The 57,671-nt window shown below is 58.8% G+C and carries 47 protein-coding genes (1 of these 47 running past the window's edge); 24 read left to right on the forward strand and 23 right to left on the reverse strand.

Annotated features, from left to right (window positions below; all coding sequences use genetic code 11):
- The first annotated feature begins 203 nt into the window (after nt 1–203).
- On the forward strand, nt 204–959 hold the full coding sequence (locus HMPREF2820_RS00795; RefSeq protein WP_168164040.1) for an SDR family NAD(P)-dependent oxidoreductase: 756 nt from the start codon (nt 204–206) through the stop codon (nt 957–959).
- A 91-nt stretch (nt 960–1,050) separates the two neighbouring features.
- Entirely contained in the window at nt 1,051–1,494 is a 444-nt protein-coding gene (locus tag HMPREF2820_RS00800; protein ID WP_070602285.1) for a DUF2871 domain-containing protein, read from the forward strand.
- Nucleotides 1,495–1,606: 112 nt separating this feature from the next.
- Here HMPREF2820_RS00800 and HMPREF2820_RS00805 read toward each other — a convergent pair whose 3' ends face one another.
- From HMPREF2820_RS00805 to HMPREF2820_RS00815, 3 genes are read right to left on the reverse strand one after another with little or no spacing between them, the layout of a single operon-like run.
- The gene (locus HMPREF2820_RS00805) at nt 1,607–4,231 is read right to left on the reverse strand and encodes an ABC transporter permease (protein ID WP_070602287.1); all 2,625 of its coding nucleotides are present in this window, start codon (nt 4,229–4,231) and stop codon (nt 1,607–1,609) included.
- Nucleotides 4,232–4,252: 21 nt separating this feature from the next.
- Nucleotides 4,253–5,047: an ABC transporter ATP-binding protein gene (locus HMPREF2820_RS00810; RefSeq protein ID WP_172954627.1), complete on the reverse strand. Its 795-nt coding sequence runs from the start codon at nt 5,045–5,047 to the stop codon at nt 4,253–4,255.
- Between the two features lie 17 nt (nt 5,048–5,064).
- Nucleotides 5,065–6,096, reverse strand: coding sequence for a pseudouridine synthase (locus HMPREF2820_RS00815; RefSeq protein ID WP_070602289.1), 1,032 nt, complete (start codon nt 6,094–6,096; stop codon nt 5,065–5,067).
- A 297-nt stretch (nt 6,097–6,393) separates the two neighbouring features.
- On the opposite strand from HMPREF2820_RS00815, the gene HMPREF2820_RS00820 reads away from it, so the two are divergent.
- The 3 genes from HMPREF2820_RS00820 to HMPREF2820_RS00830 all read left to right on the forward strand — a co-directional run bounded on the left by HMPREF2820_RS00820 (nt 6,394) and on the right by HMPREF2820_RS00830 (nt 8,927).
- Nucleotides 6,394–7,293, forward strand: a complete 900-nt coding sequence (locus HMPREF2820_RS00820; protein WP_005510554.1) for a universal stress protein — start codon at nt 6,394–6,396, stop codon at nt 7,291–7,293.
- A gap of 344 nt (nt 7,294–7,637) precedes the next feature.
- Entirely contained in the window at nt 7,638–7,931 is a 294-nt protein-coding gene (locus tag HMPREF2820_RS00825; RefSeq protein WP_070602291.1) for a GlsB/YeaQ/YmgE family stress response membrane protein, read from the forward strand.
- A gap of 375 nt (nt 7,932–8,306) precedes the next feature.
- Nucleotides 8,307–8,927: a TetR/AcrR family transcriptional regulator gene (locus tag HMPREF2820_RS00830; RefSeq protein ID WP_048731284.1), complete on the forward strand. Its 621-nt coding sequence runs from the start codon at nt 8,307–8,309 to the stop codon at nt 8,925–8,927.
- Between the two features lie 53 nt (nt 8,928–8,980).
- On the opposite strand, the gene yidC is transcribed toward HMPREF2820_RS00830, so the two are convergent.
- From yidC to HMPREF2820_RS00850, 4 genes are all read right to left on the reverse strand, one after another.
- On the reverse strand, nt 8,981–10,339 hold the full coding sequence (yidC, locus tag HMPREF2820_RS00835) for a membrane protein insertase YidC (RefSeq protein WP_070602293.1): 1,359 nt from the start codon (nt 10,337–10,339) through the stop codon (nt 8,981–8,983).
- Between the two features lie 196 nt (nt 10,340–10,535).
- The gene (locus HMPREF2820_RS00840; protein WP_069359719.1) at nt 10,536–10,889 is read right to left on the reverse strand and encodes a histone-like nucleoid-structuring protein Lsr2; all 354 of its coding nucleotides are present in this window, start codon (nt 10,887–10,889) and stop codon (nt 10,536–10,538) included.
- Nucleotides 10,890–11,237: 348 nt separating this feature from the next.
- A complete protein-coding gene (locus tag HMPREF2820_RS00845; RefSeq protein WP_246822176.1) occupies nt 11,238–12,995 on the reverse strand; it encodes an alkaline phosphatase D family protein in 1,758 nt (585 codons plus the stop codon).
- A gap of 160 nt (nt 12,996–13,155) precedes the next feature.
- On the reverse strand, nt 13,156–13,935 hold the full coding sequence (locus HMPREF2820_RS00850; protein ID WP_070602295.1) for a DUF6474 family protein: 780 nt from the start codon (nt 13,933–13,935) through the stop codon (nt 13,156–13,158).
- 173 nt (nt 13,936–14,108) lie between these two features.
- Between HMPREF2820_RS00850 and HMPREF2820_RS00855 the strand changes: the two genes are divergently transcribed.
- A complete protein-coding gene (locus HMPREF2820_RS00855) occupies nt 14,109–15,929 on the forward strand; it encodes a ribonuclease H-like domain-containing protein (protein ID WP_070602296.1) in 1,821 nt (606 codons plus the stop codon).
- A 4-nt stretch (nt 15,930–15,933) separates the two neighbouring features.
- On the opposite strand, the gene HMPREF2820_RS00860 is transcribed toward HMPREF2820_RS00855, so the two are convergent.
- The 3 genes from HMPREF2820_RS00860 to HMPREF2820_RS00870 form a co-directional block, all read right to left on the reverse strand.
- Nucleotides 15,934–16,779 (reverse strand): crotonase/enoyl-CoA hydratase family protein, encoded by an 846-nt coding sequence (locus HMPREF2820_RS00860; RefSeq protein ID WP_070602298.1) that lies wholly within the window; start codon nt 16,777–16,779, stop codon nt 15,934–15,936.
- Between the two features lie 169 nt (nt 16,780–16,948).
- Complete coding sequence (locus HMPREF2820_RS00865) at nt 16,949–17,545, reverse strand: superoxide dismutase (RefSeq protein WP_005510435.1); 597 nt, start codon at nt 17,543–17,545, stop codon at nt 16,949–16,951.
- A 136-nt stretch (nt 17,546–17,681) separates the two neighbouring features.
- Entirely contained in the window at nt 17,682–19,658 is a 1,977-nt protein-coding gene (locus tag HMPREF2820_RS00870; protein WP_070602300.1) for an alpha/beta-hydrolase family protein, read from the reverse strand.
- A 111-nt stretch (nt 19,659–19,769) separates the two neighbouring features.
- On the opposite strand from HMPREF2820_RS00870, the gene HMPREF2820_RS00875 reads away from it, so the two are divergent.
- The 4 genes from HMPREF2820_RS00875 to HMPREF2820_RS00890 all read left to right on the forward strand — a co-directional run bounded on the left by HMPREF2820_RS00875 (nt 19,770) and on the right by HMPREF2820_RS00890 (nt 24,789).
- Nucleotides 19,770–20,717 carry an L-lactate dehydrogenase gene (locus HMPREF2820_RS00875; protein ID WP_070602302.1) on the forward strand — a complete coding sequence of 316 codons (948 nt, stop codon included), beginning with the start codon at nt 19,770–19,772 and terminating at the stop codon, nt 20,715–20,717.
- Between the two features lie 138 nt (nt 20,718–20,855).
- Nucleotides 20,856–22,817: a pyruvate kinase gene (locus HMPREF2820_RS00880; protein WP_083308389.1), complete on the forward strand. Its 1,962-nt coding sequence runs from the start codon at nt 20,856–20,858 to the stop codon at nt 22,815–22,817.
- Between the two features lie 127 nt (nt 22,818–22,944).
- Nucleotides 22,945–23,823: a hypothetical protein gene (locus HMPREF2820_RS00885; RefSeq protein WP_049193133.1), complete on the forward strand. Its 879-nt coding sequence runs from the start codon at nt 22,945–22,947 to the stop codon at nt 23,821–23,823.
- Nucleotides 23,824–23,871: 48 nt separating this feature from the next.
- Nucleotides 23,872–24,789 (forward strand): DUF5926 family protein, encoded by a 918-nt coding sequence (locus HMPREF2820_RS00890; protein ID WP_048731261.1) that lies wholly within the window; start codon nt 23,872–23,874, stop codon nt 24,787–24,789.
- Between the two features lie 104 nt (nt 24,790–24,893).
- Here the strand turns inward: HMPREF2820_RS00890 and HMPREF2820_RS00895 are convergent, their stop codons facing one another.
- Nucleotides 24,894–26,297 (reverse strand): LCP family protein, encoded by a 1,404-nt coding sequence (locus tag HMPREF2820_RS00895; protein ID WP_246822177.1) that lies wholly within the window; start codon nt 26,295–26,297, stop codon nt 24,894–24,896.
- 131 nt (nt 26,298–26,428) lie between these two features.
- Here HMPREF2820_RS00895 and HMPREF2820_RS00900 point away from each other — a divergent pair, with 131 nt between their 5' ends.
- Entirely contained in the window at nt 26,429–27,238 is an 810-nt protein-coding gene (locus HMPREF2820_RS00900) for a fructosamine kinase family protein (protein WP_070602306.1), read from the forward strand.
- Nucleotides 27,239–27,252: 14 nt separating this feature from the next.
- On the opposite strand, the gene HMPREF2820_RS00905 is transcribed toward HMPREF2820_RS00900, so the two are convergent.
- A complete protein-coding gene (locus HMPREF2820_RS00905; protein ID WP_070602309.1) occupies nt 27,253–28,623 on the reverse strand; it encodes an amidase in 1,371 nt (456 codons plus the stop codon).
- A 33-nt stretch (nt 28,624–28,656) separates the two neighbouring features.
- Here HMPREF2820_RS00905 and pheA point away from each other — a divergent pair, with 33 nt between their 5' ends.
- Together pheA and HMPREF2820_RS00915 are read left to right on the forward strand one after the other, a co-directional pair.
- Nucleotides 28,657–29,592, forward strand: coding sequence for a prephenate dehydratase (gene pheA, locus HMPREF2820_RS00910; protein WP_070602311.1), 936 nt, complete (start codon nt 28,657–28,659; stop codon nt 29,590–29,592).
- A 3-nt stretch (nt 29,593–29,595) separates the two neighbouring features.
- A complete protein-coding gene (locus HMPREF2820_RS00915; RefSeq protein WP_070602313.1) occupies nt 29,596–30,387 on the forward strand; it encodes a histidine phosphatase family protein in 792 nt (263 codons plus the stop codon).
- 35 nt (nt 30,388–30,422) lie between these two features.
- Here HMPREF2820_RS00915 and HMPREF2820_RS00920 read toward each other — a convergent pair whose 3' ends face one another.
- From HMPREF2820_RS00920 to HMPREF2820_RS00930, 3 genes are all read right to left on the reverse strand, one after another.
- A complete protein-coding gene (locus HMPREF2820_RS00920; protein WP_083296870.1) occupies nt 30,423–30,968 on the reverse strand; it encodes a DUF1707 SHOCT-like domain-containing protein in 546 nt (181 codons plus the stop codon).
- 74 nt (nt 30,969–31,042) lie between these two features.
- Complete coding sequence (locus HMPREF2820_RS00925; protein WP_016421667.1) at nt 31,043–31,387, reverse strand: metallopeptidase family protein; 345 nt, start codon at nt 31,385–31,387, stop codon at nt 31,043–31,045.
- 31 nt (nt 31,388–31,418) lie between these two features.
- A complete protein-coding gene (locus HMPREF2820_RS00930) occupies nt 31,419–32,666 on the reverse strand; it encodes a septum formation family protein (RefSeq protein ID WP_246822179.1) in 1,248 nt (415 codons plus the stop codon).
- Nucleotides 32,667–32,800: 134 nt separating this feature from the next.
- Between HMPREF2820_RS00930 and HMPREF2820_RS00935 the strand changes: the two genes are divergently transcribed.
- Both HMPREF2820_RS00935 and serS read left to right on the forward strand, forming a co-directional pair.
- Entirely contained in the window at nt 32,801–33,451 is a 651-nt protein-coding gene (locus HMPREF2820_RS00935) for a LysE family translocator (RefSeq protein ID WP_049171671.1), read from the forward strand.
- Nucleotides 33,452–33,498: 47 nt separating this feature from the next.
- Nucleotides 33,499–34,770 (forward strand): serine--tRNA ligase, encoded by a 1,272-nt coding sequence (gene serS / locus HMPREF2820_RS00940; protein ID WP_048731242.1) that lies wholly within the window; start codon nt 33,499–33,501, stop codon nt 34,768–34,770.
- Nucleotides 34,771–35,102: 332 nt separating this feature from the next.
- On the opposite strand, the gene HMPREF2820_RS00945 is transcribed toward serS, so the two are convergent.
- The 6 genes from HMPREF2820_RS00945 to HMPREF2820_RS00970 all read right to left on the reverse strand — a co-directional run bounded on the left by HMPREF2820_RS00945 (nt 35,103) and on the right by HMPREF2820_RS00970 (nt 42,223).
- Nucleotides 35,103–35,945 (reverse strand): DUF5808 domain-containing protein, encoded by an 843-nt coding sequence (locus HMPREF2820_RS00945; RefSeq protein WP_070602315.1) that lies wholly within the window; start codon nt 35,943–35,945, stop codon nt 35,103–35,105.
- The gene (locus tag HMPREF2820_RS00950) at nt 35,942–36,277 is read right to left on the reverse strand and encodes a PadR family transcriptional regulator (protein WP_049190945.1); all 336 of its coding nucleotides are present in this window, start codon (nt 36,275–36,277) and stop codon (nt 35,942–35,944) included. Before HMPREF2820_RS00950 ends, HMPREF2820_RS00945 begins: the two co-directional genes overlap by 4 nt.
- Nucleotides 36,278–36,535: 258 nt before the next feature.
- The gene (locus HMPREF2820_RS00955; RefSeq protein ID WP_070602317.1) at nt 36,536–37,708 is read right to left on the reverse strand and encodes an alpha/beta hydrolase; all 1,173 of its coding nucleotides are present in this window, start codon (nt 37,706–37,708) and stop codon (nt 36,536–36,538) included.
- A 142-nt stretch (nt 37,709–37,850) separates the two neighbouring features.
- Nucleotides 37,851–39,407 (reverse strand): glycerol kinase GlpK, encoded by a 1,557-nt coding sequence (glpK, locus tag HMPREF2820_RS00960; RefSeq protein WP_016421657.1) that lies wholly within the window; start codon nt 39,405–39,407, stop codon nt 37,851–37,853.
- Nucleotides 39,408–39,490: 83 nt separating this feature from the next.
- Nucleotides 39,491–40,240 (reverse strand): MIP/aquaporin family protein, encoded by a 750-nt coding sequence (locus HMPREF2820_RS00965; protein WP_187401458.1) that lies wholly within the window; start codon nt 40,238–40,240, stop codon nt 39,491–39,493.
- A gap of 246 nt (nt 40,241–40,486) precedes the next feature.
- Nucleotides 40,487–42,223: a glycerol-3-phosphate dehydrogenase/oxidase gene (locus tag HMPREF2820_RS00970; protein ID WP_049190947.1), complete on the reverse strand. Its 1,737-nt coding sequence runs from the start codon at nt 42,221–42,223 to the stop codon at nt 40,487–40,489.
- Between the two features lie 439 nt (nt 42,224–42,662).
- Between HMPREF2820_RS00970 and HMPREF2820_RS00975 the strand changes: the two genes are divergently transcribed.
- Together HMPREF2820_RS00975 and HMPREF2820_RS00980 are read left to right on the forward strand one after the other, a co-directional pair.
- Nucleotides 42,663–44,312, forward strand: coding sequence for a 1-acyl-sn-glycerol-3-phosphate acyltransferase (locus HMPREF2820_RS00975; protein WP_070602318.1), 1,650 nt, complete (start codon nt 42,663–42,665; stop codon nt 44,310–44,312).
- 6 nt (nt 44,313–44,318) lie between these two features.
- Nucleotides 44,319–45,152 carry a Cof-type HAD-IIB family hydrolase gene (locus tag HMPREF2820_RS00980; protein WP_016421653.1) on the forward strand — a complete coding sequence of 278 codons (834 nt, stop codon included), beginning with the start codon at nt 44,319–44,321 and terminating at the stop codon, nt 45,150–45,152.
- Between the two features lie 52 nt (nt 45,153–45,204).
- Here the strand turns inward: HMPREF2820_RS00980 and HMPREF2820_RS00985 are convergent, their stop codons facing one another.
- Entirely contained in the window at nt 45,205–47,610 is a 2,406-nt protein-coding gene (locus HMPREF2820_RS00985; RefSeq protein WP_070602320.1) for an N-acetylmuramoyl-L-alanine amidase, read from the reverse strand.
- Between the two features lie 85 nt (nt 47,611–47,695).
- Nucleotides 47,696–49,201: an N-acetylmuramoyl-L-alanine amidase gene (locus tag HMPREF2820_RS00990; RefSeq protein ID WP_070602322.1), complete on the reverse strand. Its 1,506-nt coding sequence runs from the start codon at nt 49,199–49,201 to the stop codon at nt 47,696–47,698.
- Between the two features lie 329 nt (nt 49,202–49,530).
- Between HMPREF2820_RS00990 and glf the strand changes: the two genes are divergently transcribed.
- The 7 genes from glf to HMPREF2820_RS01025 form a co-directional block, all read left to right on the forward strand.
- The gene (gene glf / locus HMPREF2820_RS00995; RefSeq protein ID WP_070602428.1) at nt 49,531–50,727 is read left to right on the forward strand and encodes a UDP-galactopyranose mutase; all 1,197 of its coding nucleotides are present in this window, start codon (nt 49,531–49,533) and stop codon (nt 50,725–50,727) included.
- A gap of 36 nt (nt 50,728–50,763) precedes the next feature.
- Nucleotides 50,764–51,693, forward strand: a complete 930-nt coding sequence (locus tag HMPREF2820_RS01000; protein WP_246822181.1) for an EamA family transporter — start codon at nt 50,764–50,766, stop codon at nt 51,691–51,693.
- Between the two features lie 182 nt (nt 51,694–51,875).
- On the forward strand, nt 51,876–52,889 hold the full coding sequence (locus tag HMPREF2820_RS01005) for an alpha/beta hydrolase (protein WP_049171829.1): 1,014 nt from the start codon (nt 51,876–51,878) through the stop codon (nt 52,887–52,889).
- Nucleotides 52,890–53,089: 200 nt separating this feature from the next.
- Nucleotides 53,090–55,150: a glycosyltransferase gene (locus tag HMPREF2820_RS01010; RefSeq protein WP_069359735.1), complete on the forward strand. Its 2,061-nt coding sequence runs from the start codon at nt 53,090–53,092 to the stop codon at nt 55,148–55,150.
- A complete protein-coding gene (locus HMPREF2820_RS01015) occupies nt 55,134–55,724 on the forward strand; it encodes a phosphatase PAP2 family protein (protein WP_070602324.1) in 591 nt (196 codons plus the stop codon). Before HMPREF2820_RS01010 ends, HMPREF2820_RS01015 begins: the two co-directional genes overlap by 17 nt.
- Nucleotides 55,725–55,753: 29 nt before the next feature.
- The gene (locus tag HMPREF2820_RS01020; protein ID WP_070602432.1) at nt 55,754–56,773 is read left to right on the forward strand and encodes a decaprenyl-phosphate phosphoribosyltransferase; all 1,020 of its coding nucleotides are present in this window, start codon (nt 55,754–55,756) and stop codon (nt 56,771–56,773) included.
- Between the two features lie 460 nt (nt 56,774–57,233).
- Nucleotides 57,234–57,671: the beginning of an alpha/beta hydrolase gene (locus HMPREF2820_RS01025; protein WP_070437281.1), read on the forward strand. It continues 606 nt past the right edge of the window; the window shows 438 of its 1,044 coding nt (coding positions 1–438); its start codon is at nt 57,234–57,236; the stop codon falls past the right edge of the window.

The following is a 57,671-nucleotide window of genomic DNA, read 5'->3' on the forward strand; positions in this document are numbered from 1 at the left end:
GTGGGTCGTGGTTGCCTTGCCCCTTGTGTGGGGTGGGCTGCTGCGGCCCATTTTTTTGTGCCCACGAGTAAACAGAATTAACTAGCGTTTTAGTGCTGCATTTTGCTGTTCGTATGCTTATTCCTATGCGGCGCGCTACGTCGTCGCCGTTTTAATTGCTCCTCCCAGTCAGCTGTATCTTGGAATTCATGCGAGTGGGAATCGTGACTGGAGCATCTCGGGGCATAGGCGCCGTCTTCGCCGATAAACTCGGGCAGCTACGTCCGGACCTAGATGAAATTTGGTGTGTTTCTCGTAGCTACAACGATGATTCTTCCAGCGAGGACTCTGAGCGCTCTAGGAGCCAAGGTCCTCGTCTTCGCCATCTTCGTCTAGACCAGTCCGATGATGATTTTGGCGATAAAATCCGGAATTATGTCGAGCGCCATCACGCGACGATAGTTTACTTAATCCTCAATGCCGCGTATGCGAATTATGGCGATGTTAAAACCCAGGACTTTTCGCAGGCTGATCAAATGATACAGACGAATATTCGCGGTACGGTCGCAGCGGTTTACTCGCTAAACGATCTATTCGGAAAGAACGGCCACATCATTCTCATTTCATCGATCTCAGCTGTAGCACCAACTCCAGGATTAGCGGTATACACGGCATCGAAAGCGTTTATTCGGCATTGGGGTAACAGCCTTAGGGAGGAATTAAAACCTAATGGTGTAACTGTCACTATTTGCTACCCGGGAAAGGTTAAGACCACCGCTCTCCGGGACGTCGTTAAGCAGGCGAAGTCGGTGAAGTTGCGTCTTATGCCGGAGCAGAATCTCAATTATTTAGTGGAGCGCACGTTACGTGCAGCAGAGGTCGGTCGGGCGGAGGTAGCGCCCGGCCTATATGGCCTGGTGATGGCCCTATTCAAAACTGTGCCCGAACGTGTGTTGGCTCGATTCGCGCGGTTAGTTTGAGGCTTCTCTAGTTTCGCGGTATCAAACTTTCGTTTAACCCCCTGGGTTTAGTCTGTTTAGAAGCCAGTGTTATCTGAGTAGGCTACGAAGTATGCGTAAGTTATTCACAGCTGCTTCGGTCTATCTTGGTCTTGGTCTGTTTTCTGGCGTTTTCTATCGTGAATTTACCCGTGCGATGGATTTTGGGGATAAAACGCAGCTCAATACGCTGCACACGCATTTCCTTGTTCTTGGCATGATTTTCTTCATGGTTGCGCTGGCATTGGATGGGCAATTCAATATTTCAGCTGTCAAGGGCTTTGATCGCTGGTTCATCGTTCAGAATGTCGGCATTGTTTGGACGATTGGCATGATGGTGGCTAACGGTATCGTGCACGTTGTTTCAGGCCCGGAGGCCTGGGGTGCGATGTACTCGGGAATTGCAGGGCTCGGCCACATTATCCTGACGGTCGGCTTTGTGTGGTTCTTTATGCTTCTCAATAAGGCGCTGAAGAATCGAGAACGCGAGGTTCGCAAGGCCAACGCGACCGTATAAATTGCCAGCGGAAATGCGTGAGCCGGATAGCTGATTCAGCGTAGGCGATAAGGCGAAATAGAAACCCCGTGCAGAAACAATATCTGCACGGGGCGGTTTCATATAACGGCGACTATTCGTTTGCGATAGCGGCCAGGGGCGGTGTCTTCGCGGCCTTCTGACCAGGGCCGAGAGCAGCAATAATGCCCACAAGCGCAGACCCAAGCAGCATGAGAACGATCTGCAGCCACGGTACCGCGATAGTATTCAGGCCCTCATCCTTCAGCACGGTTAGAAGTGACCAGCCGAGGAACAAGCCGAGGACAATACCTACAACCGCGCCGAAAATGGAGATTTCCACAGATTCCAGGCGAATCATCCGGCGAATCCCCGAGCGTTGCAGGCCGACGGCCCGAAGCATGCCAATCTCCTGGCGGCGCTCGACAACCGAGAGCGCGACAGTATTGATAATTCCCAGAATCGAAATGATGACCGCCAGGGCCAGCAGCGCGTAGACGATTCCCAGCATGACATCGATAGAGGCATTAGCCAGACCCGCAAACTCCTTAGCAGTCATCACCTGTACTACGAGGTAGTCCGCAACTGCGTCGCTAAGCTTTTGCTTCATTTCATCCATGGAGCCGCTGTCTGCCGCGATGGAATCAGAAATATCGACGTAGGTCTGGAAAGGCAACAGGTGGCTGCTTTTGACATATTTATGGGCGGCTTCGTCGGAGACCATAATCGACTGGCCTGGATCATTCGTGTCAGCAAAAATGCCGGTGACGGGGAGCCGTGTTATGCCGCCTTTGGAAACCACTGCGAGCTCAGTGCCAACGTTCCAACCATTCTTTTTCGCTGTTGATTCGCTGATGACAATTCCCGCATCCGGCTTGGCCAGATCGAGGGAGCCCTGTATGGCGCGAGTGCCGTACCATTTGCCGACGTTGGAGTTGAAAACTGACGCATTACTAGATTCCGGTCCGACTTCAGTTTGTTCGCCGTCGGAAGCTATCATCGTGCCGGCTTCTTCAGGCGGGATCACCAGCAGCGCGCCAATCGACAAGGTTGCGGTGTCGTCGACACCATCGATATCCTTCACCGCATCCTCGACCCCAAGCGGCAGGGCCGAATGTGCGGTCAGAGGTGGCGAGAGCACGAAGTCAGCCGTCAGATTGGTCTCTGACCACTCATTGACCGCCTCCTTCATGGACACACCGAACATGCCAATCACAGTCACCAGCGCAAGCCCGAGCGTCAGTGCAAACGATGTGGTTCCCGTTCTGCGCGGATTGCGGTGGGAGTTCGTCGCCGCAAGCTTGCCGACGGTTCCAAAAGGCGCACCTACGACGCGCCCCAGTCCTCCGATCAGAGGCATGGACAGCGCGGGGCCGACAAGCCAGACGGAGGCTACGGCCATCACTGCACCGACACCAACGAAGACGGCACGAATCTTGGTTTCTGCGTCGTTCCACTGCAATGCCCAGGCAATGATTGCGATCGCGGCGGACGCCAGCACAGTACCGGTCCACGTCCTAGCACTGAGGCTATTGCTGGTTGTTTGATCCCCAGAGCGCATGGCTTCTACAGGAGGGACCGCGCCAGCGCGGGCGGCCGGCGTCCAGGCGGCGATCATGGTGATGGCCACGCCGACAAGGAGAGGAACGATGACTGCCACCGGTTCGAATGTCAGGCCATCGCCGGGCATGGAGATACTCATGGCATCGAGAAGCATGAATAGCCCCTGGCTCAGCCCAAATCCCGTGATGACACCTAGTGCGGAACCGATGAGGCCAACAATGAATGCCTCCAAGAGGACGGACGCAGTGAGCTGTCGTCGTGAAGCACCGAGGGCGCGGAGGAGAGCGAATTCCTTCATGCGCTGAGTGACCAGCATGGTGAAAGTATTGGAAATGATGAAGATCCCGACCAGCAGCCCGATGAGCCCGAAAGCGATGAGGAAGTAGTTGACAAAGCTTAAGGCAGAGGAGACACGTTCGGAGGCCTCGTCGGCGAGCTTAGAGCCTGCCTCTACCTTGAGCTCGGGGAATGCTTCTGCGACATCACGGGTAAGCGTGGCAGCGTCAGTGGTGGAATCGGCGGCGAGGGTGAACATGTCCATATGGCTGTCCGCGCCGTAGAGCTCTCGCCACTGATTCTGGGTGAAAAAGACCGCGAGGTAGCCGGTTTCGTCGATGGAGGTATCGGCGATGCCGACGACCTTCACCGTCGCCCGCTCGAGACGGGTGGCCACCTTGATTTCAGTGCCGACGTGGAGGTTGCCGAGTTCGGCGGTAGTGGAGTTGACGACCACCTCACCTGGTGTTTCCGGCGCGTGCCCCTCGGTAACCGTGACCTTGTTGCCCACCGCTTCGGCCGCTGGATAGTAGGGAAGACCCATCGATGGCGAACCATTGGTCTGAATTGGCTTGCCGTCGGCTCCCGTGGCCGTAATGCTGTTGTTGGGATCGCCAATGTTGAGGGCGCGCACCCCGGGGAAGCTTTCGATTTCCTGCACGGTTTCTTCGGTAAGCGCACCGGGATTGTCAGCGGGGGCCGTCACCACCACGTCGACACCGTCATAAGCGGTACTCATTGCGCCCTTAAAGGCCTTGTCCAGCGATGATGTGAACACAAATGCGCCGGTGATGAAGGCCGTGCCCAGCACGACCGAAATAATTGTGAGCACGAGGCGCAACTTGTGCGAGGTGATATTACGCCAGGCGACGCGGCTTAGCGTGGAAGACGATGATGCCATGGGGAGAGATGACCTGCCTTCCTAAAGATTCTCAATATCTGCCATGCGCGCCAAGATATCGGCGGGCGTGGGGTTGCGAAGCTCGTCAACCACGCGGCCATCCGCGAGGAACACAACACGGTCTGCGTAGGAAGCGGCGGTGGCATCATGCGTCACAATGACAACGGTCTGGCCGATGTCATCAACCGCATCGCGGAGAATCGTCAACACCTCACGGGATGAGTTCGAGTCCAAGTTGCCCGTCGGCTCATCGCCAAAGATGATCTCCGGCCGGCTGACGATGGCACGCGCACAGGCGACACGCTGCTGCTGGCCACCGGACAGTTCCGAGGGGCGGTGCGTAAGCCGTTCCTTGAGCCCAAGGCGCGTAGTGATTTCCTCGAACCACTGCTTATCCACCTTACGACCAGCGATATTGATAGGCAGGGTGATGTTCTCCGCCGCTGTCAACGTCGGCACCAAGTTGAAGGACTGGAACACAAAGCCCAGGCGGTCACGCCGCAGCGCCGTAATCTCCTTGTCCGACAGCTTCGACAGTTCCGTCGTGCCGATGTACGCGCTTCCCGACGTCGCGGAGTCCAAGCCGGCCATGCAGTGCATCAATGTCGACTTACCCGACCCGGACGGCCCCATAATCGCGGTGAACTCACCAGCGGCAAAAGAGATATCGACATGGTCCAGTGCAGTAACAGCGGCATTGCCGACACCGTACTTCTTGGTGAGCCCCTCAGCGTAGGCCGCCGCTGGTGGGGCGGAATGCTTCAAAGAAGACTCAGCGGATGATTTGGTGGGGCGTTTTGCATGCTTGGCAGACATGGGGGAGGGGCTCTCTTCTAATTAGATTTGATCAACGGCGAATTAATATCCGGCAGCGAAAGCGGATTGAAAACGCTGCGGCGGGAATGGAACGTTCGTTGTTCACCAGTCACGGGGTCAGCGAAACTCATTTCAACACAGACCAGGTGCAGGGGCTCCGAGGCATTCTCGGCCTCCAGCGGCAGAATCTCCGGGTAGTACTGGTCACCCAGGATGGGAAAGCCCAGTTCACTCAAGTGCAGCCGCAGCTGATGAGTGCGTCCGGTGATGGGCTTCAATTGCCACAGCGCAACGCGACCACTGTCGGCAGCGAGGCCGTCGGCGTCCGAAGGCACGTCGACAAGCGAAATGCGCTCGATGATGGTGTGGGCGTTTGGCTCGCCCTCGAGAGTATAAGCCTGCATCTGGCCAGCAATTTTGTGCTGTCGTGTGCGCAATTCCAGTGGGGTCTCGGGCAGGGCTTCGCTGGCCGCGCCAGCGATGGGTGTAGGCGACGTCAATGCGTGGTAGCGCTTAGTGACTTCCCCCGATGCGAAAAGCCCCTGGTAGGCGCCGCGAACCTCGCGCCGGGCGGTAAAGATGAGCAACCCCGACGTCAGCCTGTCGAGGCGATGCGCGGGAACCAACTCCGGATTACCCAGCTCCCGTCGCAGGCGAACCACAGCAGTTTCCGTAATGTGTCGGCCGCGCGGCATCGTTGCCAAAAACGACGGCTTGTCGACGACCACAAGGTTGTCATCTTGAAAAACAATCGGCATCGGCCCCGCGATTGTGCGCTCCGGTGCCGGGGTGCGGTAAAACCACATTTCCGCGCCGGGCTTCACCATGTCATCTGGACTGTAGGGCACTGAGTTGGCGCGAACGACGAGCCCATCTGCAAAACGCTTGGCCACAGCCGCTTCATCATCGTCTGGGTGGCGGTAGGTTTGACCTGCGATAGCGCCTGCGAGCAGATCCCACGCACGGGTGGGGGCATCGCCACGACGCCCGGGAGCGGCGATGCGGGAGGGGTTGAGCCCATCGCGAATGGGCAGTGGCATGCGACGCATACGGCTGACTTTAACAGGTGCCCCGGATTCACCCGGCGGGCAAGCGGAGCTGCTGGCGCAGGGCTGTGTTGGTACCGCCCCTAATGGCGTAGGTGGACAACATTCTGCCCTGTCGGTCGCAACATAATGGGGGTAGGGTGGAGGTGAAAGTAATAAAAGGGTTGGCTCGGAAGAGTTGACTAAATAGCAAAGCTTGTCCATTAAAATGGCGTCCAAGCAGGTGCGATAGGTGTAGCTGCGTTGCGGTCGGGCCGCGGAGAGCCAATTTTTATGGATCGCATAATAAGGAGGCAATCAATGCCAAGGCAGAACATCATTGTGTGCGCGGTCGATGGCTCGGAGGCATCCAAGACTGCCGTCAAGTGGGCCGCTAACACCGCAGTGAAGCGCGGTGAGCCGCTCCGTCTGGTCAGCAGCTACTCCATGCCGCAGTTCCTCTACGCAGAGGGCATGGTTCCGCCGCAGGAGCTTTACGACGATCTTGAGGCCGAGACCCTGGAGAAGATTAACGAGGCCAAGAAGATTGCCCTCGACTTCGCACCGTCAGTAGATGTCAGCCACCAGATTGAAGAGGGCAGCCCGATTGACATGCTGCTCGACCTGTCTGAGCAGGCAACCATGGTGGTTATGGGCTCTCGCGGTCTGGGTGGGCTCTCTGGCATGGTCATGGGTTCGGTTTCCGCCGCTGTTGTTTCCCACGCATCGTGCCCGGTTGTTGTTGTCCGCGAGGACAACCTGGTAACCGATGAGACCAAGTACGGTCCTGTCGTTGTCGGTGTCGATGGCTCCGATATTTCCGAAAAGGCAACGGAGTACGCATTCCGTGAGGCCGATGCCCGTGGTGCCGAGCTGATTGCAGTTCATACCTGGATGGATATGCAGGTACAGGCTTCCCTGGCTGGCCTTTCCGCAGCTCAGAGCCAGTGGCAGGTTGTGGAAGAGGAGCAGAAGGCTCTGCTCGGCCACCGTCTGGAGAAGTACGCTAAGAAGTACCCGGAAGTGGCCATCAAGAAGGTTGTTACCCGCGACCGCCCGGTTCGTGCTCTGGCTGATGCCTCGGAAGGCTCGCAGCTGCTGGTCGTCGGCAGCCACGGCCGCGGAGGTTTCAAGGGCATGCTGCTCGGCTCCACTTCGCGTGCACTCCTGCAGGCGGCTGCTTGCCCGATGATGGTCGTCCGCCCGGAGACTGACGCCTAAAGCGCCCTTCGAGGGGGCTGAGAAAAGACGCCGGCGGCGGTCGTCGAGGCGCGGTTAGCGCCGAGAGTAGAAACCGTTACCGAATATTTATAAGTAGAACCTAGCCGGTTTCCGACAGGTGTCGGGGCCGGCTTCGGTTTATCCAAATGAGGCCTCTCGTCTGCATAAACCCTGTTTTCATGCAGAAAGTGCAGATTTTATAAGAGTTTTCCTGTGGCTATCCGACTGTTATCTCGCTAGTTTCTCAGTGGCCGAAATGGCCTGATAGTGCTTGCAGTGTATGCAAGAGTTTTCGGAAAGACTTATAGTTGAGTCAGAACGATTTCGGGAAAGGAATATCTATCATGAACGAGATTCTTCTTGCTGCCTCCTTTAGCCCTACTCTGGGCTTCGTTGGTTGGATTATCATCGGTGGTCTTGCCGGCTGGATTGGCTCTAAAATCATGAACACTGATGAGCAGATGGGCATCGTCCTGAATATCGTCGTTGGTATCGTCGGTGGTTTCTTGGGCGGTTGGCTGCTCACCCTGGTCGGCTTTGATGTCGCGAGCGGTGGAATGTTCTTCAGCTTCCTGACCTGTCTGATTGGTGCTGTGATCCTGCTGTGGATTGTCGGCATGATTCAGAAGCGCAAGTAAGCCAAGCAAAACAGCGCGACTATGCACGAAGCGTCGTAACGCGGCTATCTACTGGATAGTGAGCTAGAGCGCGGGGCATCTCATCAACATTGAGATGCCCTTTTTGTTGTGCGGTTGTCGTGACGTTGGCGTTCTGCGATTGTCGTGACATCTGTTGGGGGCGGCAATCATCGCACGCTAAAGTAGGACTAGAGGCTGAAAGACTGACTAGTTTGTTCTTTTACAAAAGCACAGTCGCAGATACGCCTACAATGGAATATCACAGACTATGAACGCCCTGTTCAGTGCTCTGAAAGCAATGGCGCAAACGCCGGTATTTGCGAGTAAGCAGCTGTTAGAACGAGGTGTGACTTTGGAAGGACGAGAGGTACTGCCGTGGCAGAAGCGACAACGGGCAAGGGCGCAAAAGGCGGCCGCGCTTCCTCTCGCCGTCGTAACCGCCCCAGTCCGCGGGAGCGCCTCCTGGCATCAGCGACAACTCTGTTTACAACGGAGGGCATCCGAGTCGTCGGCATTGACCGCATCCTGCGGGAAGCTGATGTGGCCAAAGCTAGCCTGTACTCGTTGTTTGGATCCAAGGACAAGCTAGTCATCGCATATCTGCAAGACCTTGACGCCAAATGGCGGGAGGCTTGGGAGCAGCGAGTGGCCTCTTTGGATACCCCGGCGGAGAAGATTCTCGCTTTCTTTGATCAGTGTATTGCGGAGCAGCCGGCAATCGACTTCCGTGGTTCACACTTCCAGAATGCGGCTAGTGAATATCCGCGGCCGGAAACGGAGTCGGAGCAGGACATCCGTCAGGCCGCAGCCGATCACCGTTCCTGGGTGTGGCAACAGCTGCACACGCTGCTGACTGAAAATGAATCTAGTATGCCGTCCGCTCACGCAAATATGCTGTTGCTCTACCTCGACGGCGGCCTCGCGGGTGCCAAGATGTCCAAAGACCTGAACCCGCTGCAGATGGCGCGCGACCTGGCCCGTGACCTGGTCACGTAAATACTTAATTCCCTTTTTTAACGCGTCGTAGTTCTCGCCTTTTTACTCACGGGCTAATCTCGGAAGCGTTTCCAGTCCGACTCCTTTGAGCCGGTGGCTTTCTTAACCATATTCTTCGTATTCTGGCCGAGTAGCATTCCCAGGTTCTTTGCAATCAGAATTGGCTTCGGCCGTTTCTGTGCTTTTTGAGCCTTCTCGGCTTGTCGTTTCATGTCGTCCCGCACTTTAGCCAGGCCGGGAAGCGGCGGAACTATACCCGAGGAAATTTTCATATCCTGCGTCAGGGACGGCAAATTGTCCTGAGCACCAGGCCGCATCTGGGTCACCATGTAGCGAACCTTCGCAATTTTCAAAGCCTGGGCATATTCTTCTTCCTGCTTTGCTTTACGACGGTCCCGCGATTCCTTCTCAATAGCGGCATATTCACTCTTATGCTGCTTTATCTTCCACGGAGCGAATGCGGATTTGATATAAAAGCGACGCTTGGCCTGCTTTAACTTCTTCTTTTCCTCTCGCTCCGATTCGTATTCACCCTTTTGGTGGTTTTGAAGAGTTCGGAAATCGTCCGTGAGCGGGTAGGTCTTTTCCACATAGCGGGTGAGAATAATATTTTGGGTCAGTGTCCAGAAGTTATTGGTGACCCAGTAGACAATTAGAGCCACAGGTGTTGGGCCAAAGAACCCCGCGAAGAGGATCATCAGCGGTGCGTAGATAAGCATTACGCGCATGAATTTGCTGAGGAATACACTGACGCTATTGGAATAGTCGAGAGTGCGCTGCAACCGGCGGTAGGAAACGACCAAGTTAAAACCGGTGAAAAAGGCCGCTGCCACGATGCCGATAATGCAGAAAGTTAACAGCGAATCATGATTGCCCCCGAGGATTTGCAGTTGCGCCGGGTCCATGCGCAGATATGCGGGTAGAGGCTGTCCCAAGAATGTCGCGCTCAGAAAGTCGGAGATCTCATCCTTAGAGATGAATCCGACATTATGAGACGCAGGCAGCCCAGGCCCCTCAGACGCCCGCAGCATGTGCCTCAGCATGCGAACAAGGCCCATAATCACGGGAATCTGGACGAAGAGGGGCGCCAGCATTACGGAGGTCTTAATTCCCTCTGCTTTGCGCATTTCCTTGCTGGCAAAGTTTACGTATTGTGGCGAGTTCGGCTCGATGCTCCTGCGGTAGCGCTCCTTGAGCATAAAAAGCTGCGGCCGTAGGTTGGCTGTCTTGCGCGCCGAGATAAATTGCTGGAACGCGAGAAACGCTAAAGCGCCACGCACCGTAAACACCAGCAGGAAGAGAGAAAGCGTCCAGGACAGAGAAGACGGCAGGTGAAATACTGAGGCCAGTAAAAGGTGCCACGCCTTAAGGACAAACGAGACCAGCCAAACAAATGGTTCCAAAATGACCACGGGCCGACTCCTCCATGTCAAGGATAAGAAAAGTAAGACAACCGGATGAGGCCGGTGTGCCAATTCCAGCCGCTATCCTAGCGACTCGAATTACCTGCCCCAACTTTAAAACAGGGCCCCGCTGTGGCGGGACCCTGTTTTAAAGATAGTAAAGCTGGGTGAAACCCAGTGGAAGGCAAATGGACCTGGGTGAGAACTAGTTAGCGCTCTCGTACTTTTCAATAATGTGCTTTGGCAGCGCACCACGGTCTGCAACATCCATGCCATTCTCTCGTGCCCACTGGCGAATCTTGCGATTGCGATCACGGGCCTCAGCGGCATTGGGATTAGCGGAAGAGCGCTTACGCGGAGCTACAACCGTGCTGTGATCAATGGAAGCTTTCGCAATATACGGTTCTAATACCTGCTCGAACTTCTCTGCATTTTCCTGAGAGAGGTCGAGAATGTAGTTCTTACCGCGGAAAGAGAAACGAACGACTTGGTGGTCTGCGGAATCAAGTGGAGTCCCATCGAGGTCGTCGATGTACTGAATTAGTTCGCGGCGTGCCATAGAATCCCTGCCTAAGCTTGGTGCTGAACTTGTAATAATGAAGAAGGCTTACGGTGAAACTTCAATACGGTGAAATTTCAAATTAATATCAAGCCCTATTTTCTTTCCCCCACAGTATAAGTGCAAAGAAATTTAATGTCTATTGACGATAATTTAGCTTGATTGTGCAACTTATATTGAATACATGGTTTGTTAATAATTCGATTAATTGTGCACAAGAACTTGGGGTAATAAAAAGACGGCCCTGCATGTTGTGCAGGGCCGTCGTGAACAGCAACTACGTCACTGAGGGCGCAATGCGGGGTGCGCACTCGGTAGTCGTCGTAAAGCGAAAGGACGAGAAGGCGCTTAAGCCTGGGTCATGCCCTGACCCGGCTTGCCGCGGTAGGTAGCGGCGACGAAAAGCGGCTGGTCCGGGTCTTCCTTGACCTCGACAAGGCGGTACTCAGAGGTAACGTCCTCGCGGCCGAAGTAGACGGCAGTGTAGCCGTGGCGGTCGAACTCGAGGTAGTTGACGTACGGGTTCGCAGCCTTGAGTCCAGCGGTAGCAGCCAAGGAAATCGGGTTGTCCTGAGGCAGCTTCACAATGTCATCGATATTCGGGGCGCTGACGGAAGTACAGACAATCTCAATAGCGGCAATGCCGGCACTCGGGTACTCGCCCGGGACCTTCGGTACGTTGCAGTTCCAGGAGGAGTGAATATCGCCGGTGAGGAAGACAACGTTGTCGTAGCCTTCCTTATCCATGATGTTGATCAGCTTACGACGCTCAGCAGCGTAGCCATCCCACTGATCCAAGTTGTACGGCAGGCCGTCCTGAGGCAAGCTCAGCAGCTCGGTGACAGCGCGGGTGGCCTCCGGATCCAGCGGCGGAACCAGCACCGGAGTGAACATGACGGAGTTGCCCACGACACGCCACTTTGCGCTCGAGGAACGCCACTGGCCGAGCAGGTAATTGAACTGCTCAGAGCCGAGCATGGAGCGGTTCTCATCATCGGTCTCGCCAGCGCGGATGAACTTCAGCTGCTGGTCACGGTAGGTGCGCAGGTCCAGCATGGTCAGGTCGGCGAGATCGCCGAAACGGAAGCTGCGGTAGAGCTTTCCGCCCTGGGAGAACGGGACCGCGCGAACCGGCAGCCACTCCAGGTAAGCCTGGATAGCGGCGTCGCGGCGGGCAATGTAGTCGCCTTCGGTCTCCGGGTCGTGGTTCTCAGCGCCACTGTGCCAATCATCGTTGGCGACCTCGTGGTCGTCCCAGGTCACAATCCACGGCTTTGCGCGGTGAGCTTCCTGCAGGTCCGCATCGGTACGGTAGGTGGCGTAGCGCAGGCGGTAGTCAGCGAGAGAAATGATCTCGTGAGCCGGCTTGTGGTCACGAACCGGGCCCTTGCCGGAGTAGCCACCGGCCTCGTACTCGTAGATGTAGTCACCGACACACATGATGATGTCGATGCGGTCATTTTCCGCCATATCGCGGTAAGCGGAGAAGAAGCCACTTTCCCAGTTAGCGCAGGAAGTCAGCGCGATGCCCAGGTGATCTGGCGAGGAGTTCACCGGCGGCGCAGTGCGAGTCTGGCCAATCGGGGAAACCTGGCCCGCGTGATCACCAGCGGTGACGGTAAAGCGGTAGAAGTAGTAGGAATCAGCGGAGAGACCCTTGACATCGATCTTGACAGTGTTGTCAGCATCCGGGTCGGTGTTCAGGGCGCCAGAGGCAACGATGTTGCCGAAGCCCTCATCAGAAGCGACTTCCCACTTCAGTGCAACAGGGCGGCCCTGGTTTGCACCTGCGGTATCGCCTGGGTGTGAGGTCACACGAGTCCAGATAAGAACCGAGTCCGGCAGTGGGTCGCCAGAGGCCACGCCGTGTTGGAATACCTGAAAACCACCGGAACCGCCAGCATTAGCTGGGGACTGTGACTCAGGATTTGCCCCCGCACTGGTAGCGGTTGCCAGGCCGATGGCTCCGGCAGCAGCACCGGTAGCGCCGGCACGCAGTACGGCACGACGAGAAGGGGTGAATGGCTTTTGGGCTGTTGCGTCGCTGTTCGAGACCGCACCGTTCAGATTCGAGGCTGCAGTCTGAGATTTATCTGAAGATGGCATAGCCTTCATTACAGTAGTTCTCAGTCCGTAGCGCCATCGGTGGGAAAAAATAGCCCGATACGGGGGTAATAAGAGCAAAAGCGCGACTGTTGCTGTTCAACAACAGTCGCGCTCAATTCGATGAATCTCGGCGAGTGGCCTCAACCTGAAGCGGCCGGGTTTACGCGCCCAGCTCCGAAATAATCTGGCGGTCCAGCGAATCCAGCTCCGCGGTAATGGAGTGGTGCGCGCGACGACGCTGCTCCGGGGTCATCTTCTCGGCAGTATTAATAGCATCAGTCATGACATCCAGACGCGAGTTGGCGTCCTTGATAAAACCATCGATGCCCTTGGCGCCCGACTTACGCAGCTCCGTCAGCGAACCGCGAGTAGCCTCAATGCGGGCCAGCAGCGGTGCACCGTGCCCCTGGTAACGAGCGGCATCATTAGCGGAAACACCGAACTTCTGCGCGGCCGACGAGTGTTCACGGCGCTGAATGGCAGTGATAGCGCGGTAGGCCAGCGGAACCAGCACCGGTACCAGCAGGCGCGCGCCACCGATCCACGACTTTGCCTTGTCCTTGTTGAAGCCCTGGCTGCGCTGCTGTGCCAGGATCTTCTCGGCCATCTTGGTCTGGTGACGCTGCTTGGCAGCCAGCGCCTTCTTCTCGTCCTTGGCACTTGCCTTGCGGATCTTCTCCGCGCGCTTCAGAGCACGGTTTTCCAGCTTGAGTTCCTTCTTACCGAGCTTTTCCTCAGAACGAACGCGGCCAGCGGCCTCCTTCAGCTCCAGCTTGTGCTGGTGCTTCTGGTCGCGCTTAGCGGCCTTGACCTCAGCCTTGTGTGCCTTGCGATTAAGTCGAGCTGCGTGGCGAGCCTCTTCCTTGGCCTTCGCCTTGGCAGCCTTCACCTGCTTGGCGGTTTCGCGCCGACGCTCACGGATGTCACCCAAGAAGCTCATTTTTTCCTTCGCCTAGTTGCTCGCAGATAGTCCCTCCGGAAAAGCGGGGCGGAAAACCCTTAAACCCCACCGCGCCGGAGTGCGCTTGCCAGATGCAGTGGCTGCATCACGATTCTTGCTATCCAAGCTTAACGTGAAACTTCCTACCGAGTGGCGATACGCTAATTCTCATTGTGACTGATTCATCCGTTTCGCGCCCGCTTCTCCACGCGAGCGACCTCATCGGCTGCCGCTACCGGCTGAGCCTCGACCTGCGCGAGGGGCGGCTAGTCGAACCTGCTTCTCACCAAGAGCACCGCTTGCCGACGTCCATCGCGTCCATCCCCGACCTGTACACAGTGGCCTCGGGGCCGGACGCTCACCTGGATACCCTTGAGGCCATCGCCCGTGGAGAAAGCGTCATCGCCGGTGGCGTGCTCATGCATGAGCGCCCGATTCCCGGCGGGGTGTACTCGGGAATCGACGAGATTTGCCACCCTGATCTGTTGGTCAAGGTCGATGATTCACCGCAGACGACCTCACCGACGTACATGCCGGTCCTGGTTGTCACACGGCATCTGCTCTCTGCGCGCAAACAGGGCCGGCGGCGTAAGCCGTCGTCAAGCAATGCGGCGCGTGCGGCGGCGATGCAGGTACGACTGCTGGGCGTTGACCGGCTCGGGCGTGATGGTGTGATGGGGCGGACCCTGCGTCAGGCGATGGTTGTCACGGATGAGTGGAAGCTACGGCATTACGGACCTGATGCTGTGAAGCTGGGGCAGGCGGCGGCGATGCTGCACCGGCTGGGCGTGTCCTGTGGCCTGGTGGGGGCGATTAGTGCCACCGGAATGAATCTGGATACACGGCATATCGTCATTGCTGATGAGGGTTCGCGCGTGGCCTCGTACCGGATGGCGTTGCGCGACGCGCGTGATGCCGTCGCTGCCACTCAGGGGCGACCGTCACGGTTTACGCCAGGGACCTGGCCGCTGGCGCCACGGCGCATCCGGGAGTGCCGAACCTGCCATCACCACGACCGTTGCTTCGATGAGCTGACCGCAAGTGACGACATTTCCCTCCTTCTACCTGGGGATAAGTCCATGCGGTTGCGCAGCGTGGGCATCGACACGGTCACGGCATTGGCGCAGGCGAGTACCAACACTCCGCACGTCAGCAAGGAGCAGGTGTGGATGGCGAGGGCGCGGCTTGCCGACGTCGACGCGCTCCGGGTAGCCGCCAAGACATCGGCCCCGCGTGGCGATGTCGAGATGGACATCGATATGGAGGCGTATCCCAACGATGGCGCCTACCTGTGGGGAACCTGGGTGCCCGGGGAGGACTACCGTGGCTTCATCACCTGGGAGCCACCGGGGCCAGAGGGGCTCGGCGGCACGGCGGAGGCCAGGAATTTTGCGATTTTCTGGGATTACCTGATGCGGCGTCGAAATGCGGCGCATGAACAAGGCAAGACCTTCCGCGCCTATTGCTGGGCGGCGGAGGGCGAGAACTATTGGCTACGTCAGAGCGCTACCCGGTTCGGCGGCCAGGAATATGTGGTGCCCGCAGATTCGGCGGATTTGGCCACAGGTGATGTGGCTGGTTCCGGTTTCGAGGCAGCTGGCCCGACAAAGATTGTGCGGGTGCCGACCCGCGAAGAAGTGGACAAGTTCATTGCCTCGGAGGACTGGGTGGACATGCTGAAGGTCGCCCGTCGCCAGATCCTCTCCACCGTCGGCATGGGGCTGAAAGTCGTGGCCCCGTGGTCGGGCTTCCACTGGCGCGACGCCGATGTTGACGGCGAGGCATCGCTGGATCTGTATCGCATTGCGACGGCCACTGACCTCGACTTTGTCGCGGAACAGTCCTTTGAAAAGCTCACGCAAGCCGAGGCGCGCGCTATGCTGCTGCGCTACAACGGCGATGACTGCCGATCGGTAGCCCACGTCCGCGACTGGCTGGATTCACAGCGCGCGGCCGCGGACCTGCCGCATGGGGATGACCTGCCGGTTCCTTAGCGCGCTAACCACGCGTCCACGTGCCGCGCCGGGCGAACTTAGGTGAGACCTTCTTCATCGCAGCATTGCGAATGATGGCCGTGTTCTTGCGGGCTAACAGCAGCAACTGCTGTGTGCGCTCGGCACGGAATGTTGAGCGAGGCGATCGGTGCACATCGCGGAAAAGCCGCTTGGTCGCCGCCAGCTGATCCGGCGAACGCGTCGCCAGCTGTGCCAATTTCTCCTTGGCCAGCTCAAGCGCAGCGTCCTCCGTGTCCACGGCCCACGTCGCCAGACCGATCTCAGTTGCTTCCTTGCCGTTGAGTTCTTCGCCAGACATAGTCAGCCAACGTGCAGTATCGGCGCTGACCTCGTCGAGAATGGTTCGCATACCGGACATATCCGGAATCAGCCCCCACTTCGCTTCGAGGATTGACCACTTGGCATCGCTCGTCGTAATGCGGAAATCAGCACCTAGCGCAATCTGTAGACCACCGCCGTAACAGTGCCCATGCACCGCCGCAATGACCGGCACCGGCAGGCGTCGCCAGTCCCAGCAGGCGCGCTGGAACAGGTTCGTGCCGTGGATATCGGGGACGAATGAGCGCAGAATGCGCGAGGGCTTCTTAAATGCCGACGCGAAATCGAGCCCAGCGCAAAACGATTTGCCCTCGCCACGTAGAATCACGCCGCGCAGATCACGGTCGGTTGCCAGTTTCCGGGCGACGGCGGACAGCTCGGTCAGCATCTCAAGTGTTAGACCGTTGAGTTTGTCTCCGCGGTTCAAACTGACGACAGCGATTTTCGCCGCCTCTGAATCAGCTACGGCGAGGTGTTCATAGGTGACGTTGACATTGTTGCTGGTGCTCATGGGCACTAACGCTAAACGACGGCTACGTGTGCCGCCCGGGAAATACCAAAAGTGGTCTCAAACAAGACATAAAAAACCGACCCGCTGAGGGTAAGCCCCGTCAGCGAGCCGGTAAGCCATCTTTAGCGCGCGGCAGGGACGCGTAAAAGTCGCGCGCTGTTAGCCGAGATTACTTGGCGGCTGCGAACAACTCTGCAGCGTAATCCCAGTTGAAGACGTTCCAGACAGCCTTGACGTAGTCAGCCTTGACGTTCTTGTACTGCAGGTAGAAAGCGTGCTCCCACATATCCAGCAGCAGAACCGGCTTCAGGTTGATGGACAGGTTGCCCTGCTGATCAGTCATCTGCTCAATAACCAGGCGCTCTGCAATGGTGTCGTAACCCAGAACAGCCCAGCCGGAGCCCTGCAGACCCAGAGCAGCAGCGTTGAAGTGAGCCTGGAACTTCTCGAAAGAACCGAAGTCGCGCTCGATAGCCTCAGCCAGCTCGCCGGTCGGCTGGCCGCCACCGTTCGGGGACAGCAGCTTCCAGAACAGGGAGTGGTTGGTGTGGCCACCCAGGTTAAAGGCCAGGTCCTTGGACAGGCCGGTAACAGCTGCGAAGTCGCCGGACTCGCGAGCAGCAGCGAGCTTCTCCAGAGCAGCGTTGGCGCCGTTGACGTAATTAGCGTGGTGCTTGCTGTGGTGCAGCTCCATAATCTCGCCGGAGATGTGCGGCTCCAGAGCGTCGTAAGCGTAATCCAGCTCAGGAAGTTCGTACTTAGTCATTAGGAAAATTCCTCCTCAACACGTTTTTAGGTTGTGCCGTCGATGGTACTCAAGATGAGTGGATGCGCAACCATTTAAGCAATACAATTAATGCGAAATTCATAAAAAATGCTGTTCAGGGATATCTGTCACAAGTTTATGAACGCGGCGGCTGAGTGCGGCGAATCCATTTACTCACGCGCTTGAAGCGCATTCCGGCTGCGCCACCCAGGTCGTCGTCAAGCGGAATGTCGAGGATGGAAGCCCACGTTGGCAGCATTTCTTCCTCGTACCGGTGGCCGTGACCACCGGGGACGGTGACGGAGGCGAGGCCGTCGATAAGCACCTGCCAGAAGGTGACGAACGGGTGCCAGCGCATGGAGGGGAGGACATCGCGGCCGACGCGCTCTGCAAGCCAGTCGGGGCGGCGCCAGGCCAGCGGGTAATCCCACCAGACGATGGGGTCAGAGGCATGCTGCAGGAATGCGACGCGCGGGAACTCCCACGGCCCGAACTTGGTGCCATAGAACGAGTGGTACAGCTCGTCGGGGCGCGTAGCGAAGCGGATGTTTCGACCCTCGTCGATGACCGGAGCGATTTCTGGGGACCCCTTTGTCCGGCGGTGCGTCAGCTCTTTCCACATTGCGGAGAACTGCGGTGTGCCAGTCCAAACAGCACCGTCGACGCGTGCGAGCATGTCGGCGGAATTCTCGAACGCGCCGAGACCGCCAAACCCGCCGAGGGATTCACCGGCGACGTAGACCTTTGGCCGGTCGTTTTCCGGCATTTTGTCGACTTCCTGCAACACCCGATGGATAAGAGTGTGGCCAGCTGCGATTGGGGTTTCGTGGTCCGTTAGCCACGCCACTGGGGAGGGCAGGTCAGAGTACTGCAGAGCGACAGTGGCGCAGTTGCCAAGGGTCAAGAACTCTGCAGCCTGTGCCGACCACGGTGGCACCCAACCTGTGCCGGTGGTGGTGAAGACAACCAGGTGATCGCGCCGGAACGCGCCGGTGCGGTGCATCTCGCGGATGATGAGCTCCGCCTGTTCCCGCAGAGAACGGCCTCGCACCTTGCCCGCATAAATGCGGATGGGTTCCTGCAGTTCGGAGAGCGGCTTGCCAGTAACCACTGCCAAATCTCGGGCACGGGGGCCTTCGGCGACGAAGACGCGACCCTCGGCACCGAGTGCGTACCACGGCTCCAGAGACCATGGGCTTCCGGAACGTTCCGGCTCCCACGGCTGCATGCGACCTGGAACGACCAGGGTATTCAGGTAGCGGGACTTCTTGGCGATGGACTCCAAAGTCCGACGGATAAGCAGTCGGTCAATGCTGGCGGCCACGGCACCACCGACGATGGCACCACTGAGAACCGGGGCGAGACCGCGAGGAAGCCAGGGGCGGAGGTTGTCCCGCAGTAGGTCATAGCCGCGGTTGGCCAGCGCGGAGAGCCCCCGAGTGGTCAGGTAGAGACCACTGGCAATCATTGTGGAGGCGAACTGGCTGCGTGCGGATTCCTGCTCATCCTTGCCCACCAGGCGACCAATTTCGCGCTGCTGGGAAATGGAGCGCAGCCACAGCGCCGCGGTGGTGGCCGTGGTGGCCACGTGCCAGGTCACGGCCAGTGCGCGTTCGTGACGAGGTGCCAGCGCAAAGCGGCTGAGTGAAGTGCTGGCCAGACGCCGCATCGTCGTGTTGTAGCCATAGCCGATGGCCACCCCGGTGACATGGCCCGCCAGCTGTGCCAGGAAGGTCACAGTAACGGTGGCGGTCCGAGTGCGCGGCATCAGCGAGGGGCTAAAGGCAGCCCATGACGCAATTTCTGCACCAATTAGACCGGGGTTGGAGGGGATGCCGGCCCGCAGTGCGCTGCGGATAGTGCCGGGGCCGGTACCTAGGAGGCGTTCGCGAAAGACTTTCGCGGCCATCAGGCTGCCGGTGCCGACTGCGCCCAGCGCTTTGGCCATGCCAGCTGTGCCAGCGACTCCTGTAATTCCCGTTCGTGCTGCTCGTGCAGCTCGCACTGTCCTGGCGGTTTCGATTGGCTGAGCTACAGGTGTGTCGCCCGTAGACGCAATCGAGGGCGCAATCGAAGTAAATGCGCGACGCAGGAATCCCATGACTCCCATCATGACAAAATTTTTTCCACGGGGGTTATTCATCCCGCGCCAGTTTTCCGCACAAAGCGTAGCCTGTGGGGTGTCGCAACTTTTTCCGAATCGGTTGAGAAGGATCCGAGGGCTATGAAGCTATCCACAGGAAATAAGGTCGTGCTGATCGGCGCTGGCGACGTCGGCGTTGCATACGCGTACTCGCTGGTCAACCAGGGCACTGTCGACCACTTGGCAATCATTGACATCGACGAGAAGAAGACGATGGGCAACGTCATGGACTTAAACCATGGCGTGGTGTGGGCGTCGTCGCGCACCAAAGTCACCCAGGGCACGTACGCCGACTGTGACGATGCCGCGCTGGTGGTTATCTGTGCAGGTGCGGCACAAAAGCCGGGCGAGACTCGCCTGCAGCTGGTGGACAAGAACATGAAAATCATGAAGTCCATCGTCGATTCCGTTATGGACAGCGGTTTTGATGGGCTCCTACTGATTGCTTCCAACCCCGTCGACGTACTCACATACGCTGCGTGGAAGTACTCCGGGCTGCCGCACAACCGTGTCTTCGGCTCCGGCACCATCCTGGACACCGCACGTTTCCGCTACATGCTGGGTGAATACTACGACGTTTCCCCGATGAGCGTGCACGCATACATCATTGGTGAACATGGCGACTCCGAGCTGCCGGTGTTGTCCAGCGCCAACGTTGCAGGCGTCAGTCTGTCCAAGCGCCTCGCCGCCGACCCAGCGCTTCACGACGAGCTGGAGGACATCTTCATCCGAACCCGTGATGCCGCCTACGAGATCATCGATGCCAAGGGCTCCACTTCCTACGGAATCGGTATGGGTCTGGCCCGCATCACGCGCGCCATTTTCCAAAACCAAGAGGTGGCTCTGCCGGTCTCCGCATACTTGCATGGTGAGTACGGCCATGAGGACGTGTTCATTGGAACACCGGCCATTGTGAACCGCCGAGGAATTCGCCGCGTTATCGAGCTTGAGCTGGACGAATACGAAAAGAAGCAGCTGGACAAGTCCGTTCAGACGCTCCGAGATGTGCAGGATCCATTCTGGAAGTAACTGCTGGTAGCGAAAGCGCATGTCTTCTCGACATGCGCTTTCGGCCGTCTCATTTGAGAATGAGAATGCCCACCTTCTATTGGCCCGCGTGGCCGACTCTGGCCAACGCTTCGTCTTAAACACAGGAGTGCCTTCTCTATGGCAGCGCAGAGCCCTCAAGACACAGCAACTGACAACACTGAAAGCGGCGCGGATGTACCGCGTCTGGATGACCTCATCAGCAAGGTCACCGATTTGATTACAGAGTTGGACGACGTCTCGGTGGAGGCATCTGCACTGCTCGCAGAGGTGCCGGAAGAGCGCCGTCGGCACGCGGAAAACCTACTGCACTACGCGCACCTGCGCACAATTGACATCCGTGAGCTGCAAAACAGTTTGCACGACCTCGGCGTGACCAGTCTGACCACGGTGGAGACTTTCACCCGGGGGCGCCTTGAACTTGCCCTCAACGCGCTGTTGGCCCTGGCGGGGCGCACCTCAGATATCGATGTCGCCCGCATTATTGCCGATGATGAGCGCGCGGATATTGCCCTGGATAACAACGCCACCGAGCTGTTCGGTCAGGAGCGCGCGGATGTCACTTCGCACATTATGGTGACCCTGCCCGCCGAGGCCGCCGACGACGCAGAGTTGGTGGAGAGCTTCGCTGCTGCCGGCATGGATCTCGCTCGCATCAACTGCGCCCACGACGGCCCTGAGCAGTGGAGCCGCATGATTGACAACGTCAATGCTGCAGCTGAGAAGGCCGGTCGCCGCATCTTCGTGTCCATGGATCTGGCTGGCCCGAAGCTGCGCACAGGCGATATCGAACCGGGACCGCGCGTGGGTCGCGCCCGCGTTGTGCGTGACGACGCCGGCACGGTCATCTCCAAGTCCAAGATTTGGCTGACTCCACGTCTGGATGAGCACCCCAAGCCAGTTCCGAACGATTTGCCGGGGCGTCCTGCTCTGCCACTGGAAGCAGATCAGGGGTGGTTGGAGCAGCTGCAGCTTGATGATGTCATTACGCTGCATGACTCCCGCTCAGCGAAGCGTCACTTCACCGTTGTGCGGATCGACACCGACGTCGAGGGCGAGGTCGAGGCCGTGCTCGCCGAGGGTGAGAAGAACGCCTGGATCGCCGAGGGCACACACCTGCGCAGCAACTACGAGGTCACACGTGCTGGCGGCGTGCCACCGACCGTGCAAAAGCTGCGTTTCCACACTGGGGATGAGTTCATTCTCACCAGCCGCGAGGAAATCACCACCATTCCACGCACCGAGGATGAAATTCCACGAGTCTCCTGCTCGCTGCCGTCTGCCGTGGCGGCTCTGAAGCTGGGCGACCCGGTGCTTTTCGACGACGGTGCACTCGGCGCTGAGGTGGTTGAGGTCTCCGAGACGTCGTCAAGCGAGGATAGCCACGTCGATGCCCGCTTGCGTGTCCAGCGCACCAAGCCGAACGGACAGCCGTTGGCGGCGCATAAAGGCATCAACCTGCCGAACACCGACCTGCCGCTCAATTCGCTTACCGACGAAGACATTGAGCATCTGCGCTTTGTAGTGGAGCACGCGGATATTGCTGCGGTGAGCTTTATTCGCACGCAGGAGGATGCTGAGTACGTCTACAAGGTGCTCGATGAGATTGCGGCAGAACATGAGGCTGCAGGCCGCGAGGATCTGGCATCGCGGGCTCGGGACCTAGGTGTTGTGCTGAAGATTGAGACTATTCCGGCATTCCAGAATCTGCCGGGAATCATCATCGCCAGCATGAAGCGCGCCAAGTCCGGTCTGATGATTGCTCGTGGTGACCTGGCTGTGGAACTGGGCTTCGACCGCATGGGTGAGGTCCCAGGCCAGATTCTGACGCTGGCGCAGGCAGCCGGAGTTCCGACCATTCTGGGTACTCAGGTGCTGGAGAACATGGCCAAGGCCGGCCTGCCGTCCCGCGCGGAGATTACCGATGCGGCCTTCGCCCTGCGTGCCGAGTGCGTGATGCTGAACAAGGGGCCGCACATCACCGAGGCCATCGCGATTTTGAACAACCTGGCTCGGAAGATGGGCCGTTCGCAGCGTAAGAGCCGCATCATGCTGCGGAAGATTCGCAGCTGGTCGGACTAGTGGCGGGGTTAGTGGCCGGGCTAGTTTAGGTAGGTTAGGGGAGCGCACCCAAAAAACGCCGTTGGAGAAAAGACTGCGGAAGAAGCCAGCCGCGCGAGAGAGACGCGAGAGAGGAGCCCTGCGGAAAATGTCTAATGAACAGGCAGAAAACGCGGGGTGGGCTGTGCCGCCGCAGTCTCCAAAGCAGCAGCCGCAGCAGTCCCCACCTCAGGTGGTGCTGCCATCGCAGCAGAACTGGCAGCCGACTGTCTCGGATTCGACTATCACGGGTGCGACGCCGCGCTGGAAGGCCGATGAGATTGTTCGCAAGCGCGCGGACAGCGTCTTTCGATGGGCGATGAGCGGCGCCGGAGTATTCGCCGCATTTACCGTTTTCGTCTGGATGAGCATCCTGAGCCCCGGTCAGGACCTAGTGGTTTCCCTCCTCGGTGAGTTTGGAGCATGGGCTTTCGGTCTCTGTGGAATGGTTTCCCTCATTGGGCTGGGTTTTTCGGTCTACAAGACCCTCCAGGTGCTGCGTGACCGCGCAACGTATGCTCGCCCACTGCTGTCGCGCACGGCAACGGATGTGCGCACGATGCACATGTGGCCAGTGCGCAACATCACGGGGCCCGTGGTCGCGTTGGCTGAAACAGGAGTCACTGCCGTAATGGGGCCAGGTCGCTTTATCTGGTACCTGGCCTGCGTTTTGTGGCCACTTGCAGTGGGGTGGTTTATCGCTGCCGACGTATCCCGGACATACTTCCAGGCCGGAATCATCACCGTTTTAGCTTGTGTGACGACTGCCCTCACAGCGCGGCTACTCGGCTACGTGTTGGCTCCCGAGGAAGTGCATCGCAACATTCCCGTTGGATCCGGTCGCGAACGCACCCAGCCCGGTTTCTGGTCCAAGGGCTTCATCCCCAGCGAAGCTACCGATGAACAAGGGGAGACGGGCGCAATGGCCGTCGACAAGCAGCTTTTCGAAGGAACGGCGAGCGAATTCGTCGACGATTTTTATAAGTAGCCCAGGCAGTCGCGAACTACGGAGAGCGAATAGGTATTCTGTGGCCTTGTGGGAAAGAAATCTCGTAAGAAGAATAATCAGGCCCCGGAGGGCATGAGCCGTCGTCAGGCGAAGCTGGCAGCCCGCGCTGCTGAGCGTGCAGCGCTGCTGGGTAATCCGCGTCCGTTCAAGGACTTCGACGAAGAGGCTGACATCGTGGCTGTCCGCGAGTTCGCTCCGGCTGTGGTCATTCCGGTCACGGTCGCTGACGCCGAGCGTGACATCAAGCTCTGCACCGTGCTGCCAGGCGGCGTTGCTGCCCTGACGCGTGCCGCTGACCAGGGCAATGAGGCTTTCGTCGCGCTGCAGACGCAGGCGCGCACCAATGACGGCGCTGCGGATCTCTCCCGTGCGCTGGCATGGGCCCGTGACGCAGAGCCGGGCCAGCAGCTCTCCTCCGCCACTGACGGCGAGGCCGCACCGCTTACCGACGTCCTGACCGCCGTGGATCTCGACAACCTGGAGGTCCACCAGGACTTCGAGTGGTGGATTCCCAAGGGCATTGAACGCACCCCGATGATCGAGCAGAACCTGGCCGTGGCTAACGACGCGATTCTCCCGTCGTACCGCCTGGATGCGAAGGTCGCTGGCGCTGTGTGGTGGATTGATCCGGGCGAGCGCGCTCACATCCGCTGGGTGCGCCGTGAAGATGAGAAGCCACTGCTGGATGCCTTGGCACGCGTGCACGCTGCGGACAACCTTTCGCTGGGAGAGGGCACTAAGTTCGCTGGTGTCTTCCGCACCGATGGCCTGCTGGTGCCGGTCTGGGACCTGGATAACACCAAGCCGCACGACCACTGGATTGCTGCTGTGGAAGAGGCCGATAAGCGTATCGCTGAGGCGCTGGCCAGCGAAGAGCCGCTGACCGCCGAGGAGCGTAAGTCCCGTGAGACCATCGTGTCCCGTCAGGTGACCATTCGGAACTAGGCGGAACTGGTTTAAGAACTAACGCGTGTGGCTCAGCAAAATGCTAAGTCACACGCGTTAGTTGTCTCGAAAGCTATCTGAAGCTGTTTTAGCTACCTTCTTGACTATCTCAGCTCCGCAAAAAGTGCTGGCGCTTCGATTTCGTCCCAGAGCAGCACATTGCCCGCATAACCGGTATCCATGGCGCCTGAGGTAGGCACGGTAAGGGAATCGGAACCGAAGAGCATGCGCAACATCAGCCAGGTCAGATGCCAGACATGGTCACCATCGCCGACGAACACGGCCTTAGTGCCAGCATTGGCCAGGCGAATCCAGCGGTAGGGGTTGAGCCATACCGCAGGTGATTTCAGCCGTCCCATCAGCGCACTCATGAATTCACGCTGCCGCTCTACGCGGTCCAAGTCTCCCTGGGCGGTAGCACGCGTGCGCACGTAACCCAGGGCGCCCGCGCCGTCGAATTTCTGGCAACCGGCCTGGATATTCAGTCCTGCCAGCGGATCGTCGATGGCTTCTTCAGGGCACATCTCGATACCGCCGACAGCATCGACGACACCGGCGAAACCGCCAAAGCCGATTTCGGCGTAGTGGTCGATGTGGATTCCAGTGTTTTTCTCGACGGTGTCGATGAGTAGCTGGGGGCCACCAAATGCGAATGCCGCATTGATCTTGTTCTTGTCATTGCCCGGGATATCCACGAAGGAGTCACGCGGGATACTGACCAACTTCGGCTTACCGAGCACCGGAATGTGGGCAATCATGATGGTGTCGGTGCGCTGGCCGAAATCACCACTGCCCGTCGACAGCTTGGCAGCATCTTCCTCTGACAGGCCCGTACGAGAGTCCGAACCGACGAGCAACCAGTTGGAGGACATCGTATTGGCAGGGCGGTCTGCCAGATCTGAGAACGCATCGACCCTGGTCAGGCGGATGTCGACAAGTGCCATCGTGATGACAAGGAAGATGACGAGAAGCAGGATGATGGATTTAAAGCGCAAGCGTGGCAGCCGCATGCGTGGCATGAGGAACCCAGACCTGACGCCGGCGCCGCCACGACTGCCACGGCGTCCACCACGGCCAGAACTCGCTGCTTGTGGGGCACTGTAGTAGTCCTGTGACGAGCCGCGCGAGGAAGATTGGAAATCCGCATCCGGATTATATCCGGGTGGGGGAAACCGCGGATCGCTGCCAGCGCGTCCGCTACCGGCCCGGTTCATTGGTGGACGGGACTCAATGCGCGTTTCGTTCAGTGGCGCCTGCCGACGTTCCGGTTGCGGCCTAGACCTGCGCGGAGGCATAGGCGCTGGGCGGGCTGCCCCTGCCCTAGATGGGCGGTCAAAACGGCGCGGGATGGGGCGTCGTGAAGCGCCACGCGAATCGGCCTCACGGGGGCGGGCATGCTTCGGCGACGCCTCGTCCACACGGCGGTAGATGGGGCGGCCATAGCGATCTTTAAGCGGCCTACCGTATCGGTCGCGGGCAATGCGCGAGTCGTCGAAGTTGCCTTCCATACCAATAAAGAATAGGCAACGACAGTGGACTAAGAGAACCGAGACAGCAATACAAGTCTTGGTAGCGCTGGCGTTACCCTGCATGCGACGTGCTGAAAGGGGTTGGGAACGAAGAAGAATATGCTGGAAATATGTCCGCAATGAACCAGAACAACGAACGTGCAGTCAACGAGTCGGATGTTTATGTCAAGAGCCGACATGGTGTCCCGCGGGACTTCTTCGCCTGTGAGGCGGCGGGGCTGGGTTGGCTGCGCGAGGGTGAAGCTGACGGCGGTGCGCGCGTAGTGGAGGTGCTGGGCGTGAGCGGGCATGCGCTGAAATTGCGTCGAATTGAGTCGACGGTGCCGACTCCACAGGCGGCGTACGATTTCGGAAAATCGTTGGCCATTACCCACAATCTGGGCGCCGCTGGCTGGGGTGCCGGCCCCGATGGATGGGAGGGGCACGGCTACTTCGGTCCACTGGATCAGCCCCTGCAGATGGACCTGACTCCACGGGAGAGCTTCGGTGAATACTGGGCGAGAGGACGTCTACTGCCCGCGCTGGGAAAGTTGGAAAGCTCCTACAATAACCGTCAGCTAGATATCTTTGAACAGCTCATTGAGCGACTCTTGGCTGGAGATTTCGACAACGAGCCAGATGCTGCGCGTGTCCACGGTGACCTGTGGTGGGGAAACCTCATGTGGGATGCAAACGGCGCGATCTTGATTGACCCCGCGGCGCACGGCGGAGCCCGCGAGGAAGATTTGGCACTGCTGGCGCTATTCGGGGCAACACACTTCGACGAGATCTTGCGTGGCTACGAATCCGTACATCCCCTGCCGGATTTCGCCGAGAGCTGCGAACTCCATCAGCTCTACGCCGTGCTCATGCACGCGGTGCTTTTTGGTGGCGGATACGCCGGACAGGCGGCGGCAATGGCGGCGAAGTACGTGCGCTAGCTGGCGTTAGAAGCCTACAGCACGCTAGCCATCTCCAGTAGCTCTGCCTCGCCGCAGCGCACCGCACCGATGTTGACGCTGGTGGCGGGGAGCTTCGCATTGGGCGTGCTGCCGCTAGTGTCCGGCACAGCAATTGGCACGGACACGCTTGCCCACCCAGTCAGATTCCACAGCGACAACCACGGTGTCCACCGGGTTTGCTCGTCAAAGTCCTCCCACGGCGCCAACGCAGAGAAATGCCCAATACGCGGCGGATCAAACGCCAGCGTTGGCGTAATCACCGCATCGACTTCCCAACGCGACCTAATCGCGCCGGGCAGAGCCATCCGCTGCTGATGTGTCGCCGCCGCCTCTGCTGCGGAAATCTCCTGGCCACAGGAGCGAATCCACTGCACGATTTCGGAGTAGTCCGCGCGCGGTAATTTCGTGGCCATTCGCGTGATGGTCCGTCGAAAGATCTCGAACACGTCCGGACCTGCCGGATCATAGGGGCTGGGCACTTCCACCACGTCGTACCCGGCGTCGGCAAGACGGTCAGCCGCCGCCCACGCACCGTTTGCCCAGCGCTTATCGACGTCCACCTCAGCATGAAAAGGGCTGACAGTGACACCGATGCGAAGGGGGCGCTGGGGCCGTCGTAAAGCATGTGGGGTTGCGGAAAGTGGCACCCCGGCCAGCAGTGCTGCGTCATCGACTGTGCGAGTGAGGAAGGCGGGCGTGGAGAGATTTCCACCCGCAATATCATGTGCTGGCTTCAACCCAACGAGGCCACAGCAGGCGGCAGGCACGCGGATGGAACCGCCGCCGTCAGAGCCCAGAGCTGCGGGAACGACACCACTCGCGACAGCCACCGCGCTGCCGCCCGAGGAACCACCGGGAGTGCGTGGCGTGGTATCCGGCTGATTGGACAGCTGATTGGGCGCGGCGAAGTAGGGGTTTTCCGGGGCCGGGTAGCCAATCGGTTCGGTGTAGGCCGTCATCCCGACCTCGGAGGTATGCGTCGTCGCCGTGAGGACCGCGCCGCGAGCCAGCAGTTTCGCCACGGGTTCCGAGGTTTCGGTGGCGGTGAAAGCCAAGTTGGTCGAGCCCATCGTGCATTCGACCCCCGCGATGGTGAATAGGTCCTTGATTGCCACTGGCAGACCTAGGAGGTCACGCGGGAGTCCGTGGCTAGCGTGCCGGGCGGGTTCGGATTCGGCAGTGAGGCTGCGCGCGCGGTCGACAGCGTGCTCGGCCAAGGACGTGGCAATACCGAAACGGGCGGGATTGGTCGCGGCGTCGTCGGCAAGCGTGGCGAATTCCGAAACGATTTCCGATACCGAGATTGCGCCACTGCGCACGGCTTCAGTGAGGGCGCGGGCGGGCATCTCGGAAGAAGAGGTCATGCAATAAGTGTAGAAGCCCTCTAATCTGAGCTTATGACGACGGTTACTTATTTGGGTCCTGCGGGCACATTCACCGAGCAGGCGCTGTGGGACATGGCGCGTGCTGGCGAGATTGATCCGGCAGGGGAATCCGCGGTCAATGCGGTGCCGGTGGATAGCCCCGCGGCTGCGCTTGGAGCCGTGCGCCGAGGGGAAGCGGACTTTGCCTGCGTGGCTATCGAAAGCAGCGTGGACGGTCCCGTTACACCAACTTTTGATGCCCTCGCTGCTGGCCCAGAGCTGCAGGTTTTCCGCGAAACCGAGGTCGGGGTGGTGTTCTCTATCCTGGTCCGTCCCGGGACGACGGCGGAACAGGTGCGTACTTTTACGACACATCCCGTAGCGTATCCGCAGGTCAAACAGTGGGTGGACGCCAACCTTCCGGGCGTGGAAGTTCACCAGGCCAGCTCCAATGCGGCGGCGGCCCACCAGGTCGCCGAGGGCACGCACGACGCTTGCGCTGCCCCTGCCCGCGCGGGTGAACTGCTCGGGTTGGAGGCGCTGGCCACTGAGGTCGCCGACGTGCGCGGCGCCCGCACTCGTTTCCTGCTGGTGGGGCGCCCCGGCGTGCCGACGCCACGCACCGGCGCCGACCGCACCTCGGTCTCCTTCACGCTGCCGAACCAGCCCGGCACATTGATGCGCGCCATGAACGAGTTCGCAGTGCGACAGATCAACCTCACCCGCATTGAGTCACGCCCAACGCGCGAGCTCTTCGGCCTCTACCGCTTCTACATCGACTGCAACGGCCACGTTGATGATGCACAGGTTGCCGCGGCTCTCGCGGCACTGCACGAATACGCCGAAGACCTGCGCTATCTGGGGTCTTGGCCGGTCGCTGAGGGCGGTCGCCGCAGCATTATGACCCCGCCACCGGACATTTCCCAGTCAATTGAGTGGGTCGACGCGCTTAAGGAAGGACGAAGGTAAAACATGACACCCGCCGCGCCCGAAAATCCAGTTGGACAGCTGCCTTTCCTCGATGACCGTCCAGACCGCCCTGAATCTGTCATGCCGGTTGATTCCCAGCGCATCATTTTCATCCGCCACGGGCAGACCACCGGCAACATCAACCGCCGCCTGGATACCGCATTGCCGGGCGCACCGCTCACCGACCTCGGTGTGAGGCAGGCGCGCAGTCTGGGACGTCTTTTGCTTCCCGACGTGCACAGAATCGGTGACATCGTCACATCCCATGCCCTGCGTGCCCGCCAGACTGGTGCAGGCGCGGTCGCGAGTTTGCACCACCTGGGAGAGACTTCCGCTCGCATCCGCCATGAGGGTGGCCTCCACGAGATTCAGGCCGGCGACCTCGAGGGGCGCAATGATCGCGATGCGCACATGGAGTACATGCGTGCCTTCTACCAGTGGCTCAATGGGGAGCTGGAGTACCGCCTTCCCGGCGGTGAATCCGGTGCCGACGTGCTGAGTCGCTACCTGCCGACGCTACAGCAGCTGCTGGAGCAGGCAGGAGCGACAGGTGGTGAATCCAAGGAGTCGAAGGAGGGCGGCAACAAGGATGTCGTCATTGTCAGCCATGGCGCGGCTATTCGTCTGATTGGGCAGTATCTGACCGGGGTGAATCCGGAATACGCACTGCGACACCGCATTGCCAATACTGAGCGAATCGAGCTGGTTCCGAGCGCTGTGGACGTCGGCAAGCGTGCCGGCATTGAACCGGGCACGTGGGATGTGCGCCGCTGGGGCGACAGCGAGTTGCCTTAGACAGGCAGCTGGGCGGCGACTGTCACCGCTGGCCGTTATTGCTGGCCTTCCTGAATCTCGCGGCGCTTCTGAGCTGCCAGGCGTAGGCGTTCCGTGCGACGCTTGGATTCCTCTTCGTTGATTTCGTTGAGGAGTTTTTCTTCGTCATCATTGATGTTCAGTGCGGCGCGCCCGATGAGGGCAACAGCCGCAGCGGCGACGAAGCCGAACCACGCGTTGTCGATATCGGTGAAAATCATCAGAACGATAGAGACAGCGACGATGATGCCTGCAGCAGAGTCAACAATGTTGAGCTGGCGGCCCTTTTTCATCAGAGTCTGCAGCTCTTGATCGACACTTTGGTGCTGCGGTTTAGCCGGGGTGCCCTGTGAACTCTCGGGAGAAGTCTCAGCGGGCAGGTCTGCGAAGAGTGTTTGTAGTTGGGAGCGGGTTTTAGCGACTGCGGCAGCTTCGGCGCGCTTGGAGAATTCATCGACATCCAAGTAGCCGTCAGCGAAATGATTGCCGAGACGCTCCATGGCAGCGTTGCGCTCCCTATCGCCGACCCTGATTTCTGGCTTCTCGCTCGAGTTGTCGCTCATAGTTGCCAAGGCTACAGGGAAGAAAGCTGCCGTGAAGAAGTCGAGAGGGGCGAGGCCGTGCAGGAGAGCCGAACTTATCCGTAGCCGAGTCGGTCCAGATCCTCCTCCTCGAGGCCGAAATAATGCCCGATTTCATGCAGGAGAGTGACACGAATCTGCTCTACCAGCTCCTCTTCGGTGTGGCTGATGCGGCAGAGCATGTCGCGATACAAGCTGATTTGGTCAGGCGGACCCCAGTGGTTGTTAGAACGCTCGGTCAGAGGAATGCCCTCGTAGAGTCCCAGCAGTGTGGGCTCGTCGAGGTTATACGGGTGGACCTGGATGATGACCTGATCGAGCTGATCGAGAAACTGCGTGGGGATGCGGTCGATGGCCTCATCGACAAGCGCATCGAACCGCTCCGGGCTAACGTCAACCATTTATGGTGCTGCCTCGCAATGTCCTGTTGTTCTACTGTCCTGCGGGAGCGACTGCGTTATCCACAGTGCCTGCTTCTGCACCAGTACCGTCGGCACCGACCGCACCGACGTCACCTGTGCCAGCGCCAGCGTCACCCTGCTCCTCCCGCAGCGGATTGCGCGGCGGCGGAGCCACGGGCGGCTGGCCGTCGATAGTGAAGGACTCGTTAGCGTGTCCGTTGAGAGTGGAGAACCCGCCCTGGCCATTGTCCTTAATCAACCAGCAGTTCACACTGCGCGAGCCAGCATTGAGCGACTCCTGCGACAGTGACGTCCAAAATGGCAACAGCGTCGAGTTATACAGCGGGTCGTCACCGCCGAGGTAATTCTGCGCGAGAGTCACACACTGTTCCGCGAGCACATCATTTTGCTCCTGGTCAGTGGGGACGTTGTCACCGAAATGGTCGCGGAGATTGACAATTCCCGTCGACTCCATCAGATGATCTTCCACGCACGGCACCTGGCGGATGGCGCCGTTTTCATCCAATGTCACGCAGCGGCCGCCCTCGAACACGCGGGACTGGTCCTGCCCGGCCGCAGGACCGGACATGTGCGCCGTGTTGCCGTCTTCGTCGACGACCTGGATACCGCACAGGAAGGTTCGGTCACCCTTTTCCCACTGGCTAGGCGAAGGAATAATCGGCGCCGTGATAAATCGACCGTCCGGATCGTACTGGCCGCCCAGGTATTCAGTCACAGTGTCACGACACACGCCATTTTGCAGAGCCACCAAATTGTCCGCTGTCGGGTAGTTGGCAGTTTTTGCGTATTGCCCCGGATGTTCCTCGTAGTCGGCGAGGTTCAGTTTCTTGGCGACCTCATAAGCGTGTGGCTGCTCACAGGGCACGACGCGGAAGTCAGAAACATTCAAATCTTCTGCCAGATTCCAGTCCAGACAGTTGCCCGCGGTTGCGCTGGTGAACGCCGTCGTCTCCTTGTCAACGATGGTCGTCGTTGTCGACGATGACGCGCTTGCCGACGAGCCCTTGCCCCCAAGTGGCCCACTCGGTGGCTCGATGACTCCCGCTTGCAGCGCGAATGCCATTCCCGCGGCGCCGACCAGCATTGCCGTCGACAAAGCGCGCATTCCCCAGCTTCCACGCGAGTTACGGGAAGCGTTGGCATCGTTGCTGGCTGCGGAGGATGCACCAGCGCTGGCATCTGCGCCAGTACCTGCACCGGAATCAGTGTCTGTGGCGGCAGCGTGCTCGCGATTCTGGTTCATATTGTCATCAGCCATAGTGACCCCATTGTGCACCGCCAATGAGCCTGTGGACAAGGTAACGCTCTGTCCGAGTTTGCGGTCCGAGTTTGCTCAATAACTTCAGGCACTACAATAGTCCGGTATTTGTTCGCTACCCGAGGACACGAGTCTTGACCTGGACTGCACTACTCAGCCTGCTGGGCGTCCACATTATTGGTATGGCCTCACCAGGGCCTGACGTCTTCTTAATCCTGCGCCTTGCCACCAAATCCCGAAAGCACGCCATCGCAGCGGTTGCGGGTATCAGTACTGGCGCCACTATCTGGATGACCCTCACAGTTTTTGGGTTCGCAGCTGTCATCACCGCCAATCCTTTGCTGATGGGCGTAATCCAGCTCGTCGGTGGCTGTTATCTCATTTACATGGGTATCAGTATGGCCAAGGCGGGCATCAATACCCTCCGCGAACTGCGCGCCGGTGCCGCACCAGCCTTGGGAAGTGAGGCGCTCCGGTCGCCGAAGGCGACGTTCCGCCAGGGCTTTTTCACCAACATGTCGAACCCGAAGATTGTTCTCTTCCTCACGGCAGTGCTTTCACAGTTCATTCCCGCAGGCGCATCCGTGGGGACGCTCGTGCTTTGTACGCTGGTGCTAATCGTCTCCCAAATCGCTTTCTTCCTATTTATCGCAATCGTGGTGTCGACGGATGCCGTCGTCAAGCGAATGGTGCTGGCAGGGCCGTGGATTGACACTGTCGCCGGCGTGATCTTCCTCGTCCTCGGCGCGCTGCTGGTCGCCTCAGGAGCGGAAGCGGCACTCTAGCAAGCCTTGTGCCTGCTTGCCGACGTAAACCAGGTACTCTAGGGGACGTGATTGATCTCAAATTTCTCCGCGAAAACCCTGAAGTAGCCCGCGAGTCCCAGCGCACCCGTGGTGAGGACCCGGCATTGGTCGATCAGCTGCTGGAAGCTGACGCTAAGCGCCGCGAGGTTATTGCCTCCACCGACGCGCTGCGTTCAGAGCAGAAGGGCTTCGGCAAGAAGATTGGTCAGGCGTCGAAGGAAGAGCGCCCGGCCATGCTGGAGAAGGCCAAGGAGCTTTCCGACGCCGTGAAGGCAGCCGAAGCGGAGCAGAAGGAAGCCGAGGCTGAGGTCGAGCGCCTGCAGTACCTGATTGGCAACATCGTTACCGGTGCGCCCGCCGGCGGCGAAGATGACTTTGTCGTGCTGGAGGAAATCGGTGAGATTCCGCAGTTCGACTTTGAGCCTAAGGACCACCTGGACCTCGGTGAGTCGCTGGGTCTTATTGATATGGAGCGCGGCGTCAAGGTCTCCGGTTCCCGCTTCTACTTCCTGACCGGCTACGGTGCCATGCTGCAGCTGGCCATGATGAACCTGGCTGCTCAGAAGGCAACTCAGAATGGCTTCCAGCTGATGGTGCCGCCGGTGCTGGTTCGTCCGGAGACCATGTCGGGTACCGGCTTCCTCGGTGCGCACTCCGATGAGATCTACTACCTGCAGGAAGATGACCTCTACCTGGTCGGTACCTCGGAAGTCGCGCTGGCCGGCTACCACTCCAACGAGATTATTGACCTGTCGGAGGGGCCGCGTCGCTACGCTGGTTGGTCTTCCTGTTTCCGTCGTGAAGCGGGCTCTTACGGTAAGGACACCCGCGGTATCCTGCGCGTGCACCAGTTCGACAAGCTGGAGATGTTCTCCTACTGTCCGCCGGAGCAGGCGGAGGCAGAGCACCAGAAGCTGCTGAACATGGAGCGCGAGATGCTGGCCGCGGTCGATGTTCCGTACCGCATCATCGATGTTGCTGGTGGTGACCTGGGTGCATCGGCTGCCCGCAAGTTCGATACCGAGGCATGGGTGCCGACGCAGAACACCTACCGCGAGTTGACCTCGACTTCGAACTGCACGACTTTCCAGGCTCGTCGTTTGAAGACCCGCTACCGCGATGCCGATGGCAAGTCGCAGTACTGCGCCACCCTCAACGGCACGCTGGCCACGACGCGTTGGCTGGTCGCCATTCTGGAAAACCACCAGCAGGCCGATGGTTCTGTGGTGATTCCGGAGGCGCTGCGTCCGTTCATGATGGGCAAGGAAGTTCTCGAGCCGGTTAAGCGAGCCGGTTAAGCGAGCCGGTTAAGCAGGTGCGGCCCCGCCCCAGTTCATCCGCGACTTCACGACACCTATGTCACCTCATGCCACCTCCACAGCTGGCACGAGGTGACATAGGTGTCGTGAAGTGGCTTTTTCGGGCGTGAGTCGTGTAATTGCGCTAAAAAATTAATTGGGGGATTGAGAAGGTAAAAACACCGGGAAGGTTGAGTGTAGAAACACAACCGAAAACACACCTGAACCAGGGGGATAGCCTCACTCGAGGTGGTAGAGGTTGTTTACAACATTCGGATTACAACAATCTTTCTGATGAGTCTTTCACCTGCTGATGTCTCCTGCACCGTGATCTAAGCCACCCCAGCTTTCTTCCACGTAGCCTTCAGCCCAGCGAAGAGAGGAAGGGCAAGGCATGCGGCCGAAGCCGCGACCGATGCCACGGCAACACCAGCTTGGACTAATGCCGGATTGGTCTTGGAGTTTTCTTCCGTGAGGACTCCGATCAGCTGAGATGGTGCAATTGTGCTTGCGAGCGCGCCTAGGGACGCAACGCGCAGAGTATCTTCGCGGTCATCTGCCTTGAGCAGCGAAGCAGCTGAGAATCCAGCTCCGACCGTAGAAACCACGAAGGGAAGAAGCAGAGTTTCCTTCGGTGCTGTTTTCTGAACTGCCTTGCCGTTTAGCTTCCATTTCGTGTGGACTTCTGAAGGCAACTGCTTCCAGGACCTAGCCAGTGCGACGCCGTGCGCAACCGTCACGGCCGCGGGGAGAAGAGCGGTCGCCTGCAGTGCGCGAGCTGGAATTTCAGAGATAACCTCACCGTCAATATCGTCCGGTCGGACAATCCCCAGCTTGGTCGCTACTGCAGCCCAATTGATAGACCAGCCAAAACCCAACAGGTGAGGCTGGAGGATCCGCGGGTCATCCATGTTCCACAGGGAAGCGCGACCGCTTTTGGTAAATACTCGAAGCGGGTTGGAGAGGTACCTGCGCAAGGTGCTTGGTTCACCAACTTGTTCGGCTACGCAATTTGCGTAGGCGGTTGCCGTTCCCAGCTCTTCGGCCAGGTCCGCGTGGACGTCGTTAAGCTCTTGCAGAAGACCCTCCTGCTCGGCGATGATCGCCTTGCGTTGTGCGTGCGATATGCCGATTTCGCGCAGTTTGTGGTCAATGGCAGTGAGGTAGGTGTTCATTGGGGCTCCTCGGAAAATAGTGCGGTCATGTCGGCGGATAGATCGATGAAGTCCTGGTGTAGTTGCGTGAGTGTTTGCTTTCCTTTGGCTGTCAGTGAGTAGTACTTGCGAGGCGGTCCCTTGGGGGATTCCTCCCAGCGATTGCTAATCAAGCCGTTGGTGGTCAGACGCGAGAGCAGGGGGTAGACGGTTCCCGCGGGCGCGCTGAGGTGGGGGTAGGCGTTGAGCTTTGCGACGAGTGCCGCGCCATAGAGCTCTTCGCGAGAAATCAGCTTGAGAATGGCGAGCTCAAGTACCCCTTTCTTCAGTTGTGTTTGTGGACGTTTGGGCATAGCGTTGTGCTTTCTTTCCGGCGGTATGGAGGAATCTGCCCGGGCAAAATGCTTTTCATACCTAGTACCTTGTAATGCCAACTATACGCACAGTAGTTTGTATTGCCAAGTACTGCATGCTTTATACGGCGTGGAGAGGGTAGGGCAAAGAAAATGAGGGGCAATTGTCAGAAGACAATCGCCCCTCATTCCACCGGGTTAGCTCTATGAAGAACTCGTAACTGCTAGGGAGTGGCTCGGTTCTTTTTTAGCGTTCAATTAGATACGCGCATCAAGCCAGGCAATAGCCGTCGCAATGGCCTCGTGCTGTGCCGGCTCGTTGAAGGTCTCGTGGAACTGGCCTTCGAACTCGATCAGCTGCTTGTCGGTGGACGAGATGCCGTTGTACCAGTCGCGCGAGAAGAACGGCGGCACAATCTCATCCTGGCCACCCATCATGACCAGGGTCGGCTCAACAAAATCGACGGAGTTGGTGCCGTTGTAGGTGGCGGCAAAAGCCATCTGCTGAGCCATGCCGAGCGAGAGCTTGGAGTTGTTGTACGGATCAGTTTCGTACTCATCACGCACTGCCTGCGAAGAAGAGGTCTTCGAACCCAGCGGGTTGCCAAGCTGAATCAAGTCGCTGCCGGGTAGTGATGGCACGCGCATCTCGGTGCGGTTCGGCACTTCCTTGAGCATGCGAGTGTTGAATGTGGTCATGTCCTGGAATGGCAGGCGCTGGTAAATCGTCGGCTGCGCCTCGCGCTGGACATCGGTCATGGCCTCTGGGGTGATGGTTTCGCCCTCGTCCGTGCCACCGTAGGGGTTGAAAAGAGCGCCACCACCGTTGGCGACAATGCCATCGACACTGCCCGGGTACTTGATGCCGTGGAAGTCCACGGCAAGGCCGCCCATGGAGTGGCCGAGCAGGAAAGTCTTCGTGCTCGGGTTCTCCGCCTTGGCCTTTTCGACGAGCATGTGCAGGTCATCGACAAGCGAGTGGAAATCATCAATATGGCCACGGGCAACTGGGGTTCCTTCGACCTGGCCCGAGTGGCCGTGCCCACGGTGGTCAATGCGGTACACGTTGTAGCCGGCGTTCAGCAGCTTGCCGGTTACCCACTCGTAGCGACCCAGGTGTTCTGCAGCGCCATGCACGACGACGACAGTGGCTTTGGCATTCGGGATGGTGTTGGACTTCCAGTAAATCTGGGTGCCCTTGCCATCCTGTGAGGTCATGTAGCCGTCGTTCACCGTAACGTGGCGACCGTCAACCGTGGTGGTTGGTGCTGGGGTGGTTGGCAGCTCGACCATTGCAGTGGACTGCGGGTCGGGAGTTGGTTCCAGCGGGTTCTTGATGAAGTCCGTTGGGGCTGCTGATGCTGCCGGGGTGGCCAGGGCCAAAGTCAGGGCGGTGGTCACACTCGCAGTGAAAATTGATGCGCGACGCATGATTGCTCGTTTCTGTTTTCAATCGAGGAGTGGATGATAGTTATAATAATTTTATTATAACAAACAAGCCCTGAATTTATAATAAAAATAGCCCGGAAAACCGAATAGGTTCTCCGGGCTATTTTTCGGCTCTTACGAGGACTTATTCAGGCTTCGGTGCCTCCTCAGCATCCGTATCCTCGATCCAACCGTAGGTGCGTTCAACGGCACGGTTCCACTGGTGGAACAGGCGATCGCGCTCTTCGGCCTCCATCTTCGGATGCCACTTCTTGTCAATCGTGATGTGAGCCTTGACCTCATCCAGGTTCGACCAGAAGCCAATGCCAAGGCCCGCAGCGTATGCCGCACCAAGAGCCGTGGTTTCAATGTTGTTCGGGCGTGTGACAGCGACATTCAGGATGTCGGACTGGAACTGCATGAGGAACTCGTTCATGGTCATGCCACCATCAACGCTCAGCGTTGTGATGTCCGTGTCGGATTCTGCGACCATGGCGTCGAGGACCTCGCGGGTCTGGTACGCAGCAGCCTCCAGCACAGCACGGGCAATGTGGTGTCGGTTGACGAAACGGGTCAAACCGACGATGACGCCACGAGCGTCCGGCTGCCAACGAGGTGCAAAAAGACCGGAGAAGGCCGGCACGATGTACACGCCGCCGTTATCCTTGACGCTCTTTGCCTTGTTCTCAATGGATGCCGCATTCGGAATCATCTGCAGCTCGTCACGCAGCCACTGAACAAGTGCACCGCCCATGGAGACGGAGCCCTCGAGAGCGTAGACCGGCTTCTCTCCCTCGACCTGGTAGCAGACGGTGGAGATGAGTCCGTGGTCAGACCACTTCGGCTTCTCGCCAGTATTCATTAGCATGAACAGCCCAGTGCCGTAGGTGTTCTTGGTGTCACCCTCGCCGAAGCAGCCCTGGCCGAACATGGCGGCCTGCTGGTCGCCGAGGATGCCAGTAACCGGTCGCCCTGCAAGAGAGCCACGGGCACGGATATGGCCGAAGTCGCCTACCGACGGTCGGATGTCAGGCAGCATCGACATCGGAATGCCAATTTCACGGCAAATGTCCTCATCCCACTCGAGGGTCTTGAGGTCCATCAGGAGAGTACGGGAGGCGTTGGTGACGTCGGTTGCGTGAACTGCATCTTCGCCGTTGTCGCCCTCTGCGCCACCGGTGAGATTCCACAGCAGCCAAGTATCGATGGTGCCGAAGAGCAGGTCGCCAGCCTCAGCCTTTTCGCGAGCTCCCTCGACGTTGTCGAGAATCCAGCGCACCTTCGGGCCGGCTGGGTAGGAGTTGATACGTAGGCCCGTGGTCTCACGCCAGCGGTCAGCGCCTTCATCCCCCATGAGTTCCTTGCAGATCTCATTCGTGCGGGTGTCCTGCCAGACGATGGCGTTGTAAACCGGTTCACCAGTGTTCTTGTCCCAGACGACAGTGGTTTCACGCTGGTTGGTGATGCCAATTGCTTCAACATCCTCAGAAGGCAGGTCGACATCGGCGAGAGCTTCGCTGACTACTCGACGGGTGTTGGCCCAAATCTCCTGGGCGTCGTGCTCGACCCAGCCCTCTTCCGGGAAAATCTGCTTGTGTTCCATCTGCGCAACAGTGACGATCTCTGCGTCATGGTTGAAGATGATGCAGCGGGTGGAAGTAGTTCCCTGGTCAATAGCGAGGACGTATTTGCTGTGCATCATGGGGATACTCCTAGAGAAATTGTGTGTGAATGTGAGTGTTCAGGCTTGCGATATTTTATTGTGCGATAACTCTCATATTCCCGTTATCCGATGGCAAAGGCAAGAGCGCCTGCAGCCACGGCTGCCAGCATCGGTGCGACAATCGGAACCCATGCATAGGCCCAGTTCGCATCGCCCTTGCCCTTAATCGGGAGCACGAAAGCGTAGGCCAAACGGGGGCCGAGGTCACGGACAGGGTTGATGGCGTATCCGGTCGGGGAACCAAGGGAAAGTCCAATCGACACAATGATGAACGAGACACCGAAGTAGGTCAGCGGACCAAGCTCGCCGCCGGCTGGGCCGAACAGGATGAATGCGAGCAGAACGAACGTCGCGATGAACTCGGTGACGGCATTCCAAAAGTTATTTGGGTGAACCGGCGCGGTGAAGAAGTTGCCGCCAGTTTCGGCATTCGCATTGGTTGGGTTGCCGTTTTCGTCGACACCATTGGCGTCGAACAGCTGCTTAAAAGCGGCCCAAGCCAGGATTGCACCTACGAATGCGCCCAACAGCTGACCTGCAACATAGTACGGAACCAGGTCCCATCCCAGGCTGCCCTTGATGGCCAGGGCAACGGTTACCGCAGGGTTCAAGTGCCCACCGGATACGTCGGCAATAGATGCACCAGCGAAAACAGCCATACCCCAGCCGAAGGCAATGCCCAACCAGCCTGCATTTGCAGCGCGGGTTGTCCGGAGGTTGATAGAAGCACAGACTCCGTTACCGAGGAGGATTAGAATGGCGGTTCCGAAAAACTCCCAGAGGAATGCCTGGGATCCTGTGATTGTCTCCATGAGATGTAGAAACTCTCTGTGAGTCGTGACCGGGCGAGGTCACGATGAATCTTGCAACGTAAATTCTTTGGGTATAAGAAATGCCGGCGAGAACGGATTTTTCGCCGGCACTTTTATTTCGACCCCATCAGTCCCTTGAAGTGCGAAGCCGTTTTCCCAAGAGGGAAACCTATTTCGTTGTGGCTACAGCGTTGGTGGCCATTTGAGCACTAACTCGTGCGGCCACCGGCGGAGGGGAGGGGCGAACTAGCGGTCGAGGCTGACGTCGACATCCGCGCGAGTTTCCACTGCATGAGCAGCAATCTCGTTAGCGGCCTTGTCAGTCAGCTCACGTTCAGCTGCCAGGGTTGCTTCGACACGCTCGATGAAGACCTTGATCTCCTTCTCCATCGTGTCCTTGTCCCAACCCAGAGCTGGGGCAACCAGTTCAGCGGTGGCCCGGGCGCTGTCGACACCGCGGTGTGCGTACTCCATGGAGACACGCAGGCGGCGCTCCAGGATGTCGTCGAGGTGCATTGCGCCTTCGTGAGTCACTGCGTAGAGAACCTCAGCGCGCATGTACTGTTCGGCAGCCTCTAGCGGCTCGAGCAGAGACTTATCCTCGGCTGCAGGAGCCAGCACTTCGTAGATGAGGGAGCCGTAACGGTTGAGCAGGTGCTCGACCTGCTTCTCGGTGATACCGAACTGCTTGGCCAGGGCTGGCTTCTGGTTGTTCAGTGCGTGGTAGCCGTCAGCGCCGAGCAGCGGGACATCTGCAGTGACGGACTCCGGTACCTTGCGGGGGACGTCCTGGACTGCAGCGTCGATGGTGTCAGCGCCGATGACGCGGTAGGTGGTGTACTTACCGCCTGCGACGGAAACCATGCCCGGGGCAACGTGGGCAACAGCGTGGTTACGGGAAAGGTTGGTGGTGGAGTCGGAGTCGCCTTCCACCAGTGGACGCAGACCCGAGTAGACGCCGACGATGTCGTCGTAAGTAATTGGACGGCGAACCTTGGCGTTGACGTGATCGAGGATGTAGTCGATGTCAGCGCGGGTAGCTGCCGGGTTGGCCAGATTCATGGTCCAGTCGGTGTCGGTGGTACCGATAATCCAGTACTCACCCCACGGGATAACGAACAGGACGGACTTCTCGGTCACGAAGGTCATTGCCACCGAGCCCTCAAGAGCGGACTTCGGAATAACAATGTGGACACCCTTGGAGGTGTGGACGCGGAACTTGCCCGTGACGCCAGCCAGCTTCTCAATCTCATCGGACCAAATACCGGTGGCATTGACGAAAACGCTGCCGCGGATGGTGGTGGTGGCGCCGGTGTCGGTGTCAAGGAGCTTCGCGCCGACGATGCGCTCGCCTTCCTTCACGAAGTCGACAACCTGAGTGGAGGTGCGGACGTCAGCGCCGAAGTGAGCAGCGGTGCGCAGGACAGTCATGGTGTGACGGGCATCGTCAACCAGGGTGTCGTAGTAGCGAACGCCGCCGACCACGGCATCTTCCTTCAGGCCCGGAGCCTGCTTCAGGGTGCCCTTGCGGGAGTAGTGCTTCTGCATTGGAACCTGCTTGGCGCCACCCATGACGTCGTAAAGGAAGAAGCCCGATGCCATGAACGGGCGCTCCCACACGCGGTGGGTCAGCGGGAAGACGAAGCGCAGTGGCTTAACCAGGTGCGGTGCTAGGTGCGACATGGACAGTTCGCGCTCGCGCAGGGATTCAGCTACCAGGCGGAAGTCCAACATCTGCAGGTAGCGCAGACCGCCATGGAACATCTTGGAGGAGCGGCTGGAGGTGCCGCCTGCGAAGTCACGAGTTTCAATGACCGCAGTCTTCAAACCACGGGTTGCGGCATCGAGCGCAGCGCCAGCGCCTACAGAACCGCCGCCGATAATGACGACGTCGTATTGCTCGGTACCGAATTTCTCCCAGGTCTTTTCATGCTGTTCCTTATTTAGAACTGCAGATGGGGCGAGAGATGAAGAGGACGACATTTTCCAATCCTTCCCGGTGGGGGCGTTGATTTTTCGTCGAAGAGAATTTCTCGGCTCACGGCTCAGGTTACCAAAAATCGGCTTACTTGTAAGCGGTAACTTACGGTTACGTAGATATAAACAATGGGTCAAAAAGCCAAGAAAACCCGCCCCAAAATGTTGTCTGGTTTTCCGCAGGTAGATAGGTATGTTAATAGAGGTTTACTACTTTTAGAATGAATACCCATCGGCGGAGCCCACCTCATAACGGGGGTGGTAAAAGCGACTATGGGGTGTACCGGGACTGTATGACAGGTGCGCAGTACGTGCAAGGGGGATGTGTGGGGATGTACCTGGTTTTACACAAAGACATGGGCCTGTAACGACATTTATTTATGGGTCTCAGATACCAGTACATATCGCCCCGCTAAGGGGTGCGAAAGATTGTAGAGTAAAGGCCATGTTCAAGGATCCTGTGTACTTAACGATTATCGGATTGGCGCGCACCGTTTTCTTTGCCCAAGGTTTGAAGTTCACCGTTAAGGGCTGGGAAAACGTGCCGAAAGACTCTGGCGCCGTTCTCGTTACTAACCACACCGGATACATGGACTTCACCTATGTCGGTCTTCCATTCCGCAAGCACCGCCGTTTTGTCCGTTTTATGGCGAAGAAGGAAGTCTTCGACCATTCGATCGCAGGACCAATCATGCGTGCTTGTAAACACATTCCGGTCGATCGCACCGACGGCTCCAAGTCTTTCGAAGAGGCCTGCGAGAAGCTGGAAAACGACGAGTTGGTAGGCATCTTCCCGGAGTCGACTATCTCTCGCAGCTTTGAAGTCAAGAATCTGAAGTCCGGTGCGGTGCGTATGGCGCAGCGCACCGGTAAGCCCATCATCCCAGTGCTGATTGTGGGATCCCAGCGCGTGTGGACGAAGGGGCACCCCAAGCATCTCGGCCGCAGCAATACTCCGATTCATATTACGGTTTTGCCGCCGTGGACCCCGGAGGGCGATCCGGCAGAAGCCACCGAAAAGCTACACGAAATCATGGATCAGGGTGTCCGTCAGCTCTGGGACGAGTATGCAGCTGAAGAAGGTCCCCTGCCGAAGGGCGCCTACTGGGTACCGGCTCGCCTTGGCGGCGGCGCACCGACTTTCGAAGAGGCCCAGGCAGAGGACCTGAAAGTCGAAGAAGAGCGTCAGCGTATCCGTCATTTGCGCGGTGATCTGGCCGCATTCAAGGAAAAGCTAGCCGAGTCGGCACGTGAGTTCGGCGATAGTGCGCGTGAGTTCGGCGATCAGACCAGGCAGCAGTTCCTCGATGCCTCGCAAACGATGAGCGCGGAGTCTGCTCGCCGAAGGGAACAGACGACCGCCTTGTTGGCGCAGTTCCGTCAGTCTGTGGAACAGATGGCTGATGATGTTGTCGCCGGTGCTAAGGAGAGCAAGGAGTCCGTGCGTACGGCCACGGATTCGATGCGCGTGACGTTCCGCGAAGCGTACGTGCAGCTAGAGAAGGCCTCCGCCTCCGGTGTCGAGCAGACGCAGCAGACCGTTTACCGTCTTATCGGCCAGTCGATGATGATTCGCGACAAGCTTCCGCAGCGCTTGAACAGGCTCATCACCGCTCAGCCGGAGACGTTCATCTTCGATTACCCCGCATCGCTTGCCGACGACGCGGGCAATATCAGCGAAGAAAACATGAAGGCCTTGCAGCAGCTCGGCGATGCCGGAGCCACAATCGTTGTTCTGCACGAACCGGGAGATAAGCCGAATCTATCGGCTTTGGAGTCGGTTGACCTGCAGGTCGTGGAACTCCCGGAGGGCGCCAGCAAACTGGACGTCACAAATGCGGTGGTTAGCACGCTGCGCAAGCAGGCTCGCAAGGAAGAAAACGCGATTCTTTTTGCCGGTCGCTCGAACTTTGAGGAAGCCACACAGCGTGTCGGCATGCCGGTAGTTACGGCCGATGCGGACTGGTCCCTGCTGAAGAACGCGGATTGGGTAATCGACACGGTCGAGCATGGGGGAGTAGCCGCAACGCTGCAGTTGTTGCACGACCGGTTCTGCGATGACGGTGAAGATGACAACAGTGAGGACGGCAAGTAGTTCGAAGTGACCGAGAGACTACATCCACTACTCGTAGCTTCGGATATTGACGGGACGTTCATCGACTCGCGGGAGCGGGTAACTCCCCGCCTGCGACAGGCCGTCACGCGAATGCTACGCCGCGGAACCCCGTTGGTGCTGGCCACGGGAAGGCCGGCTCGGTGGTTGCAACCAGTGCTCGAGCAGCTGCCGGTTCAGCCGTTGTGCGTGTGTGCCAATGGCGCCGTGATTTACGACTCCGGCCGTGATGAAGTGGTTGCCGCCAACACACTGAAGCCGGAGACGCTGCGATACGTCGTCAAGCATGCGCGCGAAGCGGCGCGATCCATCGGTGGAATCGGCATTGCGGCAGAGCGCGCCGGGACGTCGGCGAATGATGCCATCGATGAGCTTTTTGTGGTGGCGCCGTCTTATGACCATGCCTGGGAATCGGATGAGCACGGTGAGCTTGCTGAAGAGGCCGTGTTGTCAGAACCCGCGACGAAACTCTTGCTGCGAAACTCAGATGTGAACAGTGCCCAGCTATATGAGCTGGTCACTCCCGCAATTGACGCGAGCTTGGCGCACGTGACCTACTCCATGCCGGACGGGCTTTTGGAAGTGTCCGCGCCGGGCGTGACTAAGCGCGCCGGGTTGGAATACGTGTCTGAACTGGTCGGAGCGACCGCGAAAGATGTGGTCTGCTTCGGTGACATGCCGAACGATATCGAGATGCTGTCGTGGGCGGGCACGGGTGTGGCCATGGGCAATGCGGCTGACAACGTCAAGGAGATTGCAGACGAAATCACCGCCACCAATGATGATGACGGTGTTGCTCGTGTGCTGGAGCGCTGGTTCTAGCTAGCCTCGAGGTTTTCCCGCGCCAGCTAGCTCACCCAGCGCTCGACAGCGTTTACTTCAGCTCGGTCTTGACTTCGCCGGTGGTGCGGTCGAAGGTGATTGAACCGTTCTGGAACTCAGCGCGCTCGATGTTTCCATCGACCACCTGGGTCTTCGTCGGAGCGCCCAGCTTGCCGACCTCGAAGCCCTGGCGGGCCCACTCATCAGCAATCTTGCCCCAGATAGCGTGAGCACCGGTGGTGTCGGAGTCGGTGATTACGCCGTTGGAGAACTTCACGTAGCGCAGGGCATCGGCCTGGCCAGCATTGTTCGCCACGGTAGAACCGCTCTGGATACCGGACATTGCGTAACCGAGAACGGAGCCCATTTCCTCGGAAACTTGGCGCCATTCGGCAGCCAGGTCGTTCTGCTCATTGATAGTGATGATCTTGTCAATCAGTACCGGCAGGTCAGCGATCGACGGGCCGTTTTCAATCGAGCGTCCAACTGCACCCAGAATCGCATCGGCCGTCTGTCCGAGCCCCGGTGCGCCGAGCATGCCCAGCGCCGAGGCCAGCATCGAACGTGCGCCCGAGACTGTCTCCAGAGCCTGTGCCTTCTGCTGCTCGTCGGATGCGCTCGGCGAGGAGGAGTTGCTCTGCTCGCTTGCCGACGGTGCGGAGGATTCAGCCGTAGCAGTGTCACCGGTGTTCGTGGCGTCGGTTGGCTCCGAGGTGTCCGAAGTACCCGAGGTGGTCGAGTCGGAGCTCGACGTTGTCGAAGAAGTGGTGCTCGATGCGCTCGAGGACTTCTCGGAGGACGAGGTCGTGGACGTACCCGTCGATGCCGAGGTGGTCGAAGTGGTCGAGGTCGACGTGCTCGACTGCGAGTCTGTGTCCTCGGTGGTCTTATCGTCCTTTTCATCCTGCGGAACGAGGAGATCAATCAAGCCGTCAGGCCCCTCATTATCAATCTTTCCGCTGGTGAGTGTGTTGTACTTCTTCTCGGCAATCGAGCGGATCTTGCTCATCTGGGCGTAGCCAGCATCACCTGGGCAGGTGGTGTTACCAACGTCGCGGTGCGCGAAGATTGTCGGCAGAGTGACCTGCTTACCGTATCCGTACTTGGAGTAGCTGGTGCCACCCGAGGTCATCTGGATCTGGCCGGTCGGCTTAATGCCGGCGACCTTCAGGCGCCAACCAATCATATTGCCCACCGAGTTCAGTGCAGCCTCACTGGGAGCAACCGAAGAGTAATTACCCATCATGGAGATGCCGAAAGTACCGGTGTTGAAGCCACCTGCGTGTGCGCCCTGGACATTCTTATCCAGCCCACCGTAGCGGCCCTCGTAGATGTTGCCGTACTTGTCGACAAGGGCGTTGTATCCGATGTCGCACCAGCCCAGAGTCTGTGCGTGGTACTGGTAAATGCCGCGGACGATACCAGCGGACTGGCTCTCGGTGTAGTTGTTTGAACCAGCGGTGTGGTGCACGGTGGCGCCGACAAGCTTGCTGTCGTAGTCCGCGCCCTTACAGCGGTTATTTTCGTTGGCTCCCCAGCCGGCACGGGTAATGACCTTCGGCATGCCCGTGACATTCTTGGCATCCACAATTGGGTCGATGCCGGATGCAGCAGCCTGGCCGTCGATTAGCACTGCGTCGACCTGGTCGATTGGCAGTTCATCGGCGACCGGCTCGATGTCCGTCCACTTCACTGGGAGATTCGGCGAGTCCAGATTTGCAGCGTCGTTAGCGTTCGGAGCAGTCGGGTCATCGAGTGCGTCCCCAGGAGCTGCATCCGGAGTCTGCTGGTAGTCGGATGCGGCCTCGGCGACATCCTTGGCCGCATCCGTAGCGGAATCCTTTGCATCCTCCACGGCCTTCTTGGCGCCCTCGGCATTAATCTCGTCGAGGTTGAGCTTGGACAAATCCAGCTTCTCAGCGCCCTTGATGTCCTTCAGATCCACGCCGGAACCCGGACCGAAGATGTTGAGTCCGTGGGTGGAAACCTGAACACGCTTGGTTGGCTCGATGTAGATGAGCTCCGTTCCGTTCAGGCCGTTGCCATTGCCTTCAGCGGGGTAGTCCGGGTCAACGCTGAACCAGTCGGACCAGGAGCCGTCTGCTCGCTCGGCGCGGACGAAGCTGGCGATATCAGGGTCACCGGCCCACGTCAGCGCAAACTGGGAAAACTCAGTATCGGAGGTAATTTCCTTGACGACACCGCGGTTGGGATGAGCTTCGTCGGCAAGCGACTGCGTTGCGATTGCTGCATCTTCGACGAGAACGGAGACGCTGTCTGCAAGCGACTTGCTCTGGACAACGGGGTCGATGGGGCCGGCGCCGTTTTCCTCAATGAGGTCATAAGCGGCACCTGCGCCGACAACGGCAACGGGTGTCAGGGCAAGGGTCGCCACGGCAGCGAGTACCAAGGATTGCTTGGCACCTGCGCGGCGATTGATGCGGCGGCGACTAAACACGGTAATAACTCCTGGGTGATTACGAAAATCTGGTGTTACACCACAAATGTGATGTGGTTATGCCTGGATTGGATAAGCGGGGGACTTAGTTCTGAGGTGCGAACCAGGCCTGCGTAGCTTCGGCAGGGTTGGTTGGCAGGGATTCAGTTAGAAACTCACCAACAACCTCGCCTGGCGTGGGCGTTTCCACGTTTCCGAGGGAACCGCCGTTGTCGCCCGACTCGCCGGCGCCCGGAATCGGCGGAAAGCTGGCGGCCTCTCCGTCCTGGTTGTTCGGATCCGTCGAGCGGCCGGCAATATCCGCTCCACCGGCACCATCAAACTTGGCTTTGGCTGCAGCGCGGATGGCATCCATCTGCTGGTAGCCGAAGTTGCCCGGGCAGGAGGTGTAGCCGGTGTCGCGGTGACCGAAGATGGCCGGGAGGTTCACGGTCTGGCCGGAGCTGTAGCGTGCCTTCGAGTAGCCGGCGCTGGTCAGTGCGGCGGTGGACATCGGATCGACGCCGCCGACCTTCATGCGCCAGCCGACCATCTCGCCGAGTGCGGTGACGGCCGCATCCGGAATCTCCAGCTGGTCGTGATTGCCCATCACCGAGATACCGAAGGTGCCGTTGTTGAAGCCACCTGCGTGTGCGCCCTCGATGTTCTTGTCCAGGCCACCGTAGCGGCCCTCGTAAATGTTGCCGTACTTATCGACCAACGCGTTGTAGCCAATATCGCCCCAGCCCAGCGTATTTGCGTGGTAAGCATAAATGCCACGGACAATGGCTGGCCCCTGGGACTCTGAGTAGTTATTGGAACCCGCGGTGTGGTGGATGCACGCGCCCTTGAAAGTGCTGTAGGAGCTCGAACCGCTGCGGATGGACTCATCTGCGCCCCACGCTGCACGGCTGATTACATTTGGCGCACCGGAAATCGACGACTCGTATGCAACTGGCTGAATAACCTCGCCGGCCTGCTCTACGCCGTCGATGAAAACTGCCTGGACGGCGTTGAGGGACAACGCGGCCGTAGCGCTGACGAGGTCCTGCAGGGAACCGCCGATAGTGGCGGGGTCAAGGTTGTCGATACCAATGATGTTGCGGGGATCCAGACCTTCGAGGAGGTTCAGGCCGACAGTCGACACCTGCACGCGACGGGTGGGCTCAACGAACAGCAGCTCGGTGCCGGACTGCCCGGAGTTATTCATCGGACCGTGTGAATCAGCGTGGAACCACGGGCCAAAGCTGCCGTCTTCGCGCTCGGCGCGAACGTAAAGCTGCAGATTGTCATCGCCCGGCCAGGTGAGTGCGAACTGGGAGAACGGTTCGTCGCGGGTGATGTCCTTTACGAATCCGCGAAGCGGGTGCAGGGCATCGGTAATGGCATGCGTGCCGACGGCTGCGTCGTCAATCATCATCGTGACAGCGTCAACCAGCGGTGATGTCGAGATCTTGGCTGCGATGGGGCCTACGCCTGGGCTTTCAACCAGGGTAGGGGCCTGGCGAATACCCCATGTTGCTAGCGGAGCTGCGGCAGTAGTAGCTGCCAGTCCATAGAGGAAGGTGCGACGGCCCATCGACGGGGCATTGATGCGACGGCGAGTTGGCACGGTAAAAGCTCCAAAAAAATGGGGTACAGGGTTATCGACCCGAGGTCTACCCGGGGTCGAAGGGAAGGAAAGTTGCAAAGCAACAGAAAATTCTGAGGAGGATGTTACCAGTGTGACTAAAAAAATCTAGTGAGACATCTGTGTTTCCTCGTTAATTTTGGGAAAATTATCAAATAATGTGACCAAACGAACGTTGGGCTGGGCTCACGTGGACGTCGTAAAGCCCGCGTGTACACCCGCAAACCGGATGGAAATGCAATAGGTTTTAAGGCGTGAGTAGCGAAAAGAACACCACTGCCAATGAATTTGCTCCGAAGTCCCTACAGGACATCAACGACAACACCTACGACCTCATCGTGGTCGGTTCGGGTTTCTTCGGTTTGACCGTTGCTGAGCGGACCGCCACTGAGCTGGGTAAGCGCGTGCTCGTTGTCGAACGCCGCAACCACATCGGCGGCAACGCCTACTCGGAGGCAGAGCCGGAGACTGGCATCGAGGTGCATAAGTACGGTGCGCACCTGTTCCATACCTCTAATAAGAGGGTGTGGGACTACGTCAACCAGTTCACTGACTTCACCGACTACCAGCACCGCGTGTTCGCTATGTACAAGGGCACCGCATACCAGTTCCCGATGGGGCTGGGGCTGATCAACCAGTTCTTCGGCAAGTACTACAGCCCGGACGAGGCTCGTCAGCTGATTAAGGACCAGACCGATGGCCTGGATCCACGTGACGCGAAGAACCTTGAGGAAAAGGCCATCTCCCTGATCGGCCGTCCGCTGTACGAGGCCTTTGTCAAGCACTACACCGCCAAGCAGTGGCAGACCGACCCGAAGAACCTGCCGGCTGGCAACATCACCCGCCTGCCAGTTCGCTACACCTTTAATAACCGCTACTTCAACGACACCTACGAAGGTCTGCCTGTCGACGGCTACACCGCCTGGCTGGAAAACATGGTGACCTCCGACAAGATTGACGTCGTTGTCGATGCCGACTGGTTCGAGGTGCGCGACGAACTGCGCGCTGTCTCCCCGGACGCCCCGGTCGTCTACACCGGCCCGCTGGACCGCTACTTCGACTACGCAGAGGGCAAGCTGGGTTGGCGCACGCTGGACTTCGAGATGGAGGTTGTCAACACCGGCGACTTCCAGGGCACTCCAGTGATGAACTACAACGACGCGGATGTGCCGTACACCCGTATCCACGAGTTCCGCCACTTCCACCCGGAGCGCGATTACGTCAAGGATAAGACGGTAATTGTTAAGGAATACTCCCGCTTCGCCGACGATGGCGACGAGGTGTACTACCCGATCAACACTCCGGAAGACCGCGAGATGCTGGAGGCCTACCGCAAGCTCGCCGCAGCAGAAGCGCAGGAGAACAAGGTTCTCTTCGGTGGTCGTCTGGGCACCTACCAGTACCTGGACATGCACATGGCGATCGGCTCCGCGCTGTCGATGTTCGACAACAAGATTGCGCCGTTCTTTAACGACGGCGAAGCGATCGAGCAGGAGCGCGGGCACTAATTTGCCGCTTCCGGCTCCCGCGCTAGTATTGCGCGAGTGTCGCGTGAGAAAAGCCAAACCGAAGTTCCCCAACAGGGGCCATTGCTGCAGCGTGTGAACAAGTTTCTCACCCTGCCAGTGGCACCTGTCATTCTGGTTCTGATCGGTTCTCTTGGTACCCAGGCTGCAGCCGTGCTGGTCACTGGCATGCTTTCCACGGTCGGCGCGCCGGGCATATCGGGCCTGCGCATGACCGCCGCTGCCATCATCATGGTGGTTCTGTTCCGACCAAAGCTGTCCGGGATGACCCGCGCTCGCGCCATCAACATCGTGGTCTACGGCATCGCCATGGGCATGATGAGCATGATGATTTACGCCGCAATCGCCCGCCTCCCGCAGGGCGTCGCCGTCACCATCGACTTCCTCGGCCCCTGCGTCGTGTCTTTCCTGGGGCTGAAAATGTGGCGCTCCCGCCTATGGGCCATCGTCGCTTTCATCGGCGTTGCCCTGATCGCCCAGCCCTCCAATGACCTTGACATTATCGGCATTGGTTACGCCGCAATCGGCGCAATCTTCTTCGGCGCTTACACGCTCTTCTCCGCCCGAATGGGCAGCACCGAAGGCGGTGGCATGCCAGATTTGGCGCTGTCAGTGGTCGTCGCAGCAATCGTGCTCGTGCCGTTTTCTGTTTCCGCAGCACCGCTTGTCGACGGTTCGATGTGGGCCACCATCGTTATTTCCGGGTTTATTGGCGCTGTTATTCCCTACGTGATGGACACCATCGCTGCGGGGATTGTCTCAGCGGCGGTCGTCGGCACGCTCTTTGCACTGGACCCGGTCATCGGCGCAATCCTGGGCTGGGCGTTTTCCGGTGACCGAGTGACTTGGTCCATGGCGCTGGGCATCGTGCTGATCGCGGTGGCTGGCGCGATTATTACCTGGCGTGGGGCGCGGGAGTCGCGCGAGCTGCAGGGGCTTGCGCAGTAAAAATGCGGATACCAGAACCCGCCGAAAAGTGGGGTCTCGACGTGTTCTGCTGGAAAACGACAGTGAATGTGGGTAAGTTTGTCGAAGACTTACTGTTTCTTAAGGTAATTCCCTGAAGAGGAAACACGCCTGATAGCTCCCACCGGCCGTGGGGAATCGCACATTGTGAGGAGAATGCACACGTGAAAATCACCTCTACTTTCCGTGGTTGGCGCCGAAAGGTTGCAGCCGTTGCGTCCGCAGTAGCTGTGGCTGCGTCTGCATTGACCATGGCGCCGGCAGCGAGCGCGGCAGGTGACCGAGGCTCGCTGCGCCCGGGTTGTGAATGGGATTCGTACCAGTACTTCACCCAGAAGTGCCAGGTTTATTCGCCGGCCATGGATCGTAATATTCCGGTCCAGATTGTGGCCTCTGCCAATGGTGGTAACAAGGCTCTCTACTTGCTAGATGGCCTGCGTAGCCCGGCTGATGCCTCAGACTGGGTGGAGCACGGTAACGCCCCACGTACTTTTGAGGGATCCAACGTCAACCTGGTTATTCCAGGTGGTGGCGGCGGTAGCTTCTACACCGACTGGAAGCGTCCATCGGTTAGTGTGCACGGCCCGTTTGTAAACATGTGGGAGACTTTCCTGACCCAGGAACTGCCGGTTTACCTTGAGCGTGAGTTCGGCATTTCTCGCACTGGCAACTCCATTGCAGGTCTGTCCATGGGTGCATCTGCTGCACTGTCGCTGGCATACAACCACCGAGACCAGTTCGGTCAGGCTCTTGCCTTCTCCGGTTACCTGCACACCACTGCGCCGGGTATGACCACTGCAATTGAGGCTGCTCAGCTGTCGGCTGGCTACAGCTCCTTCGACATGTGGGGTGCGCCTATGTCAGCGGAGCGTGTCCGCAATGATCCGTACCTGAACGTCGAGAAGATGAAGGGGCTGGATCTGGTAATTACCTCGGCAAATGGTGTTCCGGATGAGGTTCGCGACCCGAAGAACCTCTACCGTGTCGTCCCGAAGGCCGGCGGCGTTGCGCTGGAGTCGCTGTCCCGCTTGTCCACCCGCGAGTTTGAGTTGCGTGCTCGTACCTCCGGTCTGGATGCGACGTTTGAATACGAGCAGACCGGTATCCACGATTGGCCGACCTGGGATCGTAACCTCCAGAACTCCAAGGCCCGCATCGAAGGTTTCCTCGGAGCTTAAAACTAGAGCCTGAACGAAAAAGCCCCTATGCGCAGCAGATAGTCCGCAGCGCGTAGGGGCTTTCACATTCTGGGCTGTCGCTAGCGTGGCAACAAGAGGCAATCCGCCACGGGCACTAGGATGCTATGAGATAGAAACGTCGGTAACTTATCGGCGGCAACACCCCCGGTAGACCTTTCGGAAAGTGGTTGATACGTCTCATGGCATCACAGCCTGAACAAAAGCGGACACATACCCCGACAACGTCGTCAAGCCTTGCCGTTGAACGCCTGCAGCGGATTTTGCTGCCAAAGTTGGGTGAGCCCCGTGATGTCCGCTCGCTCTACTTGGTTGAGCCGGAGACTAATGCCGGTCGTGTGCAAGCGCATTCGCGCACGTCAGCCACTATTCCGGCGGGTGATGAAGTTAGTTTTGAAACCTACTTCAATGCTTTTCCGGCCAGCTACTGGCGCCGGTGGACGAATCTGGACAATGTTGTCCTGCGCCTGGAACTGTCCGGTACTGCGCGCGTGGACATCTACCGTTCGAAGATTGACGGTGCGCGCATCGCCGTGACCGGCGAAGTTGTCGGTGATCTGGGTGCGGCGGCCGAAGGTGCAGAAGCCAAGGTGGACGGCAAGGATGTGCACGTCTGCGAAATCCCAGTACCGCTGACGCAATTTGAAGACGGCGGCTGGATTTGGTTTGACCTCACCTGTGAGACGGACGTGGTAATCCACTCCGCAGGTTGGTACTCCGATATCGAGGCGCCGAGCCAGACGTACCCGGACGGCACAGAGCATCCGGCGCCGGAGGGGCGCGTCACTATCGGCATCCCGACGTTCAATCGCCCGACCGACGCAGTTGCTGCTCTTGAGGCGCTGTCCTCGGATCCTGAGGTCGATGCCATCATCGATGCTGTTTTGATGCCTGACCAGGGCACCAAGCACCCGGCAGACGAGCCGGGCTTTGATGCTGTCGCCGAGCACTTTGGTGACCGCCTGCGTATTTTCCCGCAGGGAAATCTCGGTGGTTCTGGCGGGTACTCCCGCATTATGTATGAGGCCCTGGGCGGTCCGGATTCGGATTCGAAGCGTGCGACCGATAGCCCGTTCATTCTCTACATGGATGACGACATCGCCATCGAGCCGGATTCCATTCTGCGTGCGGTCGCTGTCGGCCGGTTCGCGAAGTCCCCGATGCTGGTCGGCGGTCAGATGCTGAACCTGCAGGAGCGCAGCCACTTGCACTCGATGGGTGAAGTCATCGGCCGCCATGACTTCATGTGGACTTCCGCTCCGCACGTCCACTATGACCACGACTTTTATGCGCACCCACTGCGCGATCGCGGGGAGCACGGCACTAACGCAACCGGTGAGGTTGTCGATTCGAAGGATCTTCACCGTCGCATCGATGTTGAGTTCAACGGCTGGTGGATGTGCCTGATTCCGCGCGTCGCCGCTGAGGCAATCGGTCAGCCGCTGCCACTGTTTATTAAGTGGGACGATGCCGAATACGGTTTGCGCGCAGGCAAGGCAGGCTTTCCGACGGCTACGTGGCCGGGCGTCGCAATTTGGCATATGGCCTGGTCGGACAAGGATGATGCGATTGATTGGCAGGCGTACTTCCACCTGCGCAACCGCTTGATTGTCGCGGCCCTTCAGCACGAGGGCGATGCTGCCGGTATCGTGCGTTCCATGCGCAAGGCCACTTTCAAGCACCTTCTGTGCCTGGAGTACTCCACTGTTGCCATCCAGAACGAAGCCATGAAGGACTTCCTGGCAGGTCCCGAGCGTTTATTCGACATTCTCGAGTCCTCGCTGCCGCGCATCAATGCCCTGCGCAAGAGCTTCCCCGACGCGGTTGTGCTGCCGAGTGCAGGCGATCTGCCAAAGCCCTCCGGTATTCCGGGGATTCCGACAAAGGATGTCGGTGGTCGTCTGGGCAAGCTGAAGAAGGTCGGTTGGCTGGCCAAGGGCTTGCTTCACAGCGTGCGCCCGGAAAACTCCGAGCACCATGCGGTGCCGCAGGCAAACCTGGCGCCGCTGGAGGCTCGTTGGTTCTCCCTGTCGCGTCTGGATGGCGCAACGGTCACCACCGCTGACGGCCGTGGCGTGGTGTATCGCCAACGTGACCGCGACAAGGCCAAGGCTCTGCTGGAAGAATCCTGGGAGCTGCAAAAGCAGGTTGAGGAGCGGTTCGAGCAAATGCAGGCACGCTACCGCGCAGCCTATGACGATTTGACCAGTAGGAAGGCCTGGGCGAATGTCTTCGAAAATTAAAGGCGATCCGTTCGGCGAGTCCGACGTTCTCGTTAATATTCAGCACACGCTTAACGACGTTCCGGGTGTGCTGCCCACCGCGCGTGCCATGAGCTATTTCGGTGAGCACGCCCTTGGGTGGATGGGGCTCGCTGCCCTCGGGGCGGCGGTGGATAAGGAGCGACGCATTGGCTGGGCAAAGGTCGGTGTGTCCGCCTTTACCTCGCATGCGGCATCGGTGGTGCTTAAGCGCATTGTCCGTCGCCCGCGTCCCCATGACCGTCGTATAGCAATCGGCGTTGGTACGCCGAGCAAGCTGAGTTTCCCGTCCTCGCACGCGACGTCGACGACGGCGGCGCTGGTGGGGATTGCAAAGTTGGGTTACCCGGCAGCACCGGCCGTGGGTGTGCCGGCGATTATGCTCTCCCGCCTGGTGCTGGGAGTGCATTACCCAACCGATGTCGCTCTCGGAGCAGCGCTGGGTACAGCCACTGCCCTTGCGGTGGACAAAATAGGTGATAAGGTCATCGAGCCGAAAAAGGCGCAGCATAACCAGGGTGGACAGCCCTCCATTGCGGAAAGGAATGCACAGTGACACAGGCGGAGAACGACAACTTGGCCAATGTGTCGGCCAACCAGCGGCAAGCTTCTCAATCAAGGATTGGGTCCGAGCCGCACACTTCCGGTATCGATGAGCCTGCGCATCCGCAGGGGCATCCGCCGAAGAATCTGCTGGACGGCATGATCAAGGCGCTTCGCCCGAAGCAGTGGGTGAAGAATGTCCTGGTCATTGCGGCTCCACTGGCAGCCGGCAACGAGATCATGGACTCGGGACGTTCAATCGGTACGCTGACCGTCGACATCCTGGTGGCGTTTGTGGCCTTCTGTTTGGCCGCATCGTCGATTTACTTGATTAATGATGCCCGCGATGTCGAAGCTGACCGCGCGCACCCAACCAAGCGCTTCCGCCCAATTGCCGCTGGCGTACTGCCGGTGAGCATGGCGTACATTATGGCGGTCGCACTGATTATTGGTTCGATTGCGGTGTCCTGGTTCGCCTCTGAGGGGCCAGGGCTAGCAATTGTTGTGGCTGTATACATTGCGCTGCAGCTCGGTTACTGCTTTGGCCTGAAGCATCAGCCGGTGATTGATATTGCGCTGGTGTCCTCGGGTTTCATGCTGCGTGCAATGGCCGGCGGTGTTGCTGCCAACATCAACCTGTCCCAGTGGTTCTTGCTGGTTGCGGCCTTTGGTTCGCTGTTCATGGCAGCCGGTAAGCGTTACGCTGAGCTGCTGTTGGCGGAGCGCACAGGTAAGAAGATTCGTAAGTCGTTGCAGGGTTACACCGCGACTTACCTGCGCTTTGTGTGGACCCTCGCTGCGACCGCCGTGGTACTGAGCTACGCGCTGTGGGGCTTTGAGATGGGCCGCACGCCGGGCACTTCGTCGACTTCGGCTATTTGGTACGAGATCTCGATGGTTCCATTCACTGTGGCCATCCTGCGCTTCGCAGCCGACGTTGACCGTGGTGATGCAGGAAGCCCGGATGAGATTGCGCTCAAGGACCGTCCGCTGCAGGCACTGGCTGTGCTGTGGCTGCTGTCCATTGCCATCGCTGTCTACGCTGTTCCAGTTCTGGGGTAGTTTCCTGTTCTTTTCCCTTTAAGCGAACTGCGATTTCCGTCGGGTTCTCGTCGGGTTCGGGTGGTAGCTGAAAGCCCATGCACCGAGGGGTGCATGGGCTTTTCTGTACCTCGTTAGTACTTAGGTTGTGTTTGGGGTTCTTGTAGGCGTGTTTTAGGTTTCTCAGTTAGTCCTACGGATCAGCCGGGGGCAGAATTACAATTTTGTAATTCCATGCTGGTAAACATTGTTTCTCCTTGTGGTGGATAGTTTTGGGGAGAAATGTGAGAAATATTACGGAATGATTACGATTTAAACTTGGATGTAGGGAAACGATTGAGTATCGTTACATACTCGAGATTCTTTTGTGGGGTCTCCAGTTGTCGCGTCACAACTGGAAGCAGAAAAGCGAAAGCTCGCGTAAGCGACTGCCTCCGAAAAGTCTGGCGCGGAGGTAAGTCCGAAAGTAAAGAGGAGAACGATGAGCTTTACTGCAGTGAGTCGTAACTTCACGGTGAAGGTCGTAGCTGCCCTTGTGGCTGTTGCAATGGTGTTTGGTGGCATCATGCTCGCATCCGCGAAGGATGCGAGTGCTGATCCAAACCGTGATCGACTGCGTCCAGGCTGTGAGTGGGATCCATACAACTGGTGGGTTCAGTACTGCCAGGTCTTCTCGCCGGCTATGAACCGCAATATTCCGGTTCAGATTAAGGCGGCTACTGGTGGCGGCGATGCGTCCCTGTACATGCTCGACGGTCTGTGGGGCTTTAATAAGGGCGCGTCCGGTTGGATTTGGTCGGGTCACATTGCTCAGACCTTCGCCAATGACAACATCACTCTGGTTGCGCCGGCTGCTGGCGACGGCTCCTTCTATGCCGACTGGAGCGATCCGGCCGTGACTTCCGAAGGGGTCAAGACT

It is taken from the genome of Corynebacterium sp. HMSC064E08 (genome assembly GCF_001811805.1).
Lineage (GTDB): Bacteria > Actinomycetota > Actinomycetes > Mycobacteriales > Mycobacteriaceae > Corynebacterium > Corynebacterium jeikeium_D.

What these genes read in the sequence shown, in the direction of transcription:
- HMPREF2820_RS00930 (WP_246822179.1), bottom strand. Translation starts at nt 32,666, where the DNA reads ATGGCTGATGACAATATGAACCAGAATCGCGAGCACGCTGCCGCCACA.
- pheA (WP_070602311.1), top strand. Translation starts at nt 28,657, where the DNA reads ATGACGACGGTTACTTATTTGGGTCCTGCGGGCACATTCACCGAGCAG.
- HMPREF2820_RS01010 (WP_069359735.1), top strand. Translation starts at nt 53,090, where the DNA reads ATGGCATCACAGCCTGAACAAAAGCGGACACATACCCCGACAACGTCG.
- HMPREF2820_RS00950 (WP_049190945.1), bottom strand. Translation starts at nt 36,277, where the DNA reads ATGCCCAAACGTCCACAAACACAACTGAAGAAAGGGGTACTTGAGCTC.
- HMPREF2820_RS00875 (WP_070602302.1), top strand. Translation starts at nt 19,770, where the DNA reads ATGAAGCTATCCACAGGAAATAAGGTCGTGCTGATCGGCGCTGGCGAC.
- HMPREF2820_RS00810 (WP_172954627.1), bottom strand. Translation starts at nt 5,047, where the DNA reads ATGTCTGCCAAGCATGCAAAACGCCCCACCAAATCATCCGCTGAGTCT.
- HMPREF2820_RS00920 (WP_083296870.1), bottom strand. Translation starts at nt 30,968, where the DNA reads ATGAGCGACAACTCGAGCGAGAAGCCAGAAATCAGGGTCGGCGATAGG.
- HMPREF2820_RS00915 (WP_070602313.1), top strand. Translation starts at nt 29,596, where the DNA reads ATGACACCCGCCGCGCCCGAAAATCCAGTTGGACAGCTGCCTTTCCTC.
- HMPREF2820_RS00970 (WP_049190947.1), bottom strand. Translation starts at nt 42,223, where the DNA reads ATGTCGTCCTCTTCATCTCTCGCCCCATCTGCAGTTCTAAATAAGGAA.
- HMPREF2820_RS00885 (WP_049193133.1), top strand. Translation starts at nt 22,945, where the DNA reads ATGTCTAATGAACAGGCAGAAAACGCGGGGTGGGCTGTGCCGCCGCAG.
- HMPREF2820_RS00815 (WP_070602289.1), bottom strand. Translation starts at nt 6,096, where the DNA reads ATGCGTCGCATGCCACTGCCCATTCGCGATGGGCTCAACCCCTCCCGC.
- glpK (WP_016421657.1), bottom strand. Translation starts at nt 39,407, where the DNA reads ATGATGCACAGCAAATACGTCCTCGCTATTGACCAGGGAACTACTTCC.
- HMPREF2820_RS00805 (WP_070602287.1), bottom strand. Translation starts at nt 4,231, where the DNA reads ATGGCATCATCGTCTTCCACGCTAAGCCGCGTCGCCTGGCGTAATATC.
- HMPREF2820_RS00900 (WP_070602306.1), top strand. Translation starts at nt 26,429, where the DNA reads ATGTCCGCAATGAACCAGAACAACGAACGTGCAGTCAACGAGTCGGAT.
- HMPREF2820_RS00945 (WP_070602315.1), bottom strand. Translation starts at nt 35,945, where the DNA reads ATGAACACCTACCTCACTGCCATTGACCACAAACTGCGCGAAATCGGC.
- HMPREF2820_RS00870 (WP_070602300.1), bottom strand. Translation starts at nt 19,658, where the DNA reads ATGATGGGAGTCATGGGATTCCTGCGTCGCGCATTTACTTCGATTGCG.
- HMPREF2820_RS00955 (WP_070602317.1), bottom strand. Translation starts at nt 37,708, where the DNA reads ATGCGTCGCGCATCAATTTTCACTGCGAGTGTGACCACCGCCCTGACT.
- HMPREF2820_RS00880 (WP_083308389.1), top strand. Translation starts at nt 20,856, where the DNA reads ATGGCAGCGCAGAGCCCTCAAGACACAGCAACTGACAACACTGAAAGC.
- HMPREF2820_RS00850 (WP_070602295.1), bottom strand. Translation starts at nt 13,935, where the DNA reads ATGAGCTTCTTGGGTGACATCCGTGAGCGTCGGCGCGAAACCGCCAAG.
- HMPREF2820_RS00865 (WP_005510435.1), bottom strand. Translation starts at nt 17,545, where the DNA reads ATGACTAAGTACGAACTTCCTGAGCTGGATTACGCTTACGACGCTCTG.
- HMPREF2820_RS00845 (WP_246822176.1), bottom strand. Translation starts at nt 12,995, where the DNA reads ATGCCATCTTCAGATAAATCTCAGACTGCAGCCTCGAATCTGAACGGT.
- HMPREF2820_RS00800 (WP_070602285.1), top strand. Translation starts at nt 1,051, where the DNA reads ATGCGTAAGTTATTCACAGCTGCTTCGGTCTATCTTGGTCTTGGTCTG.
- HMPREF2820_RS00860 (WP_070602298.1), bottom strand. Translation starts at nt 16,779, where the DNA reads ATGAGCACCAGCAACAATGTCAACGTCACCTATGAACACCTCGCCGTA.
- HMPREF2820_RS00895 (WP_246822177.1), bottom strand. Translation starts at nt 26,297, where the DNA reads ATGGAAGGCAACTTCGACGACTCGCGCATTGCCCGCGACCGATACGGT.
- HMPREF2820_RS00965 (WP_187401458.1), bottom strand. Translation starts at nt 40,240, where the DNA reads ATGGAGACAATCACAGGATCCCAGGCATTCCTCTGGGAGTTTTTCGGA.
- HMPREF2820_RS00825 (WP_070602291.1), top strand. Translation starts at nt 7,638, where the DNA reads ATGAACGAGATTCTTCTTGCTGCCTCCTTTAGCCCTACTCTGGGCTTC.
- HMPREF2820_RS00840 (WP_069359719.1), bottom strand. Translation starts at nt 10,889, where the DNA reads ATGGCACGCCGCGAACTAATTCAGTACATCGACGACCTCGATGGGACT.
- HMPREF2820_RS00975 (WP_070602318.1), top strand. Translation starts at nt 42,663, where the DNA reads ATGTTCAAGGATCCTGTGTACTTAACGATTATCGGATTGGCGCGCACC.
- HMPREF2820_RS00820 (WP_005510554.1), top strand. Translation starts at nt 6,394, where the DNA reads ATGCCAAGGCAGAACATCATTGTGTGCGCGGTCGATGGCTCGGAGGCA.
- HMPREF2820_RS00905 (WP_070602309.1), bottom strand. Translation starts at nt 28,623, where the DNA reads ATGACCTCTTCTTCCGAGATGCCCGCCCGCGCCCTCACTGAAGCCGTG.
- HMPREF2820_RS00925 (WP_016421667.1), bottom strand. Translation starts at nt 31,387, where the DNA reads ATGGTTGACGTTAGCCCGGAGCGGTTCGATGCGCTTGTCGATGAGGCC.
- HMPREF2820_RS01015 (WP_070602324.1), top strand. Translation starts at nt 55,134, where the DNA reads ATGTCTTCGAAAATTAAAGGCGATCCGTTCGGCGAGTCCGACGTTCTC.